The following is a 57,671-nucleotide window of genomic DNA, read 5'->3' on the forward strand; positions in this document are numbered from 1 at the left end:
GCCTTGGCCCTGCGCACGTTGATCGGCGGCGCGTTGGTCGCCGTGGGGGTCGGTGCCTCGCCGGTCGGGTGGGGGCTGCTCGTGGAGGCGCTGCTCCGCGGCGGATGGGTCGGTGCCGGGGTCGGGGACTTGTTGGTCGGCCGGGAGTTGCCAGGCCTGCTGGGGGTCTTGGCCTGGCTGCCAGGGTGGGGCGGGCGGGGTGGGGGTACGGACGTAGGCCGCGGGGTCGGTGACGGTCTCGCCCATGGGGGGTTCGCGGCGGCGCGGTGCCGGGGGTGGCGGGGAGGCCCAGGCTTCGCCCAGGTGGGTGGTGACCTCGGCTTCGCCGGAGCCGCCCACCAGGCTCAGGAGGAGGCCTCGGGCGGTGGGGCGGAGCTCGGGTTCCTTGCTGAGGGCGGCGCGGACCAGGGAGGCCAACGGGTCGGTGAGGGCGCCCAGTTCGGGCTGGGCGTGCAGGGCCCGGCCGACCATGATCTGGAAGGAGCCCTGGCCGAAGGGGTTGCGGCCGTTGGCGGCGTAGGCGACCAGGCAGCCCCAGGCGAAGATGTCGACGGCGGGCGAGATGTCCTGGGTGAGGATCTGCTCGGGGGCGATGTAGCCGGGGGTGCCGACGACCTGGCCGGTCTTGGTGTGGGAGGTGGCGGCGTCCAGGGCGCGGGCGATGCCGAAGTCGATGACACGTGGGCCCGAGATGGACAGCAGGACGTTGCTGGGCTTCAGGTCGCGGTGCACCAGGCCGGCGGAGTGGATGGCGACCAGGGCGGCGGCGACGCCGACCGCGACGCCGTGCAGCATGCCCGGGGAGAGCGGGCCGGTCTCGGTGATGTGCTGCAGGAGGGACGGGCCGTCGATGTACTCGGTCACCATGTAGGCGAGGCCGAGGTCCTGGCCGTGGTCGATCACCTGGGCGGTGCAGAACGAGGCGACGCGTTCGGCGTTGGCCATCTCGTCGTGGAAGCGGGACAGGAACGCCCCGTCGCCGGCGAGCTCGGGCCGCACCATCTTGACGGCGACGAGCTGGCCGCCCGGGCCGCGGCCGAGGTAGACGGCGCCCATGCCGCCCTCGCCGATCTTGGCCTCGATCTCGTACGGGCCGACCCGCGTGGGGTCGTCGGGGCTCAGCTCACGCAGAGCCGCCGCGCCCGGCCGTGTACGCCGTTCAGCCAAGGAGATCACTCCAAGCCGCAAGGGGTCGCACCGGCCCGCCACCCGTTCGGCGGCGCGAGTCCCCACCCGTGAGAACACGATCCCAGAGCGGGGCGCGGACCACCAGATGCAAGACAAGGTCAACGTTGGGCCAAGACCCGTCCGATCCAAGGCAAAGGTCCGCCCCGTGTCCGGTTTTGGGCGTTTTAGTCGCCTCTGCGGGCATACGCTGACCAACCAGTCACATCGCTTGACCGTTCACTCACGGACATCGGGGGATGCTTTGGTGATCGCGCGTGTGAAGGGGGTGGCGGCGCTCGCCGCCGCCCTTGTGCTGGGCGCCTGCGCCGATCAGGGGGCGCGCCAGCTGCGGACCGTCGCCGACGTCACCATCGTGCACACGGTCAACCCGTCCACGGTACCGGGGCTCACCACGGTCACCCGAGCCGAGCAGAACGACCGGCGCCACGTGTACGCCTCCTACCCCGAGGTCCCCGGTGCCCGCCCGCTGTCCCGCGCGCTCGCCTCGGCCGTGAACGGCCGGGTGAAGCCGTTCGAGAGGGACGCCGGCCGTGTCCGCCGGCTGCCCGGCGGCGACGTCCCCGAGCTGAACGTCCAGTGGTCCCTCACCGCCGCCGCGCAGGAGGTCGTCGGCGTACGGCTGGTGACCTCGCAGTTCATGGGCGCCTCGGGCGGCGAGACCCGGGAGACCCTCTGGTACGACGGCGTGGCGGGCATGGTGCATCCGGCCGCCGATCTGCTCGACGGCCGGCGCGGGCTGGACGGGATGGTCCGCCAGGTCCGTTCCCGGATCGGGAACGAGGCCAACCCCGGCCAGGTGACCCCGGATCCGCGGATGTTCTCCTCCATCGCCTTCAACGAGGCGGGCGACATGGTCGTGGAGTTCAGCGACTACTCGGTCGCGCCGGGCTCGGCGGGGCGGGTCGCGGTCGCCGTGCCCGGCAGCGCCTATGAGCCGCTGCTGTCCTCGTTCGGCATGCGTGCACGCGACGCCGCCCTGGACACCCAGCCGGGCCTCTCGCTCGGCTCCCCCACCGCCACCCCGGCCCCACGCGGCGACGCGGCACGCCGCCCTCTCCCCCGCACCGACTGCGTCCGGGCCAAGTGCGTCGCGCTCACCTTCGACGACGGGCCGGGCCCCCACACCGGGCGCCTGCTCGACCTGCTCGCCGACGGCCGGGCCCGCGCCACCTTCTTCGTCGTCGGCGACAACGCGGCCGCCCGGACCGACCTGCTGCGCCGCGCCGCCGCCGCGGGACACGAGATCGGCAACCACACCCAGGACCACCGCGACCTCAGCCGCCTGCCCGCGATGCAGGTGACCTCCGACATCCAGCGCACCGAGGAGGTCGTCCGCGACGTCACCGGCCGCTCACCGAAGCTGCTGCGGCCCCCGTACGGCGCCACGAACGCGACCGTCGGCGCCGTCGCCAAGTCCCTCGGCCTCGCCCAGGTCATGTGGAACGTCGCCGTCGCGGACTGGCGCCAGAGCGACGCCCGCGTGATCGCCGACCGCGTCGTCTCGGCCAGCCGCCCCGGCTCGATCGTCGTGCTGCACGACAACCACAAGGTCACCGTGGACGCCGTTCCGCGGATCATCCAGCGGCTCCAGGCCAAGGGCTACACCCTCGCCACCGCCTCCGACCTGCTGGCCGCCCGGCACCCGCAGCCCGGCGGCGCCTACCGGAACGGCTGATCCGCCACCAGAACGGCTGACGCGGCCAGAACGGCCGACCAGGCCGATCCGCCTCAGGTGGTGATCATGTCCAGGCGGCGCAGGATGACGCCCTCGCGCAGCGCCCAGGGGCAGACCTCCAGTTCGGGAAGCTCGAACAGGTCCATGGCCGCGTCGGCGACGATGGCCCCGGCCGGGAGCTGGTGAACGCGGCGCTCGGACACGCCGGGGAGCTCGGCGCGTTCCTCGGCGGTCATCTGCGCCAGCCGCTCGGTCCACTCGGTGAGCGCCGAGTGCTTCAGCACCCGGCGCGCGAACGGGCCCTCCGACGACGGCGCGGCGCCGGCGATGCGGGCGAGCTGCTTGAACGTCTTGGAGGTGGCGACCGCGTGGTCGGGCGGGCCGTACCGCGAGATCTCGCCGACGTGCCGGGCGATCTCGGCCCGCACGTGGCGGCGGAGCTTGCGCACCTCGTCGGGCGAGGGCGGGTCGGAGGGGAACCAGTCGCGGGTGAGGCGCCCGGCGCCGAGGGGGAGCGAGATGGCCGCGTCCGGGTCCTCGTCGATGCCCGCCGCGATCTCCAGCGAGCCGCCGCCGATGTCGACCACCAGCAGCCGCCCCGACGACCAGCCGAACCAGCGCCGCACCGCCAGGAAGGTCAGCTTGGCCTCGTCCGGTCCCGACAGCACGGTGATGTCCGCCTGGGAGCGGCGGCGGATCCGGTCCAGGACCTCTTCACCGTTGGCGGCGTCCCGCACGGCCGAGGTGGCGAACGAGACGAGGTCCTCGACGCCCTTGTCCTCGGCTATCTGCAATGCCTCGTCGACGAAGCTCCCCAGGAGGTCCTCCCCTTCCTGGGAGAGCACGTCGCCGTCTTCCAAATGGGCGGCCAGCCGCAGCTCCGCCTTGTGAGAGAACGCCGGAAGCGGCCGCGCCCCCTGGTGGGCGTCCACCACCAGGAGATGCACCGTGTTCGATCCGACGTCCAGCACACCCAGTCGCATGCCCATGACGCTACCGAATCGCGGCCCGTACAAATGCCGCCGGATCGCCACCAAAGCGCAGCGTAGGCGTCCCAAACCCGGCCCTGCGGCGCCGCGTTCGTACGAAACCACAACCCCGGCGAGCCCTCCGGGAGCCATTCGCACGCCCGGAACACCGGCGAGGCGGGTGGAACGGGCCCTTTCTCCATTCGGATAGCGTGGCGATCGTGAACGAGGAGGAGCCGAACGCGGAGGACCGGGACACCGAGGACCGGGACGCGAAGGACCTGGCGGACCGGGAGGAGCGCCGGTGGCGCGTGCCCGCGCCGCAGATCGCGCTGAAGGTCGCCGCGACCGTGCTGCTGGCGGCGCTGACCGCGATGTCCACCGGTGACGTCCAGGCGCTCGTCCTCGCCGGGGCGGGCACGATCGCCTGCGCCGCGCTGGCGCTGCGCGACCTCCTGGCGCCGGTACGGCTGGCCGCCGATACCGAGGGCCTCACCGTGATCAGCGGGTACGCCGGGCGCCGCCGCATCCCGTGGTCGCAGATCACCGGGCTGCGCATCGACGAGCGCCGCCGCCTGTTCCTGCACACCCGGCTGCTGGAGATCGAGACCGAGGACGACCTCCACATGCTCAGCGCGTTCGACCTCGGGGCCGACGTCCACGACGTCCAGACCGAGCTCGACTCCATCCGCGCCGACGCCTGACCGGTCTGACCTGCCTGACCGGTCTGACCTGTCTGACCTGCCTGACCTGCCTGACCTGTCAGAGCGCGGGCAGGTCCTCCCCCACCGACGGGTAGGAGCTCTGCGCTCCCGGCTTGCGTACGGCCGCGGCGCCCACGCGAGCGGCGAAGCGGGCGGCGTCGGCCAAGGCGTCGCCGCGCGCCAGGCGCAGGCACAGGGCGGCGGTGAACGCGTCGCCCGCGCCAGTGGTGTCGACGGCCTCGACCTTGGGCGAGGGCACCTCGTGCACCCCCGACGAGTCGGCCACCAGCGCGCCCTGCGCCCCGAGCGTGATGACCACCGAACGCGGGCCACGGTCCAGAAGGTCCCGCGCCATCGCCTCCGGAACCCCCGGAGCGCCGTCATGACCGAGCAGGAAGGCGGCCTCGTGCTCGTTCACCACGAGCGGGTCGCACAGCGCCAGCACCTCGTCCGGCACGGCGGCGGCCGGGGACAGGTTGAGCACGACCCGTGCCCCGCCCTCGGCGGCGGCGCGGGCTGCGGCCTCCACGGTCGGCAGCGGGATCTCCAGCTGAAACGACACCACGGCGGCGCCCGCGAGCGCCTCCGCCGGGACGTCGCCGGGCTCCAGGCGGGCGTTGGCTCCGGGCGACACGATGATGCTGTTGTCGCCGTCCGGCCCGACCGTGATCAGCGCGACGCCGCTCGGCCCCCCGCTGACCAGCAGATGGGCGAGGTCGACCCCGGCCTCCTCCAGCGCGGAACGCAGCAGCTCGCCGTGGCCGTCGTCGCCGATCCGGGCCAGGATGCCGACCCGGCCGCCCAGCCGGGCGGCGGCGACGGCCTGGTTGGCGCCCTTGCCGCCCGGATAGGTCGCCAGGTCCGAGCCCAGCACGGTCTCCCCCGGCGCCGGCCGCCGGTCGACGGAGACCACCAGGTCCGCGTTGACCGACCCGACGACGACCACTTCGTGCCCCACGATGCTCCCCACGTCCCTCACGATGTCGCGAACTCGGCGGCGTTCTCCGGCGTCGCGACCTTCACCGGGACCGCGTAGTTCGCCTCGATCTTGTCACCCCGCGCGGCCTTGACCGCGTTCTGTACCGCGATCTGGCCGAGCAGCCGGGGCTGCTGGGCGACCGAGGCGTTCATCGTCCCGGCCTGCACGGCCTTGATCCCGTCGGGGGTCCCGTCGAAGCCGACGACCTTGACCTGCTTGCCCGACTTGCCGCCGAGCGCCTTGACCGCGCCGAGGGCCATCTCGTCGTTCTCGGCGAAGACGCCGGTGATGTCGGGGTGGGCCTGCATGATGTTGGTCGCCACGTCCAGGCCCTTGGTCCGGTCGAAGTCGGCGGGCTGCTTGGCCGCGACCTGGATGCCGGGGAACGCCTTCAGTCCCTCGGCGAACCCCTGGCCGCGCTCGCGCGACGCCGACGTTCCGGCCTGCCCCTGGATCCAGGCGATCTTGCCCTTGCCGCCCATCGCCTTGGCGAGCGCCTGGGCCGCGTCCTTGCCGCCGGCGATGTTGTCGGAGGCGACCAGCTGGGCGACCTGGGCCTTGTTCACGCCGCGGTCGGCGGCCACGACCGGGATCTTCTCCCGGTTGGCGGCCTGGACTGCGGGCGCCGCCGCGTCCGAGTCGACCGGGTTGATGATGATCGCCTTCATGCCCTGGCCCACGTAGTTCTGGACCTGGTTGGTCTGCTGCGAGGCGTCGTTCTGGGCGTCGCCGACGGTGAGGCTCACGCCCTGCCGCTTGGCCTCGGCCTGCGCGCCCTGGCGGAGCTGGACGAAGAACGGGTTGTTGAGCGTGGAGACCGACATCCCGATCTTGAGGTTGCCGCCGCCGCCCGTGCCGCCGGTGCCGTTCACCGCGACGGCGATCGCCAGCGCGGCCGCCGCGGCGACCACCACGCCGCCCCCGGCGTACAGCTGCCGGGGCGAGAACGAGGCGCCGCGCCGCCGCAGGGTGTCCAGGAGCACGGCGAGCGCGATCACGACGCCGATGACGACCTGCTGCCAGAACGCGTTGACCGACAGCAGGTTCAGGCCGTTGCGCAGCACCGCGAGGATGAGCGCGCCGATCAGGGTGCCGAACGCCTTGCCCTTGCCGCCCGACAGGCTCGCCCCGCCGATGACGACGGCGGCGATCGCGTCCAGCTCGTAGCCGGAGGCCGCCTGCGGCTGCGCTGAGGCGAGTCGCGAGGCCAGCACGATCCCGGCGACCGCGGCGAACGCGCCGGACAGCGCGTAGGTGACCAGCTTCTGCCGGGAGACCTTGATGCCCGACAGCCGCGCGGCCTCCTCGTTGCCGCCGATCGCGTACATCGCCCGGCCGCTGTAGGTGCGGGCGAGGATCAGCGCGGTGAGCAGGCCCATCACGATCATGACGATCACCGGGACCGGCAGGTACTCGCCGATGGTGTCGCCGAGGTGGGTGACCGCGTCCGGCAGCCCGATCGGGCTCCCGTCGGAGATCACCAGGGCGAGCCCGCGCGCCACACCGAGCATGGCGAGGGTGGCGATGAACGGCGGCAGTTTCCCGTACGTGATGAGCGCGCCGTTCACCAGGCCCGCGGCGATGCCGACCACGATCGCCAGGATCAGCGCGATCGGCCAGGGCACGCCGCCGTCGGAGGCCGTCCAGGCGAGCACGACCGCCGACAGCGCGGCGACCGCGCCGACCGACAGGTCGATGCCGCCGGTGACGATGACGAACGTGACGCCGAACGCCAGGATGGCGACCACGGCCGCCTGGACGCCGACGTTCAGCAGGTTGGTGACGGTCAGGAAGTCGCCCGACAGCAGCGACAGCGCCACCACCAGGACGACCAGGCCCGCCAGCGCGCCGTTCTCGCCGAGCAGCCGCGCCGCGGTCCGCGCCGCACCGCCCTTCTCGCCGCCGCTGCCGCCCGCGGGCCGCTTGCGCATCGTGTCAGTGCTGCCCGTGGGGGGACGACCCCCCACACCCCCCGAGCCGACTTCGTCGGAATTCGTGGACATCAGGATCCCTCCACCGCGGCCGTGCCGCCCTTCGCCTCGGAGACGGCCAGCGCCATCACCGAGTCCTGCGTCGCCTCGTCGGCACTGAGCTCGCCGGCGAGCCGCCCGCGCGCCATCACCAGCACCCGGTCGCTCATGCCCAGCACCTCGGGGAGGTCGCTGGAGATCATGAGGACGGCGTGCCCGGAGGCCGTGAGCGTGTTGATCAGCTGGTAGATCTCGACCTTGGCGCCGACGTCGATGCCGCGCGTCGGCTCGTCGAGGATGAGCACCTTCGCGTCGGCGAGCAGCCACTTGCCGATCACGATCTTCTGCTGGTTGCCGCCGGAGAGCGTCGCGACCTCCTGCCGCAGGCCGCTCATCCGGACGTTCAGCTTCCCGGCGATGTCGGCGGCGGCGCCGCGCTGCCCGGAACGGTCGACGAACCCGCCGTGGCTCGCCCGGCCGAGCGTGACCAGCCCAAGGTTCTCGCCGACGTCGGCCTCCAGCACCAGGCCCTGGCCCTTGCGGTCCTCGGGCACCAGCCCGACGCCCGCTTCCAGGGCCGCGTGCACGTCGCCCGAACGCAGCCGGCGACCCTCCACGAGCACCTCGCCGCCGTCGTAGCGGTCGGCGCCGAAGATCGCGCGGGCCACCTCGGTGCGGCCCGCGCCGACCAGGCCCGCAAGGCCCACGACCTCGCCCGCGCGGACCTCGAACGAGACGTCCGCGAACGCGCCGTCGCGGCCGAGCCCGCGCACCTGGAGCAGCGCCGCGCCGGCTTCGGAACGTTCCCGTGGGTACTGCTGCTCGATCGAACGCCCGACCATCAGCCGGACCAGTTCGTCCTCGGGGGTGCCCGCGGGCACCTCACCCACCGACCGGCCGTCCCGCAGCACGGTGACGCGGTCGCCGATCCGCGGGATCTCCTCCAGGTGGTGGGTAATGAAGACGATCGCCACGCCGCGCTCGCGCAGCCGCCGGACGATCTCGAAGAGCCTGTCGACCTCGCCGGTCGTGAGCACGGCGGTCGGCTCGTCCATGATGAGCACCCGCGCGTCCTGGCCGAGCGCCTTGGCGATCTCGACCATCTGGCTGCGCGCGATGCCGAGGTCGCCCATCCGCTGGCCGGGCTCGGCGTCCACGCCGGCCCGTTCCAGCAGCTCGCGGGCCTCGCGTTCCATCCGCCGCTTGTCGATCAGGCCGAACTTGCGGGGCTGGCGGCCGAGGAACAGGTTCTCGGCGACCGTCAGCTCGGGTACGAGGTTGAACTCCTGGTAGATGGTCGCGATGCCGAGCCGCTGGGCGTCCTGCGCGGAACGGATCTCGGTCTCCGCGCCGTCCACCACGATCCGGCCGGAGTCGGGGCGGTGCGCGCCCGACAGCGCCTTGATGAGGGTGCTCTTGCCCGCGCCGTTCTCGCCGAGCAGGACATGCACCTCGCCCGGCCGCAGGTCGAAGTCGACCCCGTCCAGGGCCACCACGCCCGGGAAGGTCTTGCGCAGGTCATGGACCCGCAGGATCTCCCGGCCCGCTGAGGACTCCGACTCGTCCGTCATGCCGGACCACTCCCTTCCTTGAACGGCGGTTCGCCGCACGAGCGGCGCACCACCAGCCGAGCCGACAGCACCACCGACCCGACGTCCTGCCCGGCCACCCGTTCGATCAGCGCGCGCACCGACCGCCGCCCGAGCGCCTGAACGGGCTGGGCGATCGCGGTGAGCGGCGGGTCGAGGTGGGTGAACCAGGGCAGGTCGTCGTAGGAGGCCAGGCCGACGTCCGCCGGGATCCGAAGCCCCCGTGCCCGGATCTCGTCGAGTGCGCCCAGCGCCATCAGGTTGTCCCCCGCGACGATCACCTCGGGTGGTTCCCCGAGGTCCAGCAGGCGGGCGGCGCTCGCGCGGCCGCTCGCCGCCTGGAAGTCCCCTGCCTCCAGGTAGTCCTCCCGTACGGCGAGACCGTGCTCGCCGAGCGCCGCGACGAACGCGGCGGTCCGTTCGCGCCCGGTGGACAGCAGCGCCGGGCCGGAGATGAAGGCGAGCCTGCGGTGCCCGAGTGTCCGCAGGTGCCCCACCAGCTCGTTGATCGCCTCGGCCCCGTCCGCGCGCACGGTCGGGACCTCCAGACCCGGAAGCGTGCGGTCGAGGAAGACCAGCGGCTCGCCGCCCGCCACCATGTCCCGCACGAGCGGCGTGATCTCGGCGGTGGGGCACAGCAGCAGGCCGTCCACGCGCTGCTCCAGCAGCGTGCGCACATAGTGGTCCTGGCGGTCGGGGCGTTCGTCGGCGTTGCCGATGACGACCGAATAGCCGAGCGTGCGCGCCTCGTCCTCGACGGCGCGGGCCAGCTCGGTGAAGAACGGGTTGAGGATGTCGCCGATGATCAGGCCGATGGTCCGGGTGGCGTCGGTGCGCAGCGAGCGCGCGACGGCGTTCGGCCGGTAGCCGAGCTCGGCCACGGCGGCCAGCACCCGGGCCCTGGTCGGCTCGGTGACCGCGGCGCTGTCGTTCAGCACGCGCGAGACCGTGGCGACCGACACCCCGGCCAGCCGCGCGACGTCCTTGACGCCGGCCATGGCCACCTCCGCGTTGTAATCGTTTACATCCGTGTGTTTGTAAACGATTACACGAGCCCGGGTAATCCCGCAACCAGCGATCTGTCGCTGCGGCTTAGCTCGGCGGCCTATCTCGGCAGACTCATCTCGGCGACAGCCCGGCCAGGTCCACGACCTCGGCCAGTTCCTCGACGGACGCGTAGTAGCCGCGCCCCACCAGGGCCCCGCCCTTCGTCACCACGAACGCCGTCGTGACGTCTCCCGGGATTCCCGCGAGGTCGGCCCAGACCCGCTGCGCGCCCTCCAGCAGTACCCCGGTGACCCGTAAGCCGCTCGGCCCGGCCCAGCGGACGATCTCCCCCCGATCACTCCCCATGAGATCAACATTACGCTGAGTGATCGTCACGGCTCGCGGGTGGACCCTCGGCATCGGGCCTCGCCCGTCGGTGGTGGCCGATACCGTTGCGCGCGTGAGTGAGGCGCACGAGTCCCGGCTGGCGCACCGGGTGGCCGAGGCCGCCGAGACGGTCCACAAGCGATCCAAGAGCGTGTCGGCGGTCGCCGTGTTCGGCCGCATGGGCTGGCTGACCTCGTCCCGCGTGGACGAGTGGCGCCAGGGCCGGCGCGACCATCTCGAGGCGGTCATGACGGTCCGCGACGACAAGATCGCCGCCGCGCTGCGGGCGCTGCGCGACTGGGCCGAACGACAAGGCCTGGAGCCCAGCGAGACCGCCTACCTGGCCGCGACCCGCGACCACCGCCCGCTGCGGTTCACCGCGCACGGTGACGAGGCGGTCGAACGCGCCTACCGCACGCACTGGATCTCGCCCGACCTCACGCCGGCCCAGCGCGAACGGCTCAACAAGGCCCCCGATCTGGTGGCGATCCTGCCCCTCACCGCCTGGACCTGCGCGAGCTGCCACGGCACCGGCGAGTTCTACGTGCTGGAGGAGGACGCGCCGATCTGCCTCACCTGCTCAGACATGGATCACCTGGTCTTCCTGCCCTCCGGCGACGCCGCGCTCAGCCGCCGAGCCAAGAAGGAGAGCGGCCTGTCGGCGGTGGTGAAGCAGCTCAACAAGCGGCGCAAGCGCTACGAGCGGCGCGGTGTGCTGGTCGAGGAGGCCGCGCTCGAACGCGCCGAGGAGCAGTGCCTGGCCGACGAGGACCTGCGGGCCCGCCGCCGCGAACGCGAGCGTGAACGCCGCGACCAGCAGGACGTGGAGTTCCAGAAGCGCATGGCGGCCGAAGTCCTGCGGCTGTTCCCCGGCTGCCCGCCCGAGCGCGCCGAGGAGATCGCCCACCACGCGGGGGTGCGCGGCAGCGGCCGGGTGGGCCGTTCGGCGGCCGGGCGCGACCTGGAGGCGAACGCCGTCACGCTGGCCGTCGCCGCCTCCGTCCGGCACCTGGACACCGACTACGACCAGCAGCTGATGTCCGGGGTGCCGCGCCGCCAGGCCCGCGACAACATCCGCGCCAGGATGGACGCCGTCCTCGCCTCCTGGCGTTCTGCGTGACCGGCCTCCTGGCGTTCTGCGCGAGAGCCTCCCGGCGTTCTCCTTGACGGCCGATGAGCCACCTGACGAAGATCTCGTCATGGCCCCAACACCCCGGCCCCTTCCGGCGGTCCGTCCGGTCGCCCGTCCCGACGTCGCCGATGTCGCCGCGGCACTGGCCCGCGCCTTCGAGGACGACCCCGTCATGATGTTCCTGCTGCCCGACGAGGTGTCCCGGCTGCGCAGGCTGACCGCGATGTTCTCGATCCTCACCAAGCACGTGCACCTGAAGCACGAGGGCAGCGAGGTCGGTCTCCGCGACGGCACGATCGCCGCCGGGGCGCTGTGGGATCCGCCCGGTCACTGGCGCGTGCCGCTGACCAGCCAGCTCCGGCAGGCCATCCCGCTGGTCCGCGCGTTCGGCACCCGGCTGCCGACCATCCTGCGCGCGCTGGGCACCATCGAGCAGGATCATCCCAAGGAGCACCACTGGTACCTGGCGACGCTCGGCACCGACCCGTCGGCGCAGGGTCTCGGCCTGGGCGGCGCGCTCCTGCGCTCCCGGCTCGATCGCTGCGACGAGGAGGGCGTGCCCGCCTACCTGGAGTCCTCCAAGGAGAGCAACATACCCTACTACGAGCGGTTCGGCTTCAAGGTGACGGGCGAGCTCCAGCTGCCCGGTGCCGGGGCCCCGCCGGTATGGCCGATGTGGCGGGACCCCGACCGCAAGCTCTGAAAGCCCTCAGCCTTACTTGCCGCCCTGGAACTCCTTGCGAGCGATGACGGCGGTGTCGGAGTTGTCGCTGAACACCGCGTCCAGGCCCGCCTTGAAGAAGATGCCGTACTCGGTGAGCGCCTGGCCGTAGTCGCCGTTGGCCGTGCCGTTCCTGAGGTCAGTCGGCAGGAACTGGTTCTCATTGCGGAACGTCCAGGAGATGACCTTCAGCCCGGCGGCGTGCGCGTCCTTCACCAGCGGGGTCGGTGTGCCCAGGCTGCCGTCGCTCTTCAGCGGGATGACGCGGGCCTTCTCCGGGCCGATCCAGTCGGCGTACTTGGCGATGTCCTTGAGCCCGGAGGGCTTCACCATGTCGTCGTAGGTCGGGCCCTTGCCGTTCGCGACGGTGTCGTAGGGCGAGCCGGTCGTGATGGCCTGCATGGCGGGCACGCACAGGCTCTTGTGCAGGATCTGCAGGCTGGTCGGCTCGAACGACTGCACGATGGCGCGGCCGTCGTGGTGGTCCAGGCCGTTGCGCTTGAGCGTCGCGATGAGGGTCGGCTCCAGCGGGTGCCCGATCGAGCGGAAGTACGTGGGGTGCTTGGTCTCGGGGAAGACGCCGATGCGGCGGTGGTAGGTCCGGCTCAGCTGCTTGGACAGGTCGATGACCTCCTGCAGCGTCGGGATCTGGTAGCGCCCGTTGTAGAGGGTGTTGTGCTGGCGGATGTCGGGCAGGCGCTCGACCGCGCGCAGCGTCTTCAGCTCGGCGAGCGTGAAGTCCTCGGTGAACCAGCCGGTGACCTTGGCGCCGTCGATGGTCTTGGTGGTCTTGCGGCCGGCGAACTCGGGGTGCTTGGAGACGTCGGTGGTGCCGCCGATCTCGTTCTCGTGCCGGGCGACGAGCTGGCCGTCCTTGGTCGGGACCAGGTCGGGCTCGATGTAGTCGGCGCCGAGTTGCGCGGCCAGTTCGTACGAGGCGATGGTGTGCTCGGGCCGGTAGCCGGCGGCGCCGCGGTGCCCGACGACGATGATGCCGTGCGAGGCGCGTTCGCCCGCGCTCCGCGCCGAGGCCTGTGCCGATCCCACAACGGCCATCATGGGCAGCAGCACGGCGCCGGCCGCCAGAATCGCCGCTTTCGCGCGGCCCTTCCCCGTGCGCGCTCGGGTGACCATGGTTGCTCCTCTCGACGCGGGTCCCGGGCGGACCACCGCAGCCCGGAAGCTATCGAGCGGCCGCTACCCCGGCCAGGACCCGGCCGATGACGGCCCGGTCAAGGTTGATCGGCGATCCGGTGAACGCGCGGGGCACGCGGCGGACTCGAACGCACCCTTAACTAGCCGTTGCATTCGTTGTCGTGCGCGGCTTCCACGGGCCTCAACCGCAGCGCCTGCACTTGAGGTGTGGACGTGACCCGCAGGAGCTTCCTCGCCACCTCCGGCCTCGCCGGCGTGGCTCCCCTGACGAACCGGACGGGCCGCGTGAGCGCCGCCCGGCCCGACCCCTTCGAACTCGGCGTCGCCTCCGGCGATCCGGCGCCCGACGGCGTGGTGCTGTGGACCCGGCTGGCGCCGCGGCCGCTTGCCGACGACGGGCTCGGCGGCATGCCGGGCGGCGACGTCACCGTCGAGTGGCAGGTCGCCGAGGACCAGCGCTTCGCCCGCGTGGTGCGGTCGGGCCGCAGCATCACCAGGCGCGCGGACGGCGGCAGCGTGCACGTCGAGGTGAATGGGCTGCGCCCCGGCGCGGAGTACTTCTACCGCTTCAAGGCCGCCGGCCACCTGTCCCCCATCGGCCGTACGCGCACGGCGCCCGCTCCCGGCGTGGCCGCTCCCTTCACCTTCGCGGCGGCCTCGTGCGCCTACTACGAGCACGGCTACTTCACCGCGTACCGGCGGATGGCCGACCAGCACCCCGACCTGATGATCCACGTCGGCGACTACATCTACGAGGACTCGGCGGGCGACGACGAGCCCGTCAAGATCGTTCGGCGGCACGCGGGCGGCACCTGCCTGACGCTCGCCGACTTCCGCCGCCGCCACGCGCAGTACCGCACCGACCCGGACCTTCAGGCCGCGCACGCGATGGCGCCCTGGGCGGTCACCCTCGACGACCACGAGGTGGAGAACAACTGGGCGGGCAGCCACTCCGGCAAGCCCGACATCCCTGGGTTCGCGGCGCGCAAGCGGGCCGCCTTCCGCGCGTACTACGAGAACATGCCCCTGCGGAGGCCGGCCCTGCAGCCGAACGGGCGGCTCCGGCTCACCCGGCGGATCCCCTGGGGCTCGCTGACCAACGTCCACATGCTCGACACCCGCCAGTTCCGCTCCGACCAGCCCTGCGAGGACGGGCTGCGCACCGGCTGCGACGAACGCATGGACAGCAAGCGGGTCATGGTCGGCGCGGCGGAACTGCGGTGGCTGAACGACGGGCTGCGCTCCTCGCGCGCGACATGGAACGTTCTCGCGCAGCAGGTCTTCCTCGCCCAGCGCGACCACCGGCTCGGCCCGGGCCTGGAGATGGCGCTGGACGGGTGGGACGGCTACGCGGCCGACCGCGCCAGGCTGATCAGCGGGCTCATGGCGTCCGGCGCGCGCAACCCGGTGGTGCTCACCGGTGACGTGCACGTCGCGCACGCCAACGACCTGCTGACCGACTTCGACGACCCGGACTCGGCGCGCGTCGGCGTCGAGCTGGTCACCACGTCGATCTCCAGCGACGGCGACGGCTACAACGACCCGGTGTCCAACGCGGCGATCCGCACGGAGAACCCGCACATCGCCTACATCGATCAGCGCCGCGGTTACGTGCTCTGCAAGGCCGACGCCACGCAGATGCGGGCGGAGTTCCACACGCTCCCGTACATCAGCCGCAAGGGCGCGCCCGACAGCGTGAGCGCCGTCTTCACCATCGCCGACGGCGCCCGCTCCCTGGGCCGCACGACCTGAGAGCCGATCGCACGACCTGACGGTCAGCCGATCGAGTAGCCGGTCAGGCCGCCACCCTGCAGGTTCAGGGTGCGGCCGACGGTCACGGCGCCGGTGAAGCCGAACGCGCCGGGCGACCCGATCAGCAGGTCGCTGGACCGCCCCTGCCCGAAGTGCCGGATCGCGACCGCCCAGCCGAACTGCACCTGCGAGCCGAACGGCGAGGTGAGCATCGACCCGCCCTTGGCCGCCAGGCCCTGGTGGCGGACGCCCTTCAACACCCGTACGGCGGCGCGTCCCGGGGCGCCGATCGCGATGTCGGGCACGTGGTCGCCGTTGAGGTCACCGGCGGCGATCGCTGCGCCGAAGTGGTCGTACTTGCCGCCGCTGCTCCAGGTGCGGCCGATCTGCCGCATCGACGGACCGGCGAGGATCTGCACCGCTCCCTGGCTGTAGGCGGCGGGCGCGTCGCCGGAGTTCTCGCCGGGCGAGCCGACCGCCACGTCCGCGCGGCCGTCCCCGTCGAAGTCGGCGACCGCGAGGGCCGCGCCGAACCGGTCGAGCCGTTCGGGCGTGCCGCCGACCCCGGCCTCGTCCTGCGACACGTAGTCGGCGGAGCGTTCCACCGGGTCCACGATCGTGATGGAGCCCTGCGTTTTCAGGCCGTCACCCGGCGCGCCGACCGCGAGCTCGGCCCGCTTGTCGCCGTCGAAGTCGCCCGCAGCCAGCACCGATCCGAAGGAGTCGGTCTCGGCCGCGTGCTGCCCGACCCAGCTCGTGCGCTCGGTGACCAGCGGCCCCGGGCGCAGCGTACGGCCGTGCAGCCCGAAGACGGCCACGCCGCCGCCACCGGTCAGCCCCGGCGCGCCCACGGCCAGCTCGGCGTCGCCGTCGTGGTCCAGGTCGGCCGCGACCAGCGCCGCACCGAACCGGTCCGTCCCGTACCCGCCCTTGAGCGCCTTCACGGTGAGCACCTGGCCGGGCCGCAGGCCGTTCGGCGAGCCCATGTAGATCTGCACCGCGCCGTTGCCCTCGGCACCGGGACGCCGCACGCCGAAGACCTGGTCCGGCACGCCGACGGCGAGGTCGGCGCAGTGGTCGCGGTTGAAGTCGCCGACGGCGAGCGAGGCCCCGAATCCGGCACCGGCCTGGCCACCGCCCGGCTGGTTGAGCCAGGTCACGGGTCCGGCGGGCGCCGCGTGCCGGTCGCCGTAGCGGACGGCGACCGCCCCGGCCCGCCTGCGGCCGTCGACGCGCGCGTACGGGGCGCCGACGGCGAGGTCGGCGAGCCCGTCGCCGTTGAAGTCGGACGGCGCCGAGCCATGGCAGGGCGCCTTGATGACGCCGGGCGCGGCCGCCTGCCGAACGGTCATCGGAGCGGGCGCGGCGTCCGGCGCTGCCGCGAGAAGCGGCGCGGACGGGCCGGGAATCGTGATGAGGGCTACGAGCGGGGACAGCCGCCATGCGGCGCGGGAGCTGCTCACACCCGCAAGGTCCCCGGCGCATGGAACCTCCGGAAACCGCCGGATTGACCGACGAGTGAATTTACGGCTTCCGTGCCCACGGCTTCCGTGCCCTACGGCTTCCGTGCCCTACGGCTTCCGTGCGACGGCGCCCCACATCGCCGTCGCCGTGCCCGGCTCGGGAACGTCAGGATCTGGCCGCCACTCCTGGGCCGGGACGACGCCGGGCTCGACCAGTTCCAGCCCGTCGCAGAACGCCTGGACCTGCTCGCGGCGGCGGAAGGTGACCTTCATTCCCATCGACTTGGTCAGCGACGCCTCCGCCTTGGCCGAGTACTCGGGGACCTGGTCGATCGCGGGATGGGAGATCGCGAGATGGCTGCCCGCCGGGACCGCGTCCAGCAGCGCGTCCACGATGCCCTTCGGGTCGTCCTCGTCGGGGATGCAGTGCAGGATCGCGATCAGCATGATCCCGACCGGCTTGCTCAGGTCGAGGGTCTTCGCGGCCGTCTCGAGGATCGCGCCGACCTCGCGCGCGTCGGCCTCCAGGTAGTCGACGGTCCCGGTGGCGCTGGTGAGCAGCGCGTGCGCGTGGGCCAGCACGATCGGGTCGTTGTCGACGTAGACGACGCGGGCGTCGGGGTCGATGGCCTGCGCGACCTCGTGGGTGTTGTTCGAGGCCGGGATGCCGGTCCCCAGATCGAGGAACTGCCGTACGCCCTGGTCGGCCATGTAACGCACCGCGCGGCCGAGGAAGCGGCGGTTGGCGCGCACCCCGGGCAGCACGGCGGGCGTGGCCTCGATGACCTTCTCCGCCGCCTCCCGGTCGGCGGCGAAGTTGTCCTTGCCGCCCAGCCAGTAGTCATAGATGCGCGCGATGTGCGGTGTGCTCGCGTCGATCCTGTCGGCCCGCTCCTCCGCCACGGCCGTTACCTCCCGTTCGCCCCGGTATCGACGCAAGCCTAAAGCGCACGCCCCCGTCCGGCGCAGGAAAACGATCAATCGGCCGCAGGGGCCGGTCACGGCCACCGGCATGGGCCCCGAACTGGGCGGTCTCGGCTCGGCTAGATCTCGATCTTCCGGGAAAGTAACGCGCCCGCGCCCGAAAAGGGCAGAATGACCCATGGGTCAGCCGGGAGGTGAACAGTGAGCGACGAACGCCGGGAGCCCAACTTCGACGTGTCCGTGCCCAACATCGCCCGGATGTACGACTACTGGCTGGGCGGCAAGGACAACTACGCGGCCGACCGCAAGGCCGCCGAGCAGATCGTCGAGATCTCGCACGGCTGGATCCGCCACGACGCGCGGCTCAACCGGGCCTTCCTGGGCCGGGCGGTGCGCACGATGGCGGCGGCGGGCGTACGGCAGTTCCTCGATCTCGGGTCGGGACTGCCCACCAAGGAGAACGTGCACGAGGTCGCCCGCGGCGTCGACCCGGGCGCGCGCGTGGTCTACGTCGACTACGACCCGATCGTGACCGCGCACGGGCAGGCGCTGCTCGCCCGGTCCGAGGGCGTCGGCTTCGTTCAGGCGGACGTGCGCGAGCCCGAGGCGATCCTGGCGCACGAGACCGTCAAGGAGCTCATCGATTTCAGCCGGCCCGTCGGCCTGCTCGCCGTGGCGGTCCTGCACTTCGTCTCCGACGAGGAGGACCCCTGGTCGATCCTGGAGCGGCTGCGGAGCCCGCTGGTCTCGGGCAGCTTCCTGGCCGTCTCGCACCTGGAGAAGGACTCCTACCCCAAGATCATCGACCAGTCCAAAGAGGTCTACAAGACCACCAGCTCCGGGTTCGCGGTCCGCGACCGGGACGAGATCGGGCGGATGTTCGAGGGGTTCGAGCTGCTGTCGCCCGGCCTCACCCACCCGGCCAAGTGGCGCCCCGACGACCCGATCGAGACCGCCGAGACGTTCGCCCGCCTGGTCGGCGTCGGCGTCATGCCCTAGCTTCCGATTCACGCCGGGTGAGCACCAGCGGCTCGTCCTCGGTGATGGCGACCGTGTGCTCGGAGTGGGCCGTACGCGAGCCGTCTGCCGACCGGATGGTCCAGCCGTCGGGGTCGTAGACGATCCGGTCGGTCGTCCGCGCGAACCAGGGTTCGATCGCCAGCGTCAGCCCCGGCCGCAGCTTCAGGCCGCGCCCCGCCCGGCCCCGGTTCGACACGTGCGGCGCCTCGTGCATGGTGCGGCCGATGCCGTGACCGCCGAACTCGTCGTTCACCGGGTAGCCATGGCCGCTGGCCACCGCCCAGATCGCCGCCGAGATGTCGCCCAGGCGATTGCCCGGACGCGCCGTGTCGATCGCGGCCTCCAGCGCCTCCTGGGTGGCACGGACGATCCGCAGGTCCTCCTCCTCGGCCGTTCCGACGATGACCGTGCGCGCCGAGTCGGCCGCCCAGCCGTCGATGCTGACCGCGATGTCCGTGCTGAGCACGTCCCCGTCGCGCAGCACGTAGTCATGGGGCAGGCCGTGCAGGACGGCGTCGTTGACCGACAGGCAGATGACGTTGCGGAACGGTCCACGCCCGAAGGACGGCGCGTAGTCCCAGTAACACGACTCCGCGCCCCGCTGTTTGATCATGCCGCGCGCGTGGTGCTCCAGCTCCAGCAGGTTGACGCCCACGTCGGCGAGCCGGCCGACCTCCGAGAGCACCTCGGCGACGAACCGCCCGGCCACGTGCATCCGCTCGACCTCGGCGGGCGTCTTCAGTTCGATCACGAGTACCTCACGTACGGGAAGTTGCTGGTATTTCTATACCGACTCTAGCACCTTGACGGTATAGAAATACCAGCCCTACCCTGAGGCCATGGTCCGCCACCCGCTCACGCCCGAGCAGATCGAAGCCGGCAGGCGCCTCGGCGCCCTGCTGCGCCACGCACGGGCGGAACGCGATCTCGCGGAGGTCGCGCAGGCGGCCGGCATCTCCCCCGAGACCCTGCGCAAGATCGAGACCGGCCGCCTCCCCTCCCCCGGCTTCGGCACGATCGTCCGCCTGGGCGAGGCACTTGACGTGCCGGTCCAAGACCTGGCAGCCACCTGGCGCGGCGGCGAGCTCCCCCTGGAAGCCGCCTCCTAGCCGCCCGTCCTTCGCCTCCCGCGGTCACGCCTGCTGAAGGCCGGGATTGTTGTTCTCGGTGATGAACGAAGCGCGGGTGCTCACCGGTGCTCCCGGGCGGGTGACGTACGGCAGGACGCGGAAGTCGGCTCGGCAGGTGTCCTTGGTCAGCGTGCAGCGGACGTAACCGCGCTGGTAGCTGGTGAACTTGATGTGCTCGTTGGCGTCCAGCAGGGCCTGACCACCGGGGTCGAGGTCCATGCCGTCCATCTTGGTGGAGATCGACGTCCCGACGAACTCGACCCCGATGGTGCGCGAGCGAGGGTCGTCGAAGTCGGCCTTCAGGTCCGCGGCCATGTGGCGGTGCATGTCGCCGGTGAGGACGACCGGGTTGCGCACCTGGGGGTCGGCGAGCGCCTGGAACAGGCGGTCGCGGGCCGGCTTGTAGCCGTCCCAGAAGTCCATCACGAACGCGCGGCCGTCGCCGGGGACGGTGTCGACCTGGGTGACCGGGACCTGCTGCGGGACGATGTTCCACCTGGCGGGCGACCGCTTCAGTCCGTCGAACAGCCACTTCTCCTGCGCGTCGCCGAGCACGGTCCGCCCGGGAAGGAGCCGGTCGGCGCAGTCGCTGGTCTTGTCGCCGCACGCCTGGTCGGCCCGGTATTGCCGGGTGTCGAGGAGATGGAAGCGCGCCATCCGGCCGTAGCCGAGACTCCGGTAAAGGCGGCCGCTCGGGCCGGAGGGCTTGTTGGCGAGCCGCAGCGGAAGGTTCTCGTAGTACGCCTGGAAGGCCGCCGCCTTGCGCTGCCTGAAGACGGCCGGGTCGGTGCCCGGGTCCTTGCCGTAGTCGCCGACCCAGTTGTCGTCGATCTCGTGGTCGTCCCAGATCAGCGCCCACGGATGCGCCTGATGCGCGGCGATGACGTCGGGGTCGTAGTGGTGCAGCGCGTGCCGCAGCCGGTATTGGGTGAGGTCGTACGGCTCGGCCCGGATCTCGGGGGCGAGCTGGACCTTGCGCACCCCTCCGGCCTCGTCGATCGGGTTCTCGTAGATGTAGTCGCCGAGATGGAAGATCAGGTCGACGTCCTCGTCGGCCAGGTGCCGGTAGGCGGTGTAGTAGCCCTCGAACCACGCCTGGCAGGAGGCGTAGGCGAACGTCAGCTCCCGCAGGGCCGCCCTGGGCGACGGTGCGGTCTTGGTGCGGCCGACGGGGCTGACTGCGCCGCGGACCCGGAACCGGTAGAAGTAGTCGCGGCCCGGCTGGAGGCCTCGTACCTCGACGTGCACCGAGTGGGCCAGCTCGGGAACGGCGAAGGTTCGGCCGCGCCGGACGATCTTCTTGAATCGTTCGTCGGCCGCGACCTCCCAGCCGACCTCGACCTTGTTCGGCGGCATCCCGCCGAGGCCGTCCAGGGCCAGCGGCTGCGGCGCGAGCCTGGTCCACAGGACGACGCCGTCCGGCCAAGGGTCTCCGGACGCGACGCCGAGCGAGAACGGGTCGTCTGTGAACGTGGGCGCCGCCCAGGCCTTGGCGGGTGAGAAGCCCGCGGCGGCGGCGCCGAGACCGAGGGCGCCTGCGCCGACGAGCAGCTCACGCCGCCCGAACGCCGGTCCAGAGGGAAGGGTCACGAGGGGCTCCTTAGGTGCACCGGGCCGAACAGGCCGGAAACGCGCTGGCCGGAGAAGACGAAGTGAGTCGGGCTGACGTCGTCGAGGTAGGGGGCGAGGGTGCCGTACACCAGGACTTCGATCTCGTTCGCGCCGGGCACGAGCGCCGCGCCGACGTCGAACCTGTAGGGGGCGCAGATCCGGACCCCGGCTGCATGTCCGTTCACCGTGACCTCGGCCGTGCCGCGCACCTTCCCGAGGTCGAGCGTGGCGGGGCCGGGCGTCTCAGGCAGGTCGAGGCGGCGCCGGTAACGCACGCCGCCGCTGTATCCGGACAGGCCCGCGGACTCCCAGTCGCCGAGCTCGATCGTTCCGGGACCGACGCCGAACCGCACCGGTCCGGCCAGTGCGGCGCCCGCTCGATGACCGGGCCGGGTCAACACCCGCAGGACCGCCGTGCGCGCTCCCGAACGGTTCCCCGGCAGCGTCACCTCGACGCGTCCCCGCTCTCCGTGGAACGAGCAGGGCCGGTCGTCCACGAGGACTCCGAGCAGCTGACCGTTCACCTCGAGGGTCATCTGGATCGCGCCCGGCGGGACCTCGCAGCGCAGCCACTCGACCCGCGAACCCTCGTCGGGCACCGCGAGCCTCGAAGGCAGGACGATGCCGGTGTCCGGGGCGTCCTCCAGCCAGGCTGCTCCGGGCAGCGGGTGCGGGCGCCGGTGCAGGTGGAGGGCGGCGGGATCGCCGTGCTGGCGGCGCCGTGGCACGACCGGCACTGCCACGCCATCGCGCGACGCGGTCCAGCCCGTTCCGGAGACCGCGACGCCGTCCACCAGCACGGCACCGCCGTCCACGACCAGGGTCAGCTCGCCTGCCGGGACCTCGTAGCGGCCCACGCGAGGGACGTCCAGTTCCTCGTACGGATCGAAGCCGCCCTGACGACCGGCCTCCGCTCCGTCCACGAGGATCCGGCAGGGCGCCGCCGACGCCACCTGGAGCGTTCCAGCCGAGCTCAGCGTGGTGGTGAACGCGACCGGCCCGGTTCCCTCGGCAGTCATCCATTCAGGCCGCCGGTAGCGCACCGGGTCGGTCACGACGGCCACGTGCGCGCGCAGCGTCAGGTCTTCATCCGGAACGAGGCGAAGCTCGACATCATGGTCGCCGGCGCCGAGCCGGTCAGCGGCGATGGCCAGGTAGCCGCGGTCGTCGAGCCGTAGCGCGACGCCGTCCACGAGCGCCTCTTTCGCGGCCGGTGCGCCGATCGCCAGATAGCCGGAGCCCGGCACGGTCAGGCGCGCGCGGAAGGTGACCCGCTCACCCGCCGCGACCTCCCCGAAGTCGAGGAACTCCTCGGGCACATGCCCCTTCGGGCCGAGGACGTCACGGTGGATCGGGTCCTTGCGAATGCCGCGCGAGTCGGAGTACTCGGCCGTCCGCCACCGCACGCCGTCACCGTCGCCGACCCGCCAGACCCCGTGCGGGCCGAACGTGGCGTGCGCCTCGCTCCACCGGCCCTTGTCCTTGAGGCGATGCCGCAAGCCCCAGCACTCCACGCCCACCGCCTCACCGATCGGCCGGGCGAAGTCGCCCCACGCGTTGTCGAGCGTCGGGACCAGCTCCATCTCCCACGCCGAGCCGAGGTCCACCGAACGCTCCGGCGCCGCAGCCGCAGGCGGCTCCGCGCGATCGCCTCCGGGGAAGACGACCAAGGCGGCCGGGCCTTCGTCGAACGGCACGAGCGTCGTTCCGTCGGGTGTGCTCGCCAGCGGCCGGGGCCGGCCGCCGAACGGGCTGAGCAGGTAGGCCGGTCCGCTGACGCCCTCCACCCGCAGCGGCATCTCGCGCACGTAGCGGTCGGGGTCGAAGTCGTAGGTCACGTCCAGCCAGCCCAGGTCGGCCCCGCGCTCGCCGGGACGTCCCACCGACACCCGGCTGGCCATGGAGGCCGACGCCGTGACGAAGACGACGGTCGTGCCGTCCACCTCGCGTACGAGCACGGGCAGCGGGGCGTGCACGCGGCGACCGGCCTCCAGCAGCGGCCCGAGGCCGTCCACGTCCGCGACGACCTCGATCAGCTCGGCGAGCCGGACCACGTCGCCGTCCCCGATCACTTCGCGCGGCGGGGAGCCGATCGCGATGACGCGGCCGCCCTGCTCGATCAGCTCGACGAGGCGTTGGACCGTGGCCCCTTCGAGGACCGTGCAGCCGGGCAGGAGCACGGTCGCGTACGACTCGTCCGCCACGGTCAACCGGCCATCGACCACGGCGGAACGCTGGACCGAGTCGTCGTCCACCACGTCGGCGTCGATGCGCAGCCGGTCGAGCTCGCCCGGCGCCATCGCGAACCACGCCATGTCGCCGACGAGCGCGCGGTAGATCTCCTGCGCGCGCGCCGCGTCCTCGTCCACGCCGTCGAGCCTCGATCCGGCCTGCGCGGTGGCGGTCGGGAAGAGCACCGCGACGTCGCAGACGTGCCGTCCGAGCGACAGCGCGGCGCAGAGCCGGGAGACGGCGTCCGCGAAGACCTTGTAGTGCGCCCAGTAGGGCTGGCGCCAGTCCGTCGAGGGCGGCGCCCACTCCCACCAGCCGGCCTTCGTCGTGTAGTAGGTGGCGTGCGGGTTGTAGAGGGTGGCGCCCGCGCGCAGCCAGGGCAGCAGCCAGTCGAAGGTCTCCTCCAGCGTCCCGCCCCAGCCGCTGGAGTGGAACGCCTCGATCCACGTGCGGTCCCGCCCGTACAGGTGCGCCAGCGAGGAGTGGATGCGCGCGTCGCCGTGATGGTCGGACCCCGGCGCGCCGAACCAGCGGTGCGTACGGGCGTAGTCGGCGTACAGCCGCACGCCGTCGACGGGCAGCCCGGCCCGCGCCGGGTCCTGCTGGTCGCATCCGTGCAGCAGGCCGTGCCGTTCGTGCCAGGCCGCCAGCGGCCGGAAGAACGCCTCCTCGGCCAGCTCCGACCGGGTCAGGTGGTAGTCACGGCGGACACCACGCGCCCCCTCGCCGTCCTCCCAGAGCAACCCCAGCCGGGGCCCCAGCTCATAGCCGCGACGCTGCTCGAACTCGGCGGCGAACGACGGCGTCCAGGTCGGCAGGGCGGGCAGCTCGTCCTGGAACGACCCGACGATCACCTTGCCGAACCGGTGCCCCAGCCGCCGTTCGAACTCGCCGTGCACCCGGTCCAGCAGCTCGGCGCACGCGTCCGCCGACAGGTAGTCGAAGCCGCGCACCTCCACGCCGCCGTCCCGGGTGAGCCACTGCCCCGCGTACTCGGGCACGTCGCGCACGAGCCGGGCCTGCAGCGCCGCGCCCGAGAAGCCGAGCTGGTCGTAGAACCACAGCGCCACGCCCAGTTCGGCGGCGTCGTCGCACACCCCGTCGAGCAGTTCCCACCATTCCTCGGAGAAGAACGCGGGCACGTCCGCGTCCGCGCCGAACATCGGCCCTGACGGCGCCAGGTTCAGTACGACCAGGTTGTGCACGCCGCCCTCGGCGAAGCGCTCCAGCTGGTCGCGCAGGCGCCGCCGATCGAGCCGTTCGCCGCTCCACCACCAGATCGGCGCAGGTGAGTACGCGCGGGGCGGTGACTCCAGCACCTCCCGCAGGATCGCAGGGATCATCCCTTCAGCCCGCTCGCGAAGCCCTTGATGACGTACCGCTGCAGCACCAGGAAGATCACGATGATCGGCAGCGCGCCGAGCACGAGCCCGGCGAAGACCAGGCCGTAGTCCGACACGTACTGCCCGACGAACGCGAAGATCCGCACCGGTACCGTCTCGCGCGCCGATCCGCCCAGGTAGAGCAGCGGCGTGAAGAAGTCGTTCCAGACGAAGACCGCGTTCAGGATCAGCACGGTGCCGGTGATCGGCCGCAGCAGCGGGAACACCACCCGGGTGAACGCCTGCAGATGCCCGGCGCCGTCGATCATCGCGGCGTTGGCGTAGTCGGCCGGCAGCGCCCGGATGAACCCGGTGTAGAGGAAGATCGTGAACGGCAGCTGGATGCCGGTGTAGAAGACGATCATCCCCTGGTAGGTACCGAGCAGCCCCATCGAGTCGACCAGCTTGAACAGCGGGATCATGCCGAGCTGGAACGGCAGCACGATGCCGAGCAGGAACAGCACGTACAGCCCGAAGCCGAGCCGCGAGCCGCACCGCGCCAGGAAGTAGGCGGCGAACGACCCGATCAGGATGAGCACCACCAGGCTCGCGATCGTGATCACCGTGCTGTTCAGCAGCGCCGAGCCGAGCGAGGCCCGCGACCACGCGTCGGAGAAGTTGCCGAACGTGGGCGAGGTCGGCGGCGACAGCGGCGCCGACGCGATCTGGTGCTTGTCCTTCAGCGACAGCGTGACCAGGGCGTACACCGGGAACAGGAACGCCAGCGCCACCGCGATCATCACCAGTTCCAGCAGGAACGTGCGGAACCCGTACCGCAGGCTCATGAGGTCACCTCCCGGCCGCGCAGGTAGTAGATCTGGACCATCGACACGGCCGCGACGAACAGCGCGAGCACCAGCGCGATCGCCGTGCTGTAGCCGTAGTTGCCGAACACGAACGCCTGCTTGTAGAGGACCGTCGACAGGGTCTCGCTGGCGTGCCCGGGGCCGCCGCTGGTCGCGGCGTACACCTGGTCGAACAGCTTCAGCCCGCCGATGCTCGACAGCATCACGTTGATCGTGACGGCGGGCGCCAGCAGCGGCCAGGTCACGTGCCGGAACCGCTGGAACCGCCCGGCGCCGTCGATCATCGCGGCCTCGTGCAGCTCGGCCGGGACGCCCTCCAGGCCCGCCAGGAAGATGACCATCGAGTAGCCGGCGAACTGCCAGACCACCATCCCCGCCACCGACCACAGAGCCAGCGACGGGTCGCCGAGCCAGTCCTGCCGCAGCCCGCCGAGCCCGACCGCGCCGAGGATGCCGTTCAGGCCGGCGTCCGGCGCGGGGTTGTAGACGTACTTCCAGAGGAAGGCGACCATGACCGGGCTGACGACGGCGGGCGCGAAGAAGATCACCCGCAGCACGGTCCTGGACTTGATGTGGGTGTGCACGCCGAGCGCGAGCAGCAGCCCGATCCCGTTCTGCACGACCACGATCGCGATGGTGAGCAGCAGCGTGTTGGTGAGCGAGCCGCGCGCGGCGTCGTCGTGCCACAGCTTCTGGAAGTTGTCGAACCCGTTGAACGACTTGTCGCCGATGCCGTTCCAGTCGGTGAAGGCGTACAGCACGCCGGACGCGCTCGGGTAGAGCACGACCAGCACGTACACCAGCAGGGCGGGCGCGGCGAACCACCACGGCGGCGTGAGCGGTCCGGCGCGCAGGCGGCGCCGGCGCCGGGGCGGTGCGGCGGGGCCGCCCGCGGTGGGGCGGCCCTTGCCACTCGTCGGCGGCGAGGCCGTGGCGCGAGAAGCGGTGGGGGTCACTGGCTACTTCTTCCGGTAGGTCTCATCCAGCTTCGCGAGCCCCTTGGCGATCGTGGTCTTCCCGCCGAGCAGCTCCTGCACGAGCGCGAAGTGGGCCGGCTGGATCTCGGCGTTCGGCCAGTTCTGGTCCATGAACGGGACCGCCTTGTTGCCGTCCATGAACGGCAGGAACGGGTTCAGCACCGGGTCGATCTTGGAGCCGGCGTCGCGGACCAGCGGGACGCAGGCGACGGCCTCGGCGTACTTGTTGATGTTCTGCTGATCGCCGAGGAACTCCAGGAACGCCTTGGCGTTGTCGGCCTTCTTGCTGCGGGCGCTCACGCCGAGCCCGACCACCACACCGGCCGGGATCCACACCTCGGCGGCGTTGTCGGCGCCGGGCAGCGGGAACATCGACAGGTCGTCGGGGCTGGAGGCGGCCTTGCGGAAGTCGGGCAGCACGGCCGAGACCTGGATCGCCATCGCGGCCTTGCCGGTCGCGACCATCGAGGTCTGCTGCTCGAAGGTCGTGCCGTTCGGGTTGTCGTTGAAGAAGCCGCGCTTCTGCAGCTCCAGGTACATCTCCAGCGCCTGCGTCCAGCCGGACTGGGCGAACGTCGCCGAGCCCGCCTTCATCTGCTGGTCGAACTGCGGGTTCTTGGCGTAGACGGTCGAGGGCACCAGAGCGTAGGTGATCAGCTGGGTGACCCACGGGGTCTGGGCGCCGAGCGCGATCGGCACCTTGCCCTTCTTCTTGATCTTGTCGCAGACCTGGAGGAACTCGGTCCAGGTCTTGGGCGGCTCGACCCCGGCCTCCTGGAAGACCTTCTTGTTGTAGATCGCGCCGATGACGCTGGCGCCGGCCGAGTAGATGAAGGTCTTGCCGTCGTTCTGGAACGCGGGTTTGAAGTTGGCCGGGATCTTCTGCGTCCACGCCTGGCCGCTGAGGTCGGCGAGCAGCCCGGCCTGGGAGATCTGCACCATGCTCATCGCGCTGCCGTTGCCCGGGTAGACCACGTGCACGTCGGGGGCGTTGCCCGCGCCGAGCTGGGTGCGCAGCGAGGTCTGCACCTGGTCGGTCGGGGCGTAGGAGGTGGTGAACTTGCTCTTGGTGTAGGCCTTGGTCAGCAGGTCGAGCGGCTTCTGCTGGTCGGCGACGCCGACCAGCTTCAGGGGGCCGCTGCTGCTGGACGACCCGCCGCAGGCCGCGGCCAGTGTCGCCGGCATCGCGGCCAGCGCGACCGCTCCGCCGGACGCGCGCAGGAAGCCGCGGCGGCTGAGGGCCGTCCTCTCGAACGACGATGTCATGTGTCCTCCTCGTTAAGGTCCGCCGTACGGCGGTAGTCCGCCGTGAAGCGGTAGTCCCCCGAAGTCACGTGGCAGCGGAGCGTTCCTGGCTCGCTGCCGAGAATCCGAACCCCGGCCGCCTCCGCCGCCGGGACACCGCCCTCGCGCACGGCGGCGGGATCGGCCGCCGGGATGTGCACGGTGGCGGTCGCGCCGGGCGGCACGGTCACCTCCAGCGCGAACCCGCCGTCCTCGCGGGTCCATGCGGTGGCGACGGTGCCGCGCACCGACTCGTAGGTGGCGCGAGCCCAGGTGAGCTCGCCGAGCCGGGGGCGGATCACCAGCTCGCGGTAGCCCGCCGAGCCGGGCGCCTGAGCGAGACCGGCGACGCCCTCGTAGAGCCATTCGCCGATCGAGCCGAGCGCGTAGTGGTTGAAGGAGTTCATGGCGGCGGCCTGGAACCCGCGCTCGTCGCTGTAGCCGTCCCAGCGTTCCCAGATCGTGGTGGCGCCGTGCCGCAGCGGGTAGAGCCACGACGGCGGGTCGGTCCGGCGCAGCAGCGCGTGCGCGAGATCGGCGTGGCCGTGCGCGTCGAGCACCGGCGCGATCAGACCGACACCGAGGAACCCGGTGGTCACGCCCGGCCCGGCCTGCTCGACCAGCTCCACGAGCCGTTCGACGGCGCGCGGGATCAGTGCGGCGGGCAGCAGGTCGAAGGCCAGGGCCAGCAGGTACGCGGTCTGGGTGTCGCCCTCGATCCGGCCGTCGGCGCCTACGAACCGTTCGGTGAACGTCTTGCGGATGTGGGCGGCCAGCGTCCCGTAGCGCTCGGCCTCTTCCGAACGGCCGAGGACCTCGGCGGCGCGTGCCGTCAGCTCCGTGCTGCGCGCGAAGTACGCGGTGGCGACGACGTCGCGCGGGGTCGGGGTGGGCGCGAGCCAGTCGGCGAAGTGCGGGCCGACGCGGCGGCTCCACACCAGGTCGGGGTTGTGCCGGTGAACGAAGTCGACCCACGCGCACATCGCGCCGAGGTTGTCGGCGAGGAAGCCCTCGTCCCCGTACACCCGGTAGAGGTGCCAGGGCACCAGGACCCCGGCGTCGCCCCAGCCGGGCGCGCCCTCGTCGGCGACGCCCGCCAGCCGCGGCGCGACGTTGGTGAAGGCGCCGTCGGGCGCCTGGGCGCCGCGCACCTCGCGCAGCCAGCCGCGGAAGAACGCGGCGACGTCGGCGTTCAGGCACGCGGTCGGCAGGAAGACCTGGGCGTCGGCGAGCCAGCCGAGCCGCTCGTCGCGCTGCGGGCAGTCGGTGGGGACGCTGACGAAGTTGCCCCGCTGGCCCCAGCCGATCGCGCGGTAGAGCCGTTCGACATCGGGGTCCGAGCAGGCGAAGTCGCCGGCCCACGGGGTGTCGCTGTGCAGGACCACACCGGTGAGGTCGGCGGCCTCCAGCTCGGCGAGGCCGCTCACCTCGGCGTAGCGGAAGCCGTGGTACGTGAAGCGCGGCTCGAAGATCACATCGGCGTCCTCGCCCGCGATGAGGACGTCCGTGGCAGCCGCCGTGCGCAGATTGTCGGTGTAGAGCAGGCCGCCGGAGTCCAGCGCCTCGCCGTGCCGGATCACGACTCGCGCGCCGCGCGTCAGCCCGCGCGCGGTCAGGCGTACGCGACCCGCGAAGTTCTGCCCGAAGTCGACCAGGTGCTTCCCATCGGCCTGCCGGGTCACCGACCGGGGCGCCAGCTCTTGAAGGGCGCGGACTGGCTCGGTGACCGACGCGGTGAGCAGCGAGTGGTCGGCGTCGATCACCTGCGCGGGCAGCCAGTCGCCGGGCGGCTCGCGCCGCAGGTCGTGGCACTCCCCCATCAGCAGGTCGGCGTAGCGGACGGGTGAACGGGCGGTCTGCCAGCCGTCATCGGTGGCGATGACCTCGGTGGTGCCGTCGGCGTGCTCGATGTGAAGTTCGGCGAGCAGCTGTGGGAACGTTCCGTAGTGCGCGCCGGAGCGGCGCGGATCGAAGCCCACGAAGCCGCTCCACCAGCCGTCGGCGATCGTCGCGGCGAGGACGTTCTCGCCCGGTCGCACCAGGGTGGTCACGTCGTAGACCTGGTAGTCGATGCGGTCGCGGTAGTCGGTCCAGCCGGGCGCGAGCTCGGCGTCGCCGACGCGGACGCCGCCCAGCTCCATCTCGTAGAGGCCCCGCGCGGTGACGTAGAGCCGGGCGCGCGTCGGCGCGGAGGCCGTGGTGAACGGGCGCCGCAGCCGGATCGCGGGCTCGAGGCCGTGGTCGGCGAGGGCCAGCTCCCCCTCCTCGGGGGCGTCGACCACGGTGAGCGCCGAGCGGTCGTGTGTGATCCAGGAGGCCGTCCAGCCGGACGGGCCGAGCATGCCGGTCTCGAACCAGGACTCGGCCTCGGCCACCTCACCGTCGGTGTCGGTGACCTCGACGTGCCAGTGGTAGCGGGTGCGGGGGCGCAGCGGCGTCCCGCCGTAGGTGACGGTGACGGCCGCGGGATCGGTGACCAGGCCGGAGTCCCAGACATGCGTTCCGTCCTGCGCGCGCACGCGGACGCGGTGAGCGGCCGGCGCCACGCCGCGCCGGCCGCCGCTCAGCCGCCATGACAGCGCGGGAGCGGGCTCGTCGACGCCCAGGGGTTCGACCCTGTGGCCGCAACGCAGTCCGTAAGGCTCCAGCACCACTATCACAACCAAACTGTGAAGATAACGCTCAATAATGTGAGATTGAGCGTAAGAGTGGGCTGTGACGAGTGTCAAGATGTTAACAACGCCACTTTTAAGGCGTTATGAGGATGGTAAGAGTGCAGTTCAGAGCGCGTTCTCAGCGCACGCCAAAGCCCGCCACCCCAAAGAAGGGCAGCGCGTTAAAAGAGATGTGATAAACGCACATCTCACATCTATGCGGTGACCCGGAACCTCACATCTCGGCCAGTTCGTAGGTCACCTTGTGCTCGTCGAACTCGCTCAGCGCCTGGGGGCCGGCCTCGTCATCGACAATCACGAGGTCGAACGCCGACAGCGGCACCACCCGGTGCAGCGCCACGCGGTTCAGCTTGGAATGGTCGATCAGCAGCACGCTGCGCACCGCGGCCTCGAGCATCGCCCGCTTCACCGAGACGATCCGCTGCTCCTGGTGGTAGGCGAACCCGCCCGACACCGCCGAGGTCGACACGAAGCACAGGTCCACGTTCAGCGCGCCGATCGCGTCCACGCACGAGACGCCGAGGAACGAGTCGTGCAGCGGGTCGTAGTCGCCGCCGAGCGCCATCAGCCGGATGTCGCGCTCGCGCGCGAGCAGGTTGATCGCCTCCAGGAAGTTGGTGATCACCGTCAGCGGGGTGATCCCGATCAGCCGGCGGGCCAGCGCGAGCGCCGTGGTGGAGTCGTCGAGCATGACCGCCATCCCCGGCTCGACCAGCGCGGCGGCCTTCTCGGCGATCGCGTCCTTGGCCGGGCCCATCGCGTTCATGCGGAACGCGACGTTGCTCTCGAACACCCCCGACGGCTGCGCGGTGACGCCGCCGCGGTGCTTGCGCACGATGCCCTGCCGCTCCAGCTCGTCCAGGTCGCGGTGGATCGTCATGAGGCTGACGTCGAACCGCTCGGCGAGGTCGGCTGCGGTGAGCGACCCCGCGTGCAGCACGAGGTCGGCGATGTCCTGCCTACGGCGCTCGGGCCCGCGGCGGCGGCTGGTGTCCTTGGTCATGGGTCAGATCCTCCCGCGAAGCCCCGCACGCGTGCGCCCTAGGCGCGCAGCAGCAGGCTGACCACCGAGACCGTGACCATCGACAGCAGGGTGGAGATCAGGATCGCGTCGCGGGGCAGCTCCGTCCCGCCGTTGTATCTGGTCGCGTACAGGAAGGTGTTCTGCGCGGTCGGCAACGCGGCGAACAGGACGACCGCGTACAGCGCGGCCTGGTTGAGGTGCAGCATCTCCCGGCCCACCACGAAGGCGATCAGCGGCTGCGCGACCAGCTTGAGCGACACCACGACCGAGATCACGCCGCGGTTGGCCGCGGTGTCCGAGCGCGGCACGTCCAGCGCCATGCCCAGCACGAACAGGGCCACCGGCACCGCCGCGCCGCCGAGCAGTTCCAGCGGCCGCATCACCTCCTTGGGCGGATGCCAGCTCAGCGCCGACACCACCAGCCCGGCGGAGGCGCCGAGCACCAGCGGGTTGCGCAGCGGCGCGAGCAGCGACCGCTTCCACGCCCCGGGCACCGCGTCGCCCTCCCGGCCGAGGTCGAGCCCCATGAAGATCAGCGGGGTCATGACCATGACCTGGAAGACCAGCACCGCCATCACGAACGAGGCGTCGTGCAGCACGTAGAGCGCGACCGGGATGCCGAGGTTGCCCGCGTTCACGTACCCGGCGGACATCGCGGCGATCACCTGCTCGGCGAGCTTGCCGTGGAACACCCACCGGACCAGCGCCAGCGCCGCCGCCGCGACCGTCAGCGTGCTCACCGCGAACGCGATCAGCGGCCGGAACGGCAGGTCGCCCAGCGCGACCTTGGTCAGCATCGTGAACAGCACCGCGGGCATCGCGAACGTGAAGGCGAAGGCCGTCAGCGCCTCGCGCCCCTGCCGCGCCACCACGCCGCTCCGGCTCGCCGCCCAGCCGAGACCAGCGATGATCCAGATGGGCAGGAACTCGGACAAGATCGATCTCACCCATGCACGCTACCCGCCTCCTGGTGGAAGGTGTGGTGGCCGGAGCCGACCTCGTGGATCGCGTAGCCGCCGGTGGAACCGTCCGGGACGTACACCTGCGCGCGCACGTTGACCGGCACGTCGACCGTGAGCGAGAAGCCCTTGCGCCCGCGCTCCCAGCTGACCCGGACGTCGCCGCGCTGGACGGGGACCGTGCCGGAGGCCCGGTCGAGCCCCGACAGCGGCGGCCTGACCCGGATCCGGGCCGCGGCCGGAGCGGTGACGGTCACGCCCAGAAGGGTCTGCTGGACGTCGACCAGCGAGGTGGACCCCCAGGGATGGGAGTGGCTCTGCCCGGTCTCCGGGGCGTCCCACGACTCCCAGGTGAACGTGCCGCCGCGCGCGAGGATGTTGCCCCAGCCCGGCCCCTTGGTGTCGGTGAGTCTGGCCACGACCTGATCGGGCCGGTCCGCGAGCGCGGCGAGAAGGCGGTGGGCGGTCATCGGGCCCATCTGCATGCCGAGCCCCGCGACGTAGGCTCCGACCCGTTCGCGTGCTTCGGCCGGGGCGACGCCGTACGCGAGGGCATAGGCGTTGGCGATCTGCGAGGCGTGCGTGCTCGCGGTCCCGTCGGTCTTGAGCCCGTCGATGTAGACGCCGTTGGGACGACGCAGCCTGGCGTTGATCGCCGCCGTGAGGGCTTGTGCGTCCTGCCGCGCGGCCGCCGCCTCGCCGGTCTTGCCGAGGGCGCCCGCGGTACGGGCGGCGGCGTTGAGGACGTCCACCCCGAGGACGTTGATCACGGTACGGGCGGCGGTGTCCATGTCGTGGCCGTACCGCATGGTGGCGGGCCAGTCGATGATCCCGCCCTTGTACGCGCCCGAGCCGCCGGTCAGGTCCGTCACCAGGCCCGTGTCCGGCGCGATGTGGCGGCGGACGTAGCCCGCCACCGCGTTCATCACCGGGTACGCCTCGGCGAGCGTGCGCGCGTCCCCGGACTGCTCGTAGTAGTCCCAGACCCAGCCGGGGAACATCTCGGTGTAGTCCGGGATGTCGCGCTTGCCGTCCCCGTTCGGGTAGACGGCGTTCAGGCGGCCGTCGGGCCAGTAGCGGGCCTGCGAGGCGATGAACTCGCCGATCGCCTGCCGGGTCAGGCGGCGCTCGCCGTAGGCGGCCATGGTCGCCAGCGAGGTGTCCGCCGAGTCGCCGAGGAACTGGCCCTTCTCGCGGGTGGGCGTGTCCAGGAACTGCGACTGCGATCCGTACAGAGCCGAGCGCCGCATGAGGTCGTACGCGGCGTCCACCCCGGCGCTGGAGGTACGGACGCGGGCGGTCCGGGACAGGTCCACGTCGGTGTGCTGGACGACCGCGCTGATGTCGGCGGCGCCGCCCGGCGCGATCTCCAGGTAGCGGAACCCCTCGAAGGTGAACGCCCGGAAGGTCTGATCACCGTCGCGCTGGGTGTAGCCGTAGCTGAGGTCGGTGTCCTGGTTGTCGTTCTTGGAGCGCGAGACCGATCCGTCGGAGGCGAGGACATAGCCGGCGTCCATGTCCACATGCCGGCCCGCGACCCCCTCCCGGAACCGCACGACCGGCACGGCCGGAATGACCTGGCCGAAGTCGGCGACCAGGGCCCCAGAGGCGAGCCGGGTGACCTTCCGCGGCCTGATCGTGGTGAAGGAGAGCCCGCTCTCCTGTCCCTTCAGATGCTTGAAGACGGCGGTCGGATGGGCCCCGACGACCTGGGCGGACTGCCAGCCGCCCTGCGCGGCGCCGGTACCGTCGATGTCCTCGACGTAGTCGCCGCCGTCGCCGTTGCGCCGCGGCGCCTGTTTCCACGGCGCCCGGGCGACCTGCCACGTCCCGTCGGTCACCACGACCTGACGGGTGCCGTCCGCGTGGTCGACGACGACCCGCATCAGCAGGCCCGGTTCGCTCTTGGGACGCCCCTGCCCGCCCCCGTACCAGTGGTAGGTCGCTCCCACGGTCGCCTGACGGCCCGCCCGCAGCCCTGAGGTGACGTCGACCGTGCGGTAGAAGCCGTCGTCGGCGTACTCGAACGCGGGCCCCCGGTCGATCACCTGGCCGTTCAGCTCCAGGGCGTACTGATGGCTCGCGGCGACGTACACGCGCGCCCGCACGACCGGTGACCTCCCGACCGTGAACTCCTTGCGGGCCAGCGTGTAGTCGTCGGCCTCGGTAGTGGTCCGCCGGATCCAGGAGGCCTGCCAGTCCTGGTCCCCGAGCCCGGTGTCGAACGAGGCGGGCCGCGACCAGGGCGACGCCTTGCCCGTGCGGTCCCAGGTGCGGACCGTCCAGGTGTAGGAGGTCCCAGGGCTGAGCTCGCGCCCTGCGTACGGGACGTACTCCTGGCTGCCGGAGCCGACCCGGCCGCTGTCCCAGGCCGCCGTCCGCCCGGACGCGCTCCTGACGACGATCTGGTAGGCGGTCTGGATCTCATCGGGATCGCGGTCCCTGGGGAGCCAGCCGAACAGCGGCGCGCCTTCCACGTCGAGCGGCCGGGCCCGGTCGCCCACGGTGAGGCCGACCGGTGACTGCGGGGCGTGCCCGCCGCGCGGCCCCGCCGCGGACGCCGTCCCGGGCAGGCCTGCAGCGGCCACCGCCAGAACCGCGACGGCGGCCCGGAGTGTCGTCGAACGCATCGAGAGGGTCATGACGCGTATGCCTCCAGTTCGATGACGCGGCTGTAGTTGTGGTCGTTGGTGTCGTGGACGACGAGCCTCAGGGCCGTCGCGGACACGGGGCCGAAGGTCCTCTCGACCATCCCCGCCGTGCTGCCCGACACCGTCGCGACCGTCGTCCACGCGCCGTCCACCTGTGCCTGGACGTCGTAGTCGCGCAACCCCGACTTGCCCGCGACGCCGCCGGGGCCGTCAAGGGTGTAGATCCGGACCCGGCCCATCCGCTCCGGCTCCTTCCAGGTGGCGGTGAGGGTGTCGGGGAACTGCCCGGGGGTGCCGTCGTTCCAGCCGCCGACGCCGTTCAGCCACACGGCGGAGTCGGTGCCGCCGTCGTTGGTCCAGTCCGGTGAGGAGCCGCTGTGCACGCTGGACGCCGACATCGTGGCGATGCGTGCCAGGTCGGTGGTGACCTCCACGGGGGCCTGCGCGCCGTCGTCGCCGAGCTTGAGCGACACGGTGCCCTTGGTGGCGGCCGGGTCGGTCCGTTCCACGGTGAGGGGCACCTCGGCCGAGCCGTGCGCGGGGATCGTGACGCTGCGGGTGGCGGAGGCGGTGAAGCCCGCCGAGGCCGATGCCTGCGGCCTCGCGGTGACCGCCCGGTCCTCCAGGTTGGTGACGCGGAACCGCCCGGATGAGGGTTGACCGGCCACCACCGGCACCGAGGTACCGAACGGCGGCTCGACCGTGAGCTGCTCGCGGTCCTGCGTGATCGAGGAGGGTGTGTTGACGGTGAACGTCCAGGCGCCGGAGCCGACCTCGTAGACCGCGCGGCCGTCCCGCGTACCGGCCGGCTTGGCTCCGGCGGGAGCCTGCGCGTGGTTCGCGCCGAGCAGCGGCACCTCGACCCGCGCGGGCGCGCCGGGCGGCACCGTCACGGCGAGCCGCAGCGTGCGGCCGTCCCTCCGCCACGAACTGGCGACCTTGCCGCGCGGGGTGTCGTACGAGGAGTTCGCGCGGGTGAGGTCGCCGACCACGGCCGGGCGGATGACCAGGTCCTGGAAGCCGACGGACCCGTCGGCCTGCCTGATCCCGGCGAGCCCGGAGCCGAACCACTCGTCGATGGCCCCGAGCATGAAGTGGTTCTGCGAGCCGTAGCCGGTCGGGCCGTCCCAGTACTCGGTGAGCGCGGTCGCGCCGTGCACGACCTGGTAGCCGTAGCTGGGCGCGGTGACCTGCTGCGCGACGTCGAGGATCACGTCGTCGCGCCCGGCGGCCGACAGCACCCGGAACACCGCGGGCAGCGCGATCTCACCGACGGTCAGGTGGTTCCCCTTGGCCTTGATGGACGCGACGAGGTGGTCGAGGACCCCCTGCCGCTGCCCTTCGGGGACGACGCCGAGGTCGAGCGCGAACGCGTCGCTCGCCTGGCTGCCCGATCCGTAGGTGTGCTCGGACTCCTTGAGGTACTTGGCGTTGAAGGCGCCGGTGATGTCCCCGGCGAGCTTCTCGTACCGGGTGACGTCATCGGCCTTGCCGAGAAGCTTGGCGATGCGGCCCATCATGGCCGCGTCACGCTGGTAGGCGTACGTGGCGGCGATGCCGGTCGGCGTGGACTTGTCGACCGTGGCCCAGTCGCCCAGGCCGTAGTCGAGCAGGTTCCCCTTGGCCTTGGACGTCAGGTAGTCCAGGTAGCGCTGCATGTTCGGGTAGTAGGTCCGCAGCGGCTGGTCGTCGCCGTAGGTCTGGTACTGCTGCCACGCCGACATGATGATCGCGCTGCCCCAGTTGGGGTCGTCGCGGACGCCGCCGGAGAACTGCACGTACTCGGGGGCGATGTCGGGCACCAGCCCGTCGGAGGTCTGTGCCTCGGCCATGTTGCGCAGCAGCGACCGGTAGTAGGCCTCGACGTCGTAGTTGCGGGTGATCGAGCCCTGGACGAGGTGGTCCTCCTCCAGCCAGCCGAGCTTCTCCCGGTCCGGGCAGTCGGTGAGGATGCTGAACATGTTGCCCTGGATCGACCGGTCGATGATCGTGTGGATCCCGTTCAGCAGCCGGTCCGAGCTGTCGAAGGAGCCGGCCGCGTCGTTGGCCGCGCGCAGCACCGTCGCCGAGACCGTGCCCTTGCCCGGTGCCGACTTCAGCCCGGTCACCTGGAGGTAGCGCAGGCCGTGGTAGACGAAGCGCGGGTGCCAGGTCTCGGTCCCGCCACCCTGCATCGTGTAGTGGTCGAGGATCGGCGGGGTCACGTTGCCGCCCGCGATCATCGTGCCCTGCTCGACCAGGCCGTCGGAGCCGAGCCGTTCCCCCGGCTTGAGCGTCAGCGTGGTGCCGCGTGCGCCGCGCACCCGCAGCACCGGCCAGCCCACGACGTTCTCGCCCAGGTCGAACAGATAGGTGCCCTTGACGGGCTCGGTGACCTTCACCGTGTCACGCGAGCCGACCGGAACGATGGGCGGGGACATCCGGGCGGTGAGCGCGATCCCCGGGTCCGGCGCCTGCGCCGCGGCCTTCCAGCCGGTGAGGTCGGCGCCGGGCCGGTCCCAGCCGTCCTGGGCCCGCCGTGCGTCCTCGTCCTCGCCGCCGTACCACTGCGAGAACGTGGTCGGCCCGAGGTCGGTGCGCCAGGAGGAGTCGGTGGCGATCCTGGTGGTGGTGCCGTCGGCGAGGGTCACCTCGAGCTGGGCGAGCAGCTTGGGCGGGCCCTGCGCGCCGGTGTACTTGGTGTAGCGGTCGTGGGTCGGGGTGACGTTGTAGGTGCCGTTGCCGAGCCGTACGCCGATCGCGTTGCCGCCTGCGCGCAGCAACCGCGTGACGTCGTAGGCCGCGTACTCGACCCTGGCCTTGTAGTTGGTGTTCGGCGGCTCCAGCACGGCCTTGCTGACCGGCCGTCCGTTGACGGTGGCGTCGTAGATGCCCAGCCCGGTGATGTAGAGCCGGGCCGAGCGCACCTTCTTCGCCAGCGAGAACTGGCGGGCCAGCAGCGGCAGCGCGGGCAGGTCGGTCTGGTAGGCGGGCGGGGGCTCCTGGCCGGTGACCGTCTTCTTGGTGGTGAACGGGCCGTCGGCGGCGTCGGCGGTCTGCAGGGTGTAGTCGACGGGGAAGTTGGGCGTCTTCCCCTCACTGGTCACAGCGTCGGTACGCGGGTAGAGCCGCACCTCGCCGATGTGCTTGACCGCGCCGAGGTCGAGCCGCAGCCAGATGTCATGACCGGGGTCCTGCGACTTGTAGGACGGGCTGGTGTAGCCGAACGGCGCCTGCTGGCTGGTCAGCGAACCGTCGGTCAGGAAGCGCGGCTCCCACTTGCCGGGGTACTTGCCCTCCTCGGAGGCGGTGACGGCGGCGCCCTTGCCCACATCGGCCCCGTCGGGATCGCGCACCTCGATCTCGGCCAGTTGCAGCCGGGAGACCGGTGAGCCGCCCTCGGTGAGGGGCAGCCCCAGCTTGGTCACGTCCAGCCGCAGATACCGGGCGTCGGTGGCCTCGGGCAGCTTGACGGTGACGGGCGTGGACTGCCGGTTGATCCAGCGCTCGTCGCCGATCCACTTGGCCGACCAGTCGCTCTTGCCGAGCAGCCCCATCTCGAACCGGGCGGGCCCGCTCCAGGCCGAGGCGTGCCCGCCGGCGTCCCAGACGCGCACCCGCCACCAGACCTGCTGCCGGGAGGTGAGCGCCTTACCCCGGTAGACGGCGTTCGGGGTGCCCGAGGCGACCTTGCCCGAGTCCCACAGGTCGGCCTCACCGAACTTGTCGCGGGTGGACGCGGCGACGACCTGGTAGGCGGTCTGCGCGGCGCCGGTGCGGCCCGAGACCGGCCGCCAGCTGAGGGTGGGCGCGGTGTCGTCGATGCCGAGCGCGGTGTCGAGGGCGTCGGTGCGCAGGCCGGCCGCGGTGAGGCCCGCCGGTCCGCGCGCGTCCGCGTGCGCAGCCGCGCCGGGCCCGGCGATCAGTAGGCCGAGTATCGCGGCGACCGTGACACCCCGACTGGGACGTTGTTTCATCAGGCATGCTCCGAGGGGGTGGGGGTCAGCTGCTGATCGTGGTGAAGAACTTCAGGCCCTGGTCGTTCTGGGCGACGCCGAAGCAGCCCTGCGGGGCGGCCGAGCTGAGCACGACGGTGTAGCGGTCGCCGCGGCGGACCCGGATCCGGGGATGCACGATCACGTTGCGGGCGGACCAGCCGATCTGGCCGGCCGGGATGGTGGTGGCGTAGACGGTCGTGGACGCGGCGTCCTTGAGCTCGATCCGCAGCGGTTCGGTCGGCGGATTGCGCAGGACTCGCCCTTCCTCGGTGCCGTCCTTGAACGTGGTCACCGCGAGCGAGGCGAGACGCCCGCGCCGGCCCGCGGTGAAGGTCTGCTCGCGCTGGTTCGCGCCCGCGATGTCGCAGGTCAGGTGGAAGCCGGTGACGCCGCCGCCCTGGTCCAGGCCGGGAATGGCGCGCTGCTTGCCCGGGTGGCCCGGGTCCAGCCGTACATGCGAGTTGGCGCAGGTGAGCGGGGCGATCGAGCCGTCGGCCCCGAAGCTCAGCGGCTGCCAGTAGAAGTTGGCCCGTGCCTCGTTGGTGTGGAAGTTCCACAGGTCGCTGAAGTAGAGGAAGATCGGTTCGCCGTGGCGCTGCCGCAGGGTCGCGACCTGCGCGGGCTGTCCCCCGCAGGAGCTGTCGCTGATCTTGACGCCCGGGGTCGGTGCGAGCCAGCGCGACAGGTCGCCGGAGAAGTCGTCGGAGAGCAGGTTCTGGCCCGAGGCTGAGATCACCCGCACGTTGTCGAACTTCGCCGACTCCAGGGCCGCGCCGTTCCACTCGCGGACGCCGACCTTGCCGACGGCGTAGGTGGCGTCGGTGTAGGAGTCGACCTGGACGCCGTCGATGGACGTCGTGAGGGTGGAGCCGGCCGCGGTGACCGACACGTGGTGCCACTCACCCGCGTTGATCGGCTTGTCGAGCGGCACGACGTGGCTGGCGGTGGTGGCCCCGGCCCGGCGCAGAACGCTCAGCTTGCCGTTCGCCGTCCCCGACCCGGTCAGCAGGAAGAGGTAGCCGTAGTCGTCGCGGTTCATCCGGACCGAGAAGCCCGCCTGCGCGCTGGTGCTCCCCACGGTCGTCTGCGGGGCGACGTCGAACGAGTAGGTGTAGTCGCTCCAGTCGGCGCCCTGCTGTGACAGGCCGTACAGCCCGCCCCGGGCGACCAGCGCGCCGTCCTCGATGGTCCAGGCGTCACGGCCGTGCCAGGGACCGAGGGGGCTCTTGGCGGTGAGGTAGGAGGTGCCGGTCCCGGTGCAATAGCCGCAGTTGGGGTCCGACATCGTCAGGTAGTAGGTGCCGTGGCGTTTGAAGATCGAGGGCGCTTCGACACGCGTCACCCCGGTGACCTCGTACGGTCCGGCCGCCCGCAGGTAGTCACGGGTGAGCTGGATGACCGCGATGTGCCAGCCCGCGTTGCTGCACACCAGATAGCCGGTGCCGTCGTCGTCGGTGAACACGTCGAGATCGGCGGTGCAGGAGGTGCCCGCGGGAAGGTCGGGTACCGGCTGCTCGGTGAACGGACCGGTCGGCCGGTCGGCGGTGTAGACGCGGAACTTGTCGGCCGCCTCCTGATCGTTCACCCACAGCACGTACGTGCGTGTGGCCCGGTCGTAGACCGCGTGCGGCCGGAAGCAGTACTTGCAGTCGCGGGCCCCGACCACGTGGCCGCGGTCGGTCCAGTGCGCCAGGTCGGGCGAGGAATAGACCTTGAAGCCGCAGAACGTGCTGTTGTTGTTCCACTGGTAGCCGCAGTCGTAGCTGGTCCCGTACAGGTAGTAGGTGTCGCCGAACCGCTGGATCGCGCCGTCGTGCGCGTCCACCGCGTTGCCGTCGGTGTCGAAGCGGACCACCTGCTCGCCGCCGGCGCCGAAGTTCGTGAGGTCGGTGCCGACCGACGCCCGGGCGGGCGACGACGGTGCCACCGCCGCCAGCAACGCCGCGATCAGGGCCAGGACCGTCAACAGGGCGACCGGCCGGGGGATTGTGCGCATGCCGAAGACACTCGTCACACCCGTCCTCCTTGCTGGTAAGTCCCCCGACTCACGATGAGATGGCCGGCTCCTGAGGCGGCGGCCGGCGGCCGGTGCTACGGGCGTACTTCGACCAGGTCGATCTCCATCAGGTCGGCCAGATCGCGCAGTTCGGCGACGCGGTGGCCGGTGCCGAGGGCCCAGTGGTGGGAGATCCCGGTGGCGCTCCAGGCGTCGGTCCACTCCCCCGGGTCGCAGCCGAAGTCGACCCGCGAGGTGGTGTTGCCGATCTTCAGGTGCGGGCCGTCCACGGTCTCGCCCTCGGACGCGACGAGCCCGTACCGGCCGTCGCGGCGCTGGACGATGCCGATCGCGGTGACCGGGCCGTGCTTGACGTCGAACTCGACCGACACCCCGTAGCCGCGCTTGCCGTGGTAGACGCCCAGGCCGCGCAGCAGCGGGCGGCGCGCGGAGATGGCCAGGTGGGCGGGGCCGTCGTGGCCCATCTCCACGTGGCCGCGCTGGAAGTCCAGCGCCTGCAGCTCGGTGAACGAGCCGCCCGCGCCGAGCCGGTCGGCGATCAGCATCGCGAGCGAGGTGCGCAGCTCGTACTCCCCGGCGGCCGGGATCCCGCGCGCGGTGAGCAGCGAGGCGCCGAGGATCATCCCGGCGCCGAGCCGCTCGTGGATCTCGCCGTCCAGCCCGCGGTGGTAGTAGGCGAGGCTGTCCAGCTCGAAGTCCTCGGCCAGCCGGTCCAGGCCGACCGCGACGCGGGCCGCCCAGGCGAAGTCGTCGTCGTTCACCGAGGGGTCGAGCTCGAAGATCTTCTCCGCCTCGGCGCGCTTGGCCTCGGCCTCGGCGCCCGTGACCTTCTCCACCCGCACCCGCAGGTCGTCGAACTCCAGGACCTCGACGTGCCCGCCGAAATTGGCGCTGACCAGGGTGAGGTCGGTGGAGACGTCCATCATCCCCGGGTAGAGGTGGCCCATGAGGCCATGCCGCCCGCGCCGCAGCGCCGCTCGCACCCCGGCGGCCCGCACCCAGCGGCCGATCTTGGTCCAGGCCCGTTCGTCCTCCAGGTAGCCCGACACCGATCGGAACGGGATGTCGCAGCGCATGAAGGCGTTGGCCATCTCGGGCAGCGGGCAGGCGCCGCAGTAGGCCAGCCACTGCCCGGTGTCGAAGGTCGCGTGGTCCATCGACTCGGTCGGCTGCAGGTTGATCAGCAGCACCGGCGCGTCGGCCCGCTGCGCGACCGGGACCAGCATCGTCGCGGTCATGTAGGTGGTGAGGAAGCCGACGATGATGTCGCAGCCGGCGGCGCGCAGCTTCTCGGCGGCGACCGCGCCCTCCTGCGCGTCGGAGATGAACCCGACGTCGATCACCTCGGCGCCGAGTTCGCGCATCCGCTCCGAGACCCGGTCGGCCGAGCGCTTCAGCTGCGGCAGCAGGTCGGGGAACTGCGGCCAGTACGCGCCGAGCCCGCCCGCGACCAGGCCGACCCGCACGGGCGGCGAAGGTGGCGAGGGTGTGCCGTTGGTGGTCATGTCCCTTTCAGTCCCTTCAGTCGTTCGCGGCCAGGACGTGCGAGCCGGAGCCCACGCCGTCGATCTGCACGTGGCCGCCGGTGATCGTCACGCCGTGGGCCGTGGCCTTGCCGTTCGCCCAGACCGTGCGGCCGTCGAGCGTCACCCGCCGGGTCGAGCCCGTCACCGGGACCGCGAGCCGGCCGCCCGTGCCGCGCGGGGCCCGGACGGTGAGGCGGAAGCCGTGCCGGTCCTTGCGCCAGGACGCCGCCAGCCCACCGCGCGGGGTCGGCACGGTGCCCTCCGCCCAGGTCAGGTCACCCGCGAACGGTACAACGGCCCAGGTGGAGTACCCGGCGGTGACCGGGCGGACGCCGAGCACGCGGGTGGTGAGGGTGATCGTCGGCCCGGCGGCCCAGCCGTGCGCGAGGCTGGAGAACTGCTTCAGGTTGGGCGTTCCGTCGGGCTGCATGTGCTCCCAGAACGTGGTGCCCGGCGCCTCGGCGAGCTGGTGGCCCCAGAACGTGCGGATGAGGTCGAGGCCGGAGGCGTCTCCCCCGGCCAGCCGGGCGTCGCTCTCGAAGCTACTCGGGAGCGGGGCGTAGAACGGCGGCAGCGAGGCGTTCGGCGTCTTCGGCGAGACCGTCAGCGACCCGTACTTGTCCCAGTTGTTGGCCCGCAGGTAGGCCATGGCCCGCTCGCCGCGCTCGGCGTCGGCGACCCCGGTGAGGACGGCGGTGGCGTTGCCGTCCTGCGGGTAGGCGCCGGGGATCTCGCGGGACAGCCGGTAGGCGCCCGCTTTGTCGTCCCAGAGCTGGTCGTTGATGGCGTTCTTCACCGACGTCGAACGGGCCGCGTAGGTGGAGGCGGCCTGCGCGTCGCCCCGTGCCTTCGCCAGCTCGGCCATCTGGGCGAGGTTGCGGACATAGAGGGCGTTGACGTAGGTCTCGTGGCCGCAGTCGGAGTAGCCGTAGTGGCCGCACGATCCGGCCTTGTCGAACGCGATGAGGCCCTTGTCGTCCTGCGCCCGTACCGACTCCAGCCAGGCGGTGGCCTTGGTGAGCGCGGGCCACCACTTGTCGAGGTAGGAGCGGTCGCCGGTGTAGAGCCAGTGGGCGTGCATGTTGTTGACGAACCACGTCACGTACTCGCCGTAGGTGCGCAGCTCGTCGCGGTTGTGCTGGCCGACCTGGCTCTCGGCGGGCATGTAGCCGTCGGGGAGCTGCTGCGCGGCCAGCGACGACAGGGAGTTCTCGACGGCCGGAACGTCGTTGGTGCTGAGGTAGGCGACGGGCGCCTGGACGGCCAGGTCGCCCTGCCAGACGATGCGGTCGCGCTTGCCGCCGTCGTAGATGACGTCCTTGCGCGGGTCGGCGAACGGGACCTGCGCGTCGGCGTGGTCGCCCTCGCCCTTGACGTACGGCCAGCTCTTGGCGGTGTCGGACGCGCCGGTGTTGATCTGGACGGTGTAGGCGCCCGCGTACCAGATCTTGTTGAGCAGGTTGTCGCTGGACAGGAACCGTCCCTGGTAGCCGTCCAGGTCCTTCTGCCCGGACGCGGCGGTGAAGTCGACCGAGACGCCGTCCACGTCCACCCAGCCCGGCCCGTCCAGGAAGAGGGTCACGTAGCGGAAGCCGCCGCGCAACTGCTTGTCGCGGACGGTCGCGGGGAGCTTGCCGTCGAGCGGGAGCGCGTGGCTGTCGGTGTCCTCGGTGTAGGGCTGGCCGGGGAAGCCGTTCCAGATGTTGGCGGTGTCGCAGCCGGGCGCGATCTTGCCCTGGCCGTCGTTGTCGCCCGGCTCGTCGGCCATGTAGCGAGTGGACTCGCTGAAGCAGGCGCGCAGGCCCGGGCGGGACGACGAGGCGCCCTTCACGCGCACCTTGACGTGCCCGGCGACCTCCTTGCCGAAGTCGATGACCAGCATCGGCGAGCCCGTCCGGTCGGCCGCGCCGGTGAGGCGGACCGAGCCGCCGCCGCCGCGAAGCACGGACTCGGGCCGCCCCTCGATCTTGCCCTGCCGCGGGTCGGCCTTGAGGATCGAGGCGGGCTTGACGTCACGGCTGGACGGGGCGAGGACGTAGGGCCGCCAGTCGCCCGGGTGGGGCGTGTACGAGGCGTCCTGCCAGGGTCTGCGCCGGGGAGCGGAGGCCGATGCCGGGGCGGCGACGATCGCTGATGCGGCGAGCGCGGTGATCACAGCGACCGCGGCGCCCTTGCGTGATCGTGTGTAAAAGACCATCGGGAAGTCCTCTCAGCCTCGGACGGCGGTCAGGGTCGCGGTGCCGGTGAGGCCGGGCACCTGGATCAGGCCGTCGCGGACGACCACGCCCGGCCGCAGCGCCTTGCCCGCGCGCCACACGGTCGTGCCGCCGAGCTCGACCTCGCGGACGCCGTCCGCCGGAACGCCGCCCATCGCCGACGTCGAACGCGGCGCGACGAGCTGGAGGGTGAAGGTGTGACCGCTGGTCTTCCAGGCCGCGGTGATGTCGCCGGCCGGGGTCGGCACCCGGCCCTGGGCCCAGCGCAGCCCGGACGACGGGTGCGGCAGCACGCTGAAGGTCGCGAATCCGCCGCTGGTGGGCGTGACACCGAGGACCTGGTTGGTGAGGAACGAGGTGGGCCCGGCGGCCCAGCCGTGCGCCATGCTCGTGTAGGAGCCAAGACGCGGGGCGCCGTCGGGGTTGACGTTCTCCCAGAGGGTGCCGGGCTTGCCACGTTCCAGCATGGGCGCCCAGGTGCGGCGCAGCAGCGACATCGCGCCGTTGGTGTCGCCCTGGGAGACGTGGGCGAGCAGGGCGCTGTTGGAGACGAACGGGCTGATGTAGCGCGGGACGACGCTGCCGTCCTTGTCGACGGTCAGGTCTCCGTACTTCCCGGCGAGCGAGCCGCCGAAGAACTTCAGGACCGCGTTCGCCCGGTCTCCGGTGGCGACTCCGGACAGGACGGCCATGGCGTTGCCGTCCTGCGGGTGCGCCGCGTCGGAGGGCCCGACCCGGTAGGCGCCGGCCGCCGCGTCCCAGAACTGCTTGTTGACTCCGGCGGCGGTACGGGTGGCCTGCCCGCGGTAGGTCTTGGCGAGCGCTGCGTCCCCCTTGGCCTCGGCCGCCTGCGCCGCCAGCCCGAGGATGCGGACGTAGAGGGAGCTGGTGTAGGTGCCCTTGCCCTCGTTGCCGTAGCCCCAGGTGCCGCCCGCACCCTTGAGGTCGAGGACTCCGTCGCCGTCGGCCTTGGACTCCAGCCACGCCACGTTCTTCTTCATGGCGTCGTACCAGCGGTCCAGGAAGGCCTTGTCGCCGGTGTAGAGGTAGTGCTCCCAGTAGTTCTGCACCCACCACTCGGCGTACTCGCCCCAGCCGAGGTTGTAGCCCTGCTTGTCGGTGAGGAAGAGCCCGGGGATCTGCCCGGAGGCGGCCTGCCCCTTGGCCATGAAGGCCACGGCGTTCTCCGCCGGTCCGGGACGCCCGGTGCTGAGGTAGGACACCACGTCGGAGACGGCGTTGTCGCCGCCCCAGATCATGCGGTCGCGCTTGCCGCCATCGGTGATGACGCTGTCGCCGTCACCGATGATCGCGTCGTTGGTGACCGGCCCCTCCTTGCCGGGGTACGGCCGCCCGGTCTTGGGGTCGATGGTGGCCAGCTGGACGGTGTAAGCGCCGGAGTACCAGAGCCGGTTGAGGGTGTCGTCGCTGGACAGGAACGCACCCTTGTAGCGGGCGGGCGCCGGGTTGGCGGGGTCGGCCGTGAAGTCCAGCCGCAGGTCCGACAGCTTCACCTCGCCCGGTTCGGCAAGGAAGACCATCAGGTAGCGGAAGCCGCCGCGGATCACCGGGTCTGCGACCGTGGAGCGGTCCTTGGCGGCCGTGACGTAGTGCGTCTCGGTCGCCAGCCCGACCGGGTCCTGGCTGTAGTCGGACGAGGTCGTCAGGTACTGCGTGCTCTCGCTGAAGGCCAGCCCGATCTTGGCGTCGCCCTTGAGCGAGTCGGCCCGGAACCGGACCTTCCCGCCGACCTCCTTGCCGAAGTCGTACACCACGTACGGGCGCCCGTAGGCGTCCGACCGCAGCGTCGTCGTCCCGCGCCCGAGTGCGCCGCGCGGGTCGGAGACCGTTCCGCCGTACGGCGCGGCGGTCCGCCCGCCGCCCGCGAGCGTCCAGACCGCGTGGACCCGCGCGCCGTGGCCGGGCGTGTCCATGTTGCGGAACGTCACGTTGATCGAGTCGGCGGACCCGGCCGGGAGCGCGACGTCGTAGTGGACGAGCCCCGACAGGTTGCTCCAGACCCCCGCCTGGGCGCTGTCGGGCTTGCGCTCGTAGACCACCCGGCCGTTGACGAGGACCTGGTAGTGCGAGGTCGGGCTGCCCGCCTCCTCCACGCGCAGCCGGACCTTCTGGCCGCGCGGGACCTTCAGCGTGTAGCCGAACGAGGCTCCCGCCGCGTTCTCCCCCGCCCGCCGCACCTGCACGCCGTCGACCTTGGCGACGGTCGACGATCCGGCGACGAGCGCGTGCCCGTCGGTCTCCGAGGAGGGCGAGGCGGCCGTGACGTAGTCGGCGTTCACGGCGTGCGACTCCGACACCGAGGCCGGCGCGACCACGCGCGACGCCGGGGTCATGACGTAGCGATCGGCGGCGGACAGCGGGGGCAGCCCGAAGCCTGCCGCTTCGGCGGGTGGGGTGAGGGCGGTCGCGGTGACCAGGCCGGTCACTCCGAGGGCGGCGAAGGGAAGCAGGCGGGAGCTCGAACGCATGAAGGTCCTTCCCAGAGGGGGTGGAGGGAGGTTCCGCGGGAGTTCTGGAGGGTCTGCGGGGTCAGCGGAGGAAGGCGGCGGCGACTCCTGCGTCGACGGGGACGTGAAGTCCGGTCGTGTGGGTGAGGTCGCCGCCGGTCAGGGCGAAGACGGCGGCGGCGACGTGCTCGGGCAGCACCTCGCGCTTCAGCAGGGTCCGCTGGGCGTAGAACTCGCCGAGCCTGTCCTCCTCCACGCCGTAGACGGCAGCGCGCTTGGCGCCCCATCCGCCGGCGAAGATGCCCGAGCCGCGCACGACCCCGTCGGGGTTGATGCCGTTGACGCGGATGCCGTGCCCGCCCAGTTCGGCCGCCAGCAGCCGCACCTGGTGGGCCTGGTCGGCCTTGGTGGCGCCGTAGGCGACGTTGTTGGGCCCGGCGAAGACGGCGTTCTTGGAGGAGATGTAGACGATGTCGCCGCCCATGTCCTGCTCGATCATGACGCGGGCGGTCTCGCGGGAGACCAGGAACGAGCCGCGCGCCATCACGTCGTGCTGCAGGTCCCAGTCGGCGACGGTCGTCTCCAGCAGCGGCTTGGAGATCGACAGTCCGGCGTTGTTGACCACCAGGTCGACGCCGCCGAAGGCCAGCACGCCCGCCCGCAGCGCGGCGGCGATCTGGTCCTCGTCGGTGACGTCCACGCCGACGGCGACCGCGACGTCCGCCGAGCCGATCTCGGCGACGACCTTCTCGGCGGCGGCCAGGTCGCGGTCGGCGACGATGACGCACGCGCCCTCGGCGGCCAGGCGGCGCGCGGTGGCCGCGCCGATCCCGGAGCCACCGCCGGTGACCAGCGCGACCCGGGTGGCCAGCGGCTTGGGCGCGGGCATCCGGCGGAGTTTGGCCTCCTCCAGCTCCCAGTACTCGATGCGGAACTTCTCCGACTCGTCGATCGGCGCGTAGGTCGACAGTGCCTCGGCGCCGCGCATCACGTTGATCGCGTTGACGTAGAACTCGCCCGCGACCCGCGCGGTCTGCTTGTTGGCGCCGAAGCTGAACATCCCGACGCCCGGGACCAGCACGATCGCCGGGTCGGCGCCGCGCATCGCCGGGGAGCCGGCGGTGGCGTGGCGCCCGTAGTAGGCCGCGTACTCCTCCCGGTAGGCGGTGTGCAGCTCGCGCAGCCGCGCCGCCGCGTCCTCCAGCGGCGCGTCCGGCGGCAGGTCGAGCACCATCGGCGCGACCTTGGTGCGCAGGAAGTGGTCCGGGCAGGACGTGCCGAGCGCGGCGAGCCGCGGGTGCTCGGCGCGCGAGACGAAGTCCAGGACCTCGTCGCTGTCGGTGTAGTGGCCGACCTGCGGGCGGTCGGTGGAGGCCAGCCCCCGGATCAGCGGGAACAGCTCCGCCGCCCGCGCGTGCCGTTCGGCCTCGGGCAGCGCCGGGTGGACGACCGGCCCGAACGGGTCGGCCTTGCCGTGCTCGGCGATGTAGGCCTCGGCGGCAGCGATGATGTCGAGCGCGTTGGCCTCGCACTCGTCGCTGGTCGCGCCCCAGGCGGTGATCCCGTGGCCGCCGAGGATGACGCCGATGGCCTGCGGGTTCGCCTCCTTGATGGCGGCGATGTCCAGGCCGAGCTGGAAGCCGGGCCGCCGCCACGGCACCCACACCACCCGGTCGCCGAAGATCCGGCGGGTCAGCTCGGGCCCGTCGGCGGCGGTCGCGATCGCGATGCCCGAGTCGGGGTGCAGGTGGTCGACGTGCGCGGAGTCGACCAGGCCGTGCATGGCGGTGTCGATGGACGGCGCGGCCCCGCCCTTGCCGTGCAGGCAGAAGTCGAAGGCCGCGACCATCTCGTCCTCGCGTTCGACGCCCGGGTAGACGCCGGTGAGCGCGCGCAGCCGGTCCAGCCGCAGCACGGCCAGGCCCTTCTCGGTGAGCGTGCCGAGGTCGCCGCCGGAGCCCTTCACCCACATCAGCTCGACGTCGTGGCCGGTCACGGGGTCGGTGACCGAGCCCTTGGCCGAGGCGTTGCCGCCCGCGTAGTTGGTGTTGCGCGGGTCCGCGCCCAGGGTGTGGGCGCGGGCCAGCAGCTGCTCCACCTCGGGTGGAGTGGGCGTCATCGGGTCTCTCCTCTATTTTCCTGGAAGGTGTACGAACCGGAGCCGACGTCATGCGCGGCTCCGCTCGGCAGCGTGACCTTGGCGGTGGCGCCGACCGGGACGTCGACCTTCACCTTCAGCGGGCCGGACGAACGGTCCCAGCGCACCCGCACCGGGCCGTGCGGCGTCTGCGTCGTCGCGTCCACCCACTTCAGGTCGCCGAGCGGGTGCGGGGTGATCGAGATGCGGTCGTAGCCGGGCGAGGCCTGCTGGATGCCGGCCAGGTCGTCGTAGAACCACTCGCCGATCGCGCCGCCCAGGAACACGTGGTCACGGGAGCGCGCGTCGGTGTCCCAGCGCTCCCACAGCGTGGTCGCGCCGTTGCCCAGCCAGTAGCCCCAGCTCGGGTAGGTGCGCTGGTCGGCGACCTTGTAGGCCAGCTCGCCCTGACCGCGCTTGGTCAGCTCGGTGAGCAGGTACTTGGTGCCGAGCGCGCCGGTGTTCAGGTGGTTGCCGCGGTCGGTGATGTCGCGGACGAGACGGGTGGTGAGGGCCTGCTCGGACTCCTTGGGCGCCAGGCCGAGGGCCAGCGAGATCAGCGTCGAGGTCTGGCGGTAGCCCGGGTCGGTCTTGGTGACGTAGGCGTCGCCGCGCAGGAAAGCCTTGTTGTAGGCGTCCCGCATCTTCGCCGCCTCGCCCCGGAACCGGGCCGCGTCGTCGGCGGCGCCGAGGACCTGCGCCACGTCGGCGATGATCATCGAGTTGGAGTAGGTGTAGGCCGTCCCGGCCAGCCGCATGTCCTCGGGGGTGTTGCCGCCGTACCCGGGCGCCAGATAGTCGTTCAGCGTGCTCGGGTACAGGCCCTCGGAGTCGGCCCGCTTCAGCCAGCCGTCCAGGTACTTCTTCATCGCCGGGTAGTTGTCGGCGAGAAGGTCCTTGTCCCCGTACCGCTGGTACATCAGCCACGGGATCACGGTGAACGAGGCGTGCCACGGCGGCGCGTGCCAGCCCGCTCCGAGGCCCCAGCCGTTGTCGGGCACGATCGCCGGGACGAGCCCGTCGGAGCCCTGGCTGTCGCGGTGGTCGGTCATCCACTTGGTGAACGGGCGGCGCAGGTCGAACTCCGACATCTGCATCTCGGCCATCAGCTGGGCGTCGCCGGTCCAGCCGTTCTTCTCGTACATCGGGGTGTCGGTCGGGATGCCGTGCCAGTTGTTGACCACGGTCTGCCGGGTGGCCGCGTTGATCTGGTCGAACATGGCGTTGGAGCTGCGGAACGTGCCGACCGAGCGCAGGTCGGTGTGCACCTCGCGGCCGTCCAGGTCGGCGGCGGTCGGGGCGTCGCCCGGCCAGCCGGTCACCTCGACGTACTGGAAGCCCTTGTAGCTGTAGCGCGACTCCCACGTCTCGGTGCCCGAGCGGCCGGCGAGGGTGTACTCGTCGGTCTGGAAGCGCCCGGTGACGTTGCCGTTGGAGTCCTGCACGGTCCCGTCGGCGTTCAGCTTCTCGCCGTACTTCAGCTTGATCGTGGCGCCCGCCGGGCCGTGCGTGCGGATGCGCGCCCAGCCCGCGATGTTGGTGGGGAGCTTGAAGACGTACGTGCCCGCCTTGGGGCTGGTCACCGCGGTCGGGCGGAGGGTGCCGGTGACCTTGATGGGCTCGTGCTCTTCGGGAACGACGTTGGAGGTGGGAGCGGTCAGGGCCGCGGCGGGCTTCCAGGAGCCGGAGTCGAAGCCGGGCTTGTCCCAGCCGGGCTTCTCCTCGCGGGCGTCGTAGCTCTCGCCGCCGTAGAGGGAGTCGTAGCGGACCGGGCCCTCGGCGTAGCGCCACTGACCGTCGGTGGCGATCGTCTGCGAGGAGCCGTCGGTGTAGGTGACGACGAGCTGGGCGAGCAGGCGCGGCTCAGCGGTCCAGGGCGTCTTGTTCCAGTTCCAGACGTTCTCCTGGGTCATGCCGTAGAAGCCGCGTCCGAGGCGGGCGCCGATGGCGTTGCCGCCGTTGCGGAGCATCTTGGTGACGTCGTGGGTGACGTACTCGACGCGCTTGTCGTAGCGGGTGAAGCCGGGGGCGAGGACCTCGTCGCCAACGCGCTTTCCGTTCAGGCTGAGCTCGGCGTAACCGGCGCCCGCCGCGTACAGGCGTGCCTTGGCGACCTTCTTGCCGGAGAGGGTGAAGTCGCGGCGCAGCAACGGCTCGGGCAGCGTGGGCTTCTCGGGGACGACCTTGCCCCAGGGGCCGCTCCCCCACGCCGCCAGCACCTTGGCCGCCGACCAGGCGGCGTCGTCGAAGTCGGCCGCCTTCCAGTCCCCGGCCGGTTCCTTGTCGGCGGCCTTCCACGAGCCGTCGGTGTCGACGTTCTTGCCGGACAGCTCCAGGCGGCCGAACATGCCCGCCGGGCTCTCCTTGCCGTTGGTGGCCTTGACCGCGATCACGTTGCGGCCCTGGCGGAGCGCGGAGGCGACGTCGACGACGATCGGGCGCCGCCAGTTCTCCTGCGCGGGGTCGGGTTCGCGGCCGCCGACCTCTCTGCCGTTCACCCAGGCGGTGAAGCCGTCGTCGGCGCTCATCGTCAGGCGGGCGGTCTGCGGCACCGTCGCCACGTCGAACGAGCCGCGGAAGTAGCGGTCGCCCGCCGGGGCGCTGCTGGTCGGGTCGCCCTCGGGGAACCAGATCCAGTTGGTCCCGTTCAGGTCGGGCGTGGAGGTCTGCGTGGGCGGGGCGCCGATCCACGAGCCCTTCCAGCCGCCCGTCGCGAGCGCGGTCTCGAACCACGCCTGGTCGGACCAGCCGGTCCAGCGCCCGTCGGCGCCCGCGACCTTGACCTTCCAGAAGTAGCGGGTGGCGGGGGTGAGGGCGGGCCCGGTGTAGCGGACGTCGTACGAGCGGTCGCTCTTCACCTCGCCCGAGTCCCACAGCGTGCGGCCGCCGGCCGACATCGTGATCCGGTAGGCGGTCTGGCGCTGCCCGCGTTCGGACGACCGGAGCACCCAGCCCAGGCGGGGCTTGGCCTCACCGATCGACAGCGGATCGGTGGCGTGCTCGGTCTCCAGGTCGGTGATGCGCAGGGCGTCCCGTGCCGCGGCGTGCGCCGGTACGGCGACCAGAGAGGCGACGACCACCCCGGAGGTGGCGGCGGCGACGGCCGCGCGAGGTCTCACGCGCCGGGGGCTCACGCGCCGGGGTCTCACGCGTCGGGGTCTCACGCGCCCCACCCCGCGGCCTGGCCGTCCTTGCGCTCGTCGATGACGCGCTCGAGGTAGCCAGAGGCCCGGTACGCGGCGATCGGATCGGCGTGCAGGCCCATCTCCTCGCGCAGCTCGGCCAGCAGCGGGCGCACGTCGGTGTTGTAGGCGTCCATGTAGACCGCGTTCGCGCCCAGCACGTCACCGGCGTTCTGCGCGGCGCGCAGCGCGTCCACGTCGACCAGCAGCGCCTTGGCGGTGGCCTCCTGCACGTTCATCACCGAGCGGATCTGGCCCTGGATCTTCGGCTCGATGTTGTGGCACTGGTCGAGCATGAACGCCACGCCCGTCGCCGGGTCGTACCCGCCGCCCCGCACCACCTCGTGCATGATCCGGAACAGCTGGAACGGGTCGGCCGCGCCCACCATCAGGTCGTCGTCGGCGTAGAAGCGGGAGTTGAAGTCGAAGCCGCCGAGCTTCCCCTCGCGCAGCAGGAACGCCACGATGAACTCGATGTTGGTGCCCGGCGCGTGGTGGCCGGTGTCGACGACGACCTGTGCCTTGGGGCCGAGCTTCAGGCAGTGGGCGTACGAGGTGCCCCAGTCCGGCAGGTCGGTGGCGTAGAACGCGGGCTCGAACAGCTTGTACTCCAGCAGGAACCGCTGGTCGTCGCCGAGCCGCTCGTACACCGCCGCCAGCGCCTCGGCCATCCGGTCCTGCCGGGCGCGCAGGTCGTCCTGGCCGGGGTAGTTGGTGCCGTCGGAGAACCACAGCTTCAGGTCGTTCGAGCCGACCTCGTCCATGATGTCGACGCACGCCAGCAGGTGCCCGAGTGCCTTCTTGCGGATCGCCGGGTCGGGGTTGGTGACGCTGCCCAGCATGTAGTCGTCGTCCTGGAAGACGTTGGTGTTGACCGCCCCGATGCGCACCCCCTTGTCGCGGGCGTGCGCGGCGAGCGCGGCGTAGTCGTCGACGGCGTCCCAGGGGATGTGGATCGCGACCGAGGGGGCGACGCCGGTGTAGCGGTGCACCTGGGCGGCATCGTCGATCTTCTCCTGCGGGGTGCGGGGCACGCCCGCCTGAGCGAAGACCTTGAACCGGGTGCCGGAGTTCCCGTACGCCCACGAGGGGGTCTCGATGTGCTGGCGGCGCAGGGCGTCCTTCACCGCGCTGATGTCTGTCACGGTCGTGCGTCTCCGATCTTCTAGTCCAGGTGGAAGATCTGCTGGTCGAAGTGGAAGACCTGCTAGTCGAGGTGGAAGACCTCGGTGAGCGGCCGCATCCCCTCGTCGGGGCGGCCGTCCAGGTCCTCGAAGAACGGCGCCATCTCCGCCTGCCAGCGGGCGTTGACGTCGGTACGGGCCATCCCGGCCTGAGCGGCCTCGAGGTCGTCGGTCTCGAAGTAACCGACCAGCAGGCCGTCGTCACGCAGGAAGAGCGAGTAGTTGTGCCATCCGGTGTCGCGGAGGGCGGCGAGCATGTCGGGCCAGACCGCCTGGTGGCGTCGCTTGTACTCCTCCAGGCGGTCCTGCCTGACCTTCAGCAGAAAACAGACCCGCTGCATGTTCCTCCCGAGGGGGGGACGACCCCCCACGCCCCCCCGACCGACTTCGTCGGCATTTAGAAGTGGAACTCGTCGATGTTCTTGGCATCGAAGACGGTCGGCGGGCCGAGGATCACCTCGCCGTCGGCGCCGATGGTGCGGTCACCGAGCTTGCCGGCCTTGAACGTCTGGCCCTGGGCGCCGGTGATCTGCCCGGACGAGAGCGCGGCGGCGGCGTAGGAGGCCAGGTAGCCGAGGTCCTTGGGGTTCCAGAGCGCGAACTGCTTGACCGTGCCGTCCTTGACGAACTTGCGCATCTGGTCGGGCGTGCCGAGGCCGGTCACCGCGACCTTGCCCTTGTACTTGGAGCCGGAGATGTAGCGGGCCGCGGCGGCGATGCCGACCGTGGTCGGGGCGATGATGCCCTTCAGGTTCGGGTAGGCCTGCAGCAGTCCCTGGGTCTGCTGGAACGACTTCTGGTCGTCGTCGTCACCGTAGGCGACCTTGACGAGCTTCAGCCCAGAGTACTCGGGCTTCTTCAGCTCGTCCTGCATGAACTTGATCCAGGTGTTCTGGTTGGTGGCGTTGGCCGTCGCGGACAGGATCGCGATGTCGCCCTTGCCGCCGAGCTGCTCGGACACCATCTTGATCTGACTGCGGCCGATCTCCTCCGAGCTCGCCTGGTTGATGAACAGGTTGCGGCAGTCCTTGGCGGTGTCGGAGTCGTACGCGACGATCTTGATCTTCTTGGCCATGGCCTGCTTGAGCGGGCCGCACACCGCGTTCTCGTCGTTGGCCGCGATGAGGATGGCGTCGTGCTGCTGCTGGATCAGGGTGTTGATGTAGGAGACCTGCGAGGAGGCCGAGGCGTCGGACGGGCCGACCTCCTTGGCCGACCCGCTGAACTCGCCGGCCGCGGCGATGCCCGCGTCGTCGACGATCTTCTCGTACGGGTTGTTGACCTGCTTGGGCAGGAACGCCAGCTTCAGGCCCTTCTTCAGGGGCGCGTTCGGGTCGGCCTTGGCGGTGGCGCCCGCGGGGGCCGCACCGCCGGAGTCTTCGGAGGACTTCTTGGTGGTGCCGCCGCACGCGGCGAGACCGAGGGCCAGCGCTGTGGCGGTGGCGAGGGCGCGTACGGGCATGCGCGATCGAACGGTCATCGTCGTTGCCTTTCAGGGGGTGGGAGAGGGAAGGTCAGGGGGTCGCGGCCGCGCCCGCGGCCAGCGCCTGTCTCCGGTCGCGGATCTCGCGGACTACGGCGATCAGGCGGGGCGTGAGCACGGACACGATGAGCAGCAGGCCGGTGACGATCGACTGGATCTCGGTCGAGACGTCGTTCAGCATGAGCAGGTTGCGGAGGATGCCGATCAGCAGCACGGCGGCGATGACGCCGCCGAGGGTGCCCTTGCCGCCGTCGAAGTCGACGCCGCCGAGCAGCACCGCCGCGATCACGGTGAGTTCGAGGCCGAGGCCGTTGTCGGCGCGGGCGCTGCCGTAGCGCAGCGTGAAGACGATGCCGGCGAACCCGGCGACCAGGCCCGACACCGCGAACAGCACGAGCTTGATCCGCTTGACCCGGATACCGGCGAAGTAGGCGGCGTCCTCCTGGGCGCCGATCGCGAACATCGCCCGGCCCGCGCCGGTCGCGTGCAGGGTGATGGCGGTGGCGATCGCGAGCACGGCGAAGAACGCGATCGGATAGGGGATGAAGGTGCCGGGGATCGACTTGGTGGCCAGGTCGGAGTACTGCTGCGGGAACTGCGAGACCGCCTCGGTCCCGAGCGTCACGTACGCCAGCCCCCGGTAGAGGGTCAGCGTGCCGATCGTCACCGCCAGCGACGGCAGTCCCAGCCTGGTGACCAGCAGGCCGTTCACCAGCCCGCAGACCAGCCCGACCAGCAGCACCAGCGGGATGATCGTCTCGATCGACATGCCGCCGTCCCACAGCTTGCCGGTGAGCGCGCTGCACAGGCCGAGCACCGAGGCGACCGACAGGTCCACCTGGCCGCAGACCACCAGCATCGTCATCGGCAGCGCGATCAGCGCGATCTCCGACAGGTCGCCGAGCGCGAACGAGAGGTTGTCGCTGTTGGCGAAGTCCGGGGAGAACCCGGCGCCGGAGGCGAAGACCAGGACCAGCAGCAGGGTGACCGCGGTCTCCCAGCGCACGAGGTTGCGGGCCTCAAGCCGCATCGCGCGTCCTCCTCATCTTGCGGCCGCGCGCTCTCAGCACGCGGGTGACGCGCAGCGCCAGCAGGCGGTCGACCGTGATGGCCAGCAGCAGGAGCACGCCGGTGATGGCGTCCTGCCAGAACGGGGTGACCTTCAGCACCACCAGCACGCTGCCGATGGTGGTGAGCAGCAGGGCGCCGAGCGCGGCGCCGTAGACCGTGCCGGTGCCGCCGACGATGGCGACGCCGCCGACCACGACCGCGCTGACGACCTTGAGCTCCCAGCCGTGCGCGGCGTCGGCGACGACCGTGCCGAACCGGGCCAGCCACAGCACTCCGGCGAGGCCCGCCAGGCCGCCGCTCACCAGGTAGGCGGTCAGCACGCGGCGGCGGATCGGGACGCCCGCCAGGCTCGCGGCCTCGGGACTCGACCCGATGGCGTAGAACTCGCGGCCGGAGGAGTAGGAGCGCAGGTAGAAGCCGATGACCAGCATCACGAGCACGGTGATGATCGGCAGGTAGGGGATGCCGAGCACCGCGTCGTTGCCGAGGCTGAGCAGCGCGGACGGCAGGTCGGCCGCGCCGATCTGCTCGCCGTGCGCGATGTAGTGGTCCAGGCCCTGGATCACGTACAGCGTGCCGAGCGTGACGACCAGCGCCGGGACCTTGCAGAAGCTGACGAGCAGGCCGTTCACCAGCCCGCACGCGAGCCCGATCGCGACGCCGACCAGCGCGATCAGCACCAGGTTGCGGTCGCCGGACGAGGCGTACTTGCCGCTGACGAACGCGACGAGCCCGACGACCGAGCCGACCGACAGATCGATGTTGCGGGTGACCACGACCATGGTCTGGCCGACGGCGAGCAGCGCCAGGATGGAGGCGTTCAGGAAGATGTCCTTGACGCCCTGCTCGGACAGGAAGCGCGGGTTGGCGATCGTGGTGGCGACCACCAGGACGATCAGGGCGCCGAGGATGCTGAGCTCGCGGGCGCGCAGCACCATGTCGACCAGGCGGCGGCCGCCTCCGGCGGGTCCGCCCGCGTCGCCCGGCTTGGCCGGGGACTGGGTGAGCACGGTCATGGGGCCTCCTGGCCTGGACTGAGGAGCGCAGGGAGCGCAGCGACCGGAG

At 71.6% G+C, this 57,671-nt stretch carries 39 protein-coding genes; 7 read left to right on the forward strand and 32 right to left on the reverse strand.

The window, feature by feature from the left end; genetic code table 11:
- Nucleotides 1–1,167: serine/threonine-protein kinase (locus tag J4573_RS28035; RefSeq protein WP_243773695.1), on the reverse strand; the 1,167-nt coding region annotated here is incomplete at its 3' end.
- Nucleotides 1,168–1,432: 265 nt separating this feature from the next.
- Here J4573_RS28035 and J4573_RS56235 point away from each other — a divergent pair.
- The gene (locus J4573_RS56235) at nucleotides 1,433–2,863 is read left to right on the forward strand and encodes a polysaccharide deacetylase family protein (protein ID WP_208258883.1); all 1,431 of its coding nucleotides are present in this window, start codon (nucleotides 1,433–1,435) and stop codon (nucleotides 2,861–2,863) included.
- A 53-nt stretch (nucleotides 2,864–2,916) separates the two neighbouring features.
- Here J4573_RS56235 and J4573_RS28045 read toward each other — a convergent pair whose 3' ends face one another.
- Nucleotides 2,917–3,846: a Ppx/GppA family phosphatase gene (locus J4573_RS28045; RefSeq protein WP_208258884.1), complete on the reverse strand. Its 930-nt coding sequence runs from the start codon at nucleotides 3,844–3,846 to the stop codon at nucleotides 2,917–2,919.
- Between the two features lie 206 nt (nucleotides 3,847–4,052).
- Here J4573_RS28045 and J4573_RS28050 point away from each other — a divergent pair, with 206 nt between their 5' ends.
- Entirely contained in the window at nucleotides 4,053–4,535 is a 483-nt protein-coding gene (locus J4573_RS28050) for a PH domain-containing protein (protein ID WP_307796947.1), read from the forward strand.
- Between the two features lie 58 nt (nucleotides 4,536–4,593).
- Here the strand turns inward: J4573_RS28050 and J4573_RS28055 are convergent, their stop codons facing one another.
- The 5 genes from J4573_RS28055 to J4573_RS28075 form a co-directional block, all read right to left on the reverse strand.
- Nucleotides 4,594–5,505 carry a ribokinase gene (locus J4573_RS28055; protein ID WP_307796949.1) on the reverse strand — a complete coding sequence of 304 codons (912 nt, stop codon included), beginning with the start codon at nucleotides 5,503–5,505 and terminating at the stop codon, nucleotides 4,594–4,596.
- A gap of 5 nt (nucleotides 5,506–5,510) precedes the next feature.
- Nucleotides 5,511–7,445, reverse strand: a complete 1,935-nt coding sequence (locus J4573_RS28060; RefSeq protein ID WP_208258885.1) for an ABC transporter permease/substrate-binding protein — start codon at nucleotides 7,443–7,445, stop codon at nucleotides 5,511–5,513.
- 71 nt (nucleotides 7,446–7,516) lie between these two features.
- Nucleotides 7,517–9,055: a sugar ABC transporter ATP-binding protein gene (locus J4573_RS28065; protein ID WP_208258886.1), complete on the reverse strand. Its 1,539-nt coding sequence runs from the start codon at nucleotides 9,053–9,055 to the stop codon at nucleotides 7,517–7,519.
- Complete coding sequence (locus J4573_RS28070; protein ID WP_208258888.1) at nucleotides 9,052–10,071, reverse strand: LacI family DNA-binding transcriptional regulator; 1,020 nt, start codon at nucleotides 10,069–10,071, stop codon at nucleotides 9,052–9,054. The genes J4573_RS28065 and J4573_RS28070 overlap by 4 nt, the downstream gene beginning before the upstream one ends.
- A gap of 121 nt (nucleotides 10,072–10,192) precedes the next feature.
- A complete protein-coding gene (locus tag J4573_RS28075) occupies nucleotides 10,193–10,456 on the reverse strand; it encodes a hypothetical protein (protein ID WP_208258889.1) in 264 nt (87 codons plus the stop codon).
- 64 nt (nucleotides 10,457–10,520) lie between these two features.
- Between J4573_RS28075 and J4573_RS28080 the strand changes: the two genes are divergently transcribed.
- Nucleotides 10,521–11,567: a DUF2293 domain-containing protein gene (locus J4573_RS28080; RefSeq protein WP_307796951.1), complete on the forward strand. Its 1,047-nt coding sequence runs from the start codon at nucleotides 10,521–10,523 to the stop codon at nucleotides 11,565–11,567.
- A gap of 79 nt (nucleotides 11,568–11,646) precedes the next feature.
- The gene (locus J4573_RS28085) at nucleotides 11,647–12,282 is read left to right on the forward strand and encodes a GNAT family N-acetyltransferase (RefSeq protein WP_208258890.1); all 636 of its coding nucleotides are present in this window, start codon (nucleotides 11,647–11,649) and stop codon (nucleotides 12,280–12,282) included.
- A 12-nt stretch (nucleotides 12,283–12,294) separates the two neighbouring features.
- Here J4573_RS28085 and J4573_RS28090 read toward each other — a convergent pair whose 3' ends face one another.
- Complete coding sequence (locus J4573_RS28090; protein ID WP_243773696.1) at nucleotides 12,295–13,434, reverse strand: glycerophosphodiester phosphodiesterase; 1,140 nt, start codon at nucleotides 13,432–13,434, stop codon at nucleotides 12,295–12,297.
- A 234-nt stretch (nucleotides 13,435–13,668) separates the two neighbouring features.
- Between J4573_RS28090 and J4573_RS28095 the strand changes: the two genes are divergently transcribed.
- Entirely contained in the window at nucleotides 13,669–15,207 is a 1,539-nt protein-coding gene (locus J4573_RS28095) for an alkaline phosphatase D family protein (protein ID WP_208258892.1), read from the forward strand.
- A 23-nt stretch (nucleotides 15,208–15,230) separates the two neighbouring features.
- Here the strand turns inward: J4573_RS28095 and J4573_RS28100 are convergent, their stop codons facing one another.
- Nucleotides 15,231–16,670 (reverse strand): FG-GAP-like repeat-containing protein, encoded by a 1,440-nt coding sequence (locus J4573_RS28100; protein ID WP_208258894.1) that lies wholly within the window; start codon nucleotides 16,668–16,670, stop codon nucleotides 15,231–15,233.
- 108 nt (nucleotides 16,671–16,778) lie between these two features.
- The gene (locus J4573_RS28105; protein ID WP_307796952.1) at nucleotides 16,779–17,573 is read right to left on the reverse strand and encodes an SAM-dependent methyltransferase; all 795 of its coding nucleotides are present in this window, start codon (nucleotides 17,571–17,573) and stop codon (nucleotides 16,779–16,781) included.
- 222 nt (nucleotides 17,574–17,795) lie between these two features.
- Between J4573_RS28105 and J4573_RS28110 the strand changes: the two genes are divergently transcribed.
- A complete protein-coding gene (locus J4573_RS28110; RefSeq protein WP_307796953.1) occupies nucleotides 17,796–18,593 on the forward strand; it encodes an SAM-dependent methyltransferase in 798 nt (265 codons plus the stop codon).
- Here J4573_RS28110 and map read toward each other — a convergent pair.
- Nucleotides 18,583–19,365 carry a type I methionyl aminopeptidase gene (gene map, locus J4573_RS28115; RefSeq protein WP_208258897.1) on the reverse strand — a complete coding sequence of 261 codons (783 nt, stop codon included), beginning with the start codon at nucleotides 19,363–19,365 and terminating at the stop codon, nucleotides 18,583–18,585. The two genes, J4573_RS28110 and map, sit on opposite strands and share 11 nt — an antisense overlap.
- A gap of 88 nt (nucleotides 19,366–19,453) precedes the next feature.
- Here map and J4573_RS28120 point away from each other — a divergent pair, with 88 nt between their 5' ends.
- A complete protein-coding gene (locus J4573_RS28120; RefSeq protein WP_208258899.1) occupies nucleotides 19,454–19,723 on the forward strand; it encodes a helix-turn-helix transcriptional regulator in 270 nt (89 codons plus the stop codon).
- 24 nt (nucleotides 19,724–19,747) lie between these two features.
- On the opposite strand, the gene J4573_RS28125 is transcribed toward J4573_RS28120, so the two are convergent.
- From J4573_RS28125 to J4573_RS28225, 21 genes are all read right to left on the reverse strand, one after another.
- Entirely contained in the window at nucleotides 19,748–21,334 is a 1,587-nt protein-coding gene (locus tag J4573_RS28125; RefSeq protein WP_208258900.1) for an alkaline phosphatase D family protein, read from the reverse strand.
- Nucleotides 21,331–24,930, reverse strand: coding sequence for a glycosyl hydrolase family 2 protein (locus tag J4573_RS28130; protein ID WP_208258901.1), 3,600 nt, complete (start codon nucleotides 24,928–24,930; stop codon nucleotides 21,331–21,333). Before J4573_RS28130 ends, J4573_RS28125 begins: the two co-directional genes overlap by 4 nt.
- A complete protein-coding gene (locus J4573_RS28135) occupies nucleotides 24,927–25,754 on the reverse strand; it encodes a carbohydrate ABC transporter permease (RefSeq protein ID WP_208258903.1) in 828 nt (275 codons plus the stop codon). The genes J4573_RS28130 and J4573_RS28135 overlap by 4 nt, the downstream gene beginning before the upstream one ends.
- Nucleotides 25,751–26,731 carry a carbohydrate ABC transporter permease gene (locus J4573_RS56240; RefSeq protein WP_208258904.1) on the reverse strand — a complete coding sequence of 327 codons (981 nt, stop codon included), beginning with the start codon at nucleotides 26,729–26,731 and terminating at the stop codon, nucleotides 25,751–25,753. Before J4573_RS56240 ends, J4573_RS28135 begins: the two co-directional genes overlap by 4 nt.
- 3 nt (nucleotides 26,732–26,734) lie before the next feature.
- Entirely contained in the window at nucleotides 26,735–28,018 is a 1,284-nt protein-coding gene (locus tag J4573_RS28145) for an ABC transporter substrate-binding protein (protein WP_208258905.1), read from the reverse strand.
- Complete coding sequence (locus tag J4573_RS28150; RefSeq protein WP_307796991.1) at nucleotides 28,015–30,696, reverse strand: family 78 glycoside hydrolase catalytic domain; 2,682 nt, start codon at nucleotides 30,694–30,696, stop codon at nucleotides 28,015–28,017. Before J4573_RS28150 ends, J4573_RS28145 begins: the two co-directional genes overlap by 4 nt.
- A 229-nt stretch (nucleotides 30,697–30,925) precedes the next feature.
- Complete coding sequence (locus J4573_RS28155; protein WP_208258908.1) at nucleotides 30,926–31,714, reverse strand: DeoR/GlpR family DNA-binding transcription regulator; 789 nt, start codon at nucleotides 31,712–31,714, stop codon at nucleotides 30,926–30,928.
- 38 nt (nucleotides 31,715–31,752) lie between these two features.
- Nucleotides 31,753–32,682: an AEC family transporter gene (locus tag J4573_RS28160; RefSeq protein ID WP_208258910.1), complete on the reverse strand. Its 930-nt coding sequence runs from the start codon at nucleotides 32,680–32,682 to the stop codon at nucleotides 31,753–31,755.
- Nucleotides 32,679–35,336 carry a family 78 glycoside hydrolase catalytic domain gene (locus tag J4573_RS28165; RefSeq protein WP_208258911.1) on the reverse strand — a complete coding sequence of 886 codons (2,658 nt, stop codon included), beginning with the start codon at nucleotides 35,334–35,336 and terminating at the stop codon, nucleotides 32,679–32,681. Before J4573_RS28165 ends, J4573_RS28160 begins: the two co-directional genes overlap by 4 nt.
- The gene (locus tag J4573_RS28170; RefSeq protein WP_208258912.1) at nucleotides 35,333–39,301 is read right to left on the reverse strand and encodes a family 78 glycoside hydrolase catalytic domain; all 3,969 of its coding nucleotides are present in this window, start codon (nucleotides 39,299–39,301) and stop codon (nucleotides 35,333–35,335) included. The genes J4573_RS28165 and J4573_RS28170 overlap by 4 nt, the downstream gene beginning before the upstream one ends.
- Nucleotides 39,302–39,326: 25 nt before the next feature.
- The gene (locus J4573_RS28175; protein WP_208258914.1) at nucleotides 39,327–41,336 is read right to left on the reverse strand and encodes a family 43 glycosylhydrolase; all 2,010 of its coding nucleotides are present in this window, start codon (nucleotides 41,334–41,336) and stop codon (nucleotides 39,327–39,329) included.
- 77 nt (nucleotides 41,337–41,413) lie between these two features.
- Entirely contained in the window at nucleotides 41,414–42,844 is a 1,431-nt protein-coding gene (locus J4573_RS28180) for an L-fucose/L-arabinose isomerase family protein (RefSeq protein ID WP_208258916.1), read from the reverse strand.
- Nucleotides 42,845–42,860: 16 nt separating this feature from the next.
- On the reverse strand, nucleotides 42,861–45,062 hold the full coding sequence (locus J4573_RS28185) for an alpha-L-rhamnosidase-related protein (protein ID WP_208258917.1): 2,202 nt from the start codon (nucleotides 45,060–45,062) through the stop codon (nucleotides 42,861–42,863).
- 12 nt (nucleotides 45,063–45,074) lie between these two features.
- Nucleotides 45,075–47,570 carry an alpha-L-rhamnosidase-related protein gene (locus J4573_RS28190; protein ID WP_208258919.1) on the reverse strand — a complete coding sequence of 832 codons (2,496 nt, stop codon included), beginning with the start codon at nucleotides 47,568–47,570 and terminating at the stop codon, nucleotides 45,075–45,077.
- A gap of 61 nt (nucleotides 47,571–47,631) precedes the next feature.
- Nucleotides 47,632–49,668 (reverse strand): bifunctional aldolase/short-chain dehydrogenase, encoded by a 2,037-nt coding sequence (locus J4573_RS28195; protein WP_208258920.1) that lies wholly within the window; start codon nucleotides 49,666–49,668, stop codon nucleotides 47,632–47,634.
- The gene (locus J4573_RS28200) at nucleotides 49,665–52,805 is read right to left on the reverse strand and encodes a family 78 glycoside hydrolase catalytic domain (RefSeq protein WP_208258922.1); all 3,141 of its coding nucleotides are present in this window, start codon (nucleotides 52,803–52,805) and stop codon (nucleotides 49,665–49,667) included. Before J4573_RS28200 ends, J4573_RS28195 begins: the two co-directional genes overlap by 4 nt.
- A gap of 41 nt (nucleotides 52,806–52,846) precedes the next feature.
- Nucleotides 52,847–54,013 (reverse strand): L-rhamnose isomerase, encoded by a 1,167-nt coding sequence (rhaI, locus tag J4573_RS28205; protein WP_208258923.1) that lies wholly within the window; start codon nucleotides 54,011–54,013, stop codon nucleotides 52,847–52,849.
- A gap of 62 nt (nucleotides 54,014–54,075) precedes the next feature.
- Entirely contained in the window at nucleotides 54,076–54,393 is a 318-nt protein-coding gene (locus tag J4573_RS28210) for an L-rhamnose mutarotase (RefSeq protein WP_208258924.1), read from the reverse strand.
- A 56-nt stretch (nucleotides 54,394–54,449) separates the two neighbouring features.
- Nucleotides 54,450–55,532 carry a rhamnose ABC transporter substrate-binding protein gene (rhaS, locus tag J4573_RS28215; protein WP_208258925.1) on the reverse strand — a complete coding sequence of 361 codons (1,083 nt, stop codon included), beginning with the start codon at nucleotides 55,530–55,532 and terminating at the stop codon, nucleotides 54,450–54,452.
- A 34-nt stretch (nucleotides 55,533–55,566) separates the two neighbouring features.
- Entirely contained in the window at nucleotides 55,567–56,565 is a 999-nt protein-coding gene (locus J4573_RS28220) for an ABC transporter permease (protein ID WP_208258926.1), read from the reverse strand.
- Nucleotides 56,555–57,622 carry an ABC transporter permease gene (locus J4573_RS28225; RefSeq protein ID WP_208258927.1) on the reverse strand — a complete coding sequence of 356 codons (1,068 nt, stop codon included), beginning with the start codon at nucleotides 57,620–57,622 and terminating at the stop codon, nucleotides 56,555–56,557. Before J4573_RS28225 ends, J4573_RS28220 begins: the two co-directional genes overlap by 11 nt.
- Between the last annotated feature and the right edge of the window lie 49 nt (nucleotides 57,623–57,671).

Origin of the sequence: Actinomadura barringtoniae (assembly GCF_017573505.1) — a bacterium.
GTDB lineage: Bacteria > Actinomycetota > Actinomycetes > Streptosporangiales > Streptosporangiaceae > Spirillospora > Spirillospora barringtoniae.

Excerpts from the sequence above, each read along its gene's own strand:
- J4573_RS28045 (WP_208258884.1), bottom strand. The coding sequence starts at position 3,846 with ATGCGACTGGGTGTGCTGGACGTCGGATCGAACACGGTGCATCTCCTG.
- J4573_RS28060 (WP_208258885.1), bottom strand. The coding sequence starts at position 7,445 with ATGCGCAAGCGGCCCGCGGGCGGCAGCGGCGGCGAGAAGGGCGGTGCG.
- J4573_RS28065 (WP_208258886.1), bottom strand. The coding sequence starts at position 9,055 with ATGACGGACGAGTCGGAGTCCTCAGCGGGCCGGGAGATCCTGCGGGTC.
- J4573_RS28070 (WP_208258888.1), bottom strand. The coding sequence starts at position 10,071 with ATGGCCGGCGTCAAGGACGTCGCGCGGCTGGCCGGGGTGTCGGTCGCC.
- J4573_RS28085 (WP_208258890.1), top strand. The coding sequence starts at position 11,647 with ATGGCCCCAACACCCCGGCCCCTTCCGGCGGTCCGTCCGGTCGCCCGT.
- J4573_RS28090 (WP_243773696.1), bottom strand. The coding sequence starts at position 13,434 with ATGGTCACCCGAGCGCGCACGGGGAAGGGCCGCGCGAAAGCGGCGATT.
- J4573_RS28120 (WP_208258899.1), top strand. The coding sequence starts at position 19,454 with ATGGTCCGCCACCCGCTCACGCCCGAGCAGATCGAAGCCGGCAGGCGC.
- J4573_RS28130 (WP_208258901.1), bottom strand. The coding sequence starts at position 24,930 with ATGATCCCTGCGATCCTGCGGGAGGTGCTGGAGTCACCGCCCCGCGCG.
- J4573_RS28135 (WP_208258903.1), bottom strand. The coding sequence starts at position 25,754 with ATGAGCCTGCGGTACGGGTTCCGCACGTTCCTGCTGGAACTGGTGATG.
- J4573_RS28145 (WP_208258905.1), bottom strand. The coding sequence starts at position 28,018 with ATGACATCGTCGTTCGAGAGGACGGCCCTCAGCCGCCGCGGCTTCCTG.
- J4573_RS28155 (WP_208258908.1), bottom strand. The coding sequence starts at position 31,714 with ATGACCAAGGACACCAGCCGCCGCCGCGGGCCCGAGCGCCGTAGGCAG.
- J4573_RS28165 (WP_208258911.1), bottom strand. The coding sequence starts at position 35,336 with ATGACCCTCTCGATGCGTTCGACGACACTCCGGGCCGCCGTCGCGGTT.
- J4573_RS28170 (WP_208258912.1), bottom strand. The coding sequence starts at position 39,301 with ATGAAACAACGTCCCAGTCGGGGTGTCACGGTCGCCGCGATACTCGGC.
- J4573_RS28180 (WP_208258916.1), bottom strand. The coding sequence starts at position 42,844 with ATGACCACCAACGGCACACCCTCGCCACCTTCGCCGCCCGTGCGGGTC.
- J4573_RS28185 (WP_208258917.1), bottom strand. The coding sequence starts at position 45,062 with ATGGTCTTTTACACACGATCACGCAAGGGCGCCGCGGTCGCTGTGATC.
- J4573_RS28190 (WP_208258919.1), bottom strand. The coding sequence starts at position 47,570 with ATGCGTTCGAGCTCCCGCCTGCTTCCCTTCGCCGCCCTCGGAGTGACC.
- J4573_RS28195 (WP_208258920.1), bottom strand. The coding sequence starts at position 49,668 with ATGACGCCCACTCCACCCGAGGTGGAGCAGCTGCTGGCCCGCGCCCAC.
- J4573_RS28210 (WP_208258924.1), bottom strand. The coding sequence starts at position 54,393 with ATGCAGCGGGTCTGTTTTCTGCTGAAGGTCAGGCAGGACCGCCTGGAG.
- rhaS (WP_208258925.1), bottom strand. The coding sequence starts at position 55,532 with ATGACCGTTCGATCGCGCATGCCCGTACGCGCCCTCGCCACCGCCACA.
- J4573_RS28220 (WP_208258926.1), bottom strand. The coding sequence starts at position 56,565 with ATGCGGCTTGAGGCCCGCAACCTCGTGCGCTGGGAGACCGCGGTCACC.
- J4573_RS28225 (WP_208258927.1), bottom strand. The coding sequence starts at position 57,622 with ATGACCGTGCTCACCCAGTCCCCGGCCAAGCCGGGCGACGCGGGCGGA.